70 protein-coding genes, 6 tRNA genes and 1 riboswitch (1 of these 77 cut by a window edge) are annotated in these 54,679 nt (G+C 40.2%); of the genes, 34 read left to right on the forward strand and 42 right to left on the reverse strand.

Annotated elements, in window-relative coordinates; genetic code table 11:
• Positions 1-394, forward strand: a 394-nt coding sequence (locus tag DNJ75_RS01385; protein ID WP_206609079.1) for a hypothetical protein, incomplete at its 5' end; no start/stop codon positions are given.
• A gap of 457 nt (positions 395-851) precedes the next feature.
• On the opposite strand, the gene DNJ75_RS01390 is transcribed toward DNJ75_RS01385, so the two are convergent.
• The 29 genes from DNJ75_RS01390 to DNJ75_RS01530 all read right to left on the reverse strand — a co-directional run bounded on the left by DNJ75_RS01390 (position 852) and on the right by DNJ75_RS01530 (position 16,153).
• Positions 852-927 (reverse strand) — tRNA-Lys (locus DNJ75_RS01390).
• A gap of 267 nt (positions 928-1,194) precedes the next feature.
• Complete coding sequence (gene rplQ / locus DNJ75_RS01395; protein WP_117001389.1) at positions 1,195-1,638, reverse strand: 50S ribosomal protein L17; 444 nt, start codon at positions 1,636-1,638, stop codon at positions 1,195-1,197.
• 29 nt (positions 1,639-1,667) lie between these two features.
• A complete protein-coding gene (locus DNJ75_RS01400; RefSeq protein ID WP_117001390.1) occupies positions 1,668-2,642 on the reverse strand; it encodes a DNA-directed RNA polymerase subunit alpha in 975 nt (324 codons plus the stop codon).
• Positions 2,643-2,663: 21 nt separating this feature from the next.
• Positions 2,664-3,284, reverse strand: coding sequence for a 30S ribosomal protein S4 (gene rpsD, locus DNJ75_RS01405; protein ID WP_117001391.1), 621 nt, complete (start codon positions 3,282-3,284; stop codon positions 2,664-2,666).
• An 18-nt stretch (positions 3,285-3,302) separates the two neighbouring features.
• The gene (rpsK, locus tag DNJ75_RS01410; protein ID WP_117001392.1) at positions 3,303-3,689 is read right to left on the reverse strand and encodes a 30S ribosomal protein S11; all 387 of its coding nucleotides are present in this window, start codon (positions 3,687-3,689) and stop codon (positions 3,303-3,305) included.
• Positions 3,690-3,719: 30 nt separating this feature from the next.
• A complete protein-coding gene (gene rpsM / locus DNJ75_RS01415; protein ID WP_117001393.1) occupies positions 3,720-4,076 on the reverse strand; it encodes a 30S ribosomal protein S13 in 357 nt (118 codons plus the stop codon).
• Positions 4,077-4,185: 109 nt separating this feature from the next.
• Positions 4,186-4,299, reverse strand: coding sequence for a 50S ribosomal protein L36 (gene rpmJ, locus DNJ75_RS01420; RefSeq protein WP_003017816.1), 114 nt, complete (start codon positions 4,297-4,299; stop codon positions 4,186-4,188).
• Between the two features lie 24 nt (positions 4,300-4,323).
• The gene (gene secY, locus DNJ75_RS01425; protein WP_117001394.1) at positions 4,324-5,655 is read right to left on the reverse strand and encodes a preprotein translocase subunit SecY; all 1,332 of its coding nucleotides are present in this window, start codon (positions 5,653-5,655) and stop codon (positions 4,324-4,326) included.
• Positions 5,656-5,662: 7 nt separating this feature from the next.
• On the reverse strand, positions 5,663-6,094 hold the full coding sequence (gene rplO, locus DNJ75_RS01430) for a 50S ribosomal protein L15 (protein ID WP_117001395.1): 432 nt from the start codon (positions 6,092-6,094) through the stop codon (positions 5,663-5,665).
• 5 nt (positions 6,095-6,099) lie between these two features.
• Positions 6,100-6,285, reverse strand: a complete 186-nt coding sequence (rpmD, locus tag DNJ75_RS01435; protein WP_117001396.1) for a 50S ribosomal protein L30 — start codon at positions 6,283-6,285, stop codon at positions 6,100-6,102.
• A gap of 5 nt (positions 6,286-6,290) precedes the next feature.
• The gene (gene rpsE / locus DNJ75_RS01440; protein WP_117001397.1) at positions 6,291-6,791 is read right to left on the reverse strand and encodes a 30S ribosomal protein S5; all 501 of its coding nucleotides are present in this window, start codon (positions 6,789-6,791) and stop codon (positions 6,291-6,293) included.
• A gap of 16 nt (positions 6,792-6,807) precedes the next feature.
• Entirely contained in the window at positions 6,808-7,161 is a 354-nt protein-coding gene (gene rplR / locus DNJ75_RS01445) for a 50S ribosomal protein L18 (protein WP_117001398.1), read from the reverse strand.
• Between the two features lie 13 nt (positions 7,162-7,174).
• Positions 7,175-7,711, reverse strand: coding sequence for a 50S ribosomal protein L6 (gene rplF / locus DNJ75_RS01450; RefSeq protein ID WP_117001399.1), 537 nt, complete (start codon positions 7,709-7,711; stop codon positions 7,175-7,177).
• Positions 7,712-7,726: 15 nt separating this feature from the next.
• Positions 7,727-8,119, reverse strand: coding sequence for a 30S ribosomal protein S8 (gene rpsH / locus DNJ75_RS01455; RefSeq protein ID WP_117001400.1), 393 nt, complete (start codon positions 8,117-8,119; stop codon positions 7,727-7,729).
• 17 nt (positions 8,120-8,136) lie between these two features.
• Complete coding sequence (gene rpsN, locus DNJ75_RS01460) at positions 8,137-8,442, reverse strand: 30S ribosomal protein S14 (protein ID WP_117001401.1); 306 nt, start codon at positions 8,440-8,442, stop codon at positions 8,137-8,139.
• 14 nt (positions 8,443-8,456) lie between these two features.
• Positions 8,457-8,996 (reverse strand): 50S ribosomal protein L5, encoded by a 540-nt coding sequence (gene rplE / locus DNJ75_RS01465; RefSeq protein ID WP_117001402.1) that lies wholly within the window; start codon positions 8,994-8,996, stop codon positions 8,457-8,459.
• Positions 8,997-9,006: 10 nt separating this feature from the next.
• Positions 9,007-9,330, reverse strand: a complete 324-nt coding sequence (rplX, locus tag DNJ75_RS01470) for a 50S ribosomal protein L24 (RefSeq protein WP_117001403.1) — start codon at positions 9,328-9,330, stop codon at positions 9,007-9,009.
• 18 nt (positions 9,331-9,348) lie between these two features.
• On the reverse strand, positions 9,349-9,717 hold the full coding sequence (rplN, locus tag DNJ75_RS01475) for a 50S ribosomal protein L14 (protein ID WP_117001404.1): 369 nt from the start codon (positions 9,715-9,717) through the stop codon (positions 9,349-9,351).
• A 142-nt stretch (positions 9,718-9,859) separates the two neighbouring features.
• Positions 9,860-10,111 carry a 30S ribosomal protein S17 gene (rpsQ, locus tag DNJ75_RS01480; RefSeq protein ID WP_117001405.1) on the reverse strand — a complete coding sequence of 84 codons (252 nt, stop codon included), beginning with the start codon at positions 10,109-10,111 and terminating at the stop codon, positions 9,860-9,862.
• 2 nt (positions 10,112-10,113) lie between these two features.
• Positions 10,114-10,323 (reverse strand): 50S ribosomal protein L29, encoded by a 210-nt coding sequence (rpmC, locus tag DNJ75_RS01485; RefSeq protein ID WP_117001406.1) that lies wholly within the window; start codon positions 10,321-10,323, stop codon positions 10,114-10,116.
• A complete protein-coding gene (gene rplP / locus DNJ75_RS01490; protein ID WP_117001407.1) occupies positions 10,323-10,736 on the reverse strand; it encodes a 50S ribosomal protein L16 in 414 nt (137 codons plus the stop codon). Before rplP ends, rpmC begins: the two co-directional genes overlap by 1 nt.
• Positions 10,736-11,437, reverse strand: a complete 702-nt coding sequence (gene rpsC, locus DNJ75_RS01495) for a 30S ribosomal protein S3 (protein WP_117001408.1) — start codon at positions 11,435-11,437, stop codon at positions 10,736-10,738. The genes rplP and rpsC overlap by 1 nt, the downstream gene beginning before the upstream one ends.
• A gap of 10 nt (positions 11,438-11,447) precedes the next feature.
• Positions 11,448-11,783 carry a 50S ribosomal protein L22 gene (rplV, locus tag DNJ75_RS01500; RefSeq protein WP_117001409.1) on the reverse strand — a complete coding sequence of 112 codons (336 nt, stop codon included), beginning with the start codon at positions 11,781-11,783 and terminating at the stop codon, positions 11,448-11,450.
• A gap of 12 nt (positions 11,784-11,795) precedes the next feature.
• Positions 11,796-12,074, reverse strand: a complete 279-nt coding sequence (gene rpsS / locus DNJ75_RS01505) for a 30S ribosomal protein S19 (RefSeq protein WP_117001410.1) — start codon at positions 12,072-12,074, stop codon at positions 11,796-11,798.
• Between the two features lie 16 nt (positions 12,075-12,090).
• Entirely contained in the window at positions 12,091-12,915 is an 825-nt protein-coding gene (gene rplB / locus DNJ75_RS01510; protein WP_117001411.1) for a 50S ribosomal protein L2, read from the reverse strand.
• A 17-nt stretch (positions 12,916-12,932) separates the two neighbouring features.
• Positions 12,933-13,229: a 50S ribosomal protein L23 gene (gene rplW, locus DNJ75_RS01515; RefSeq protein ID WP_117001412.1), complete on the reverse strand. Its 297-nt coding sequence runs from the start codon at positions 13,227-13,229 to the stop codon at positions 12,933-12,935.
• Positions 13,226-13,849 carry a 50S ribosomal protein L4 gene (gene rplD, locus DNJ75_RS01520; RefSeq protein ID WP_117001413.1) on the reverse strand — a complete coding sequence of 208 codons (624 nt, stop codon included), beginning with the start codon at positions 13,847-13,849 and terminating at the stop codon, positions 13,226-13,228. The genes rplW and rplD overlap by 4 nt, the downstream gene beginning before the upstream one ends.
• 14 nt (positions 13,850-13,863) lie before the next feature.
• Positions 13,864-14,508, reverse strand: a complete 645-nt coding sequence (gene rplC, locus DNJ75_RS01525; RefSeq protein ID WP_117001414.1) for a 50S ribosomal protein L3 — start codon at positions 14,506-14,508, stop codon at positions 13,864-13,866.
• A 721-nt stretch (positions 14,509-15,229) separates the two neighbouring features.
• Positions 15,230-16,153, reverse strand: coding sequence for a hypothetical protein (locus tag DNJ75_RS01530; protein ID WP_117001415.1), 924 nt, complete (start codon positions 16,151-16,153; stop codon positions 15,230-15,232).
• A 289-nt stretch (positions 16,154-16,442) separates the two neighbouring features.
• Between DNJ75_RS01530 and DNJ75_RS01535 the strand changes: the two genes are divergently transcribed.
• The 3 genes from DNJ75_RS01535 to zapE all read left to right on the forward strand — a co-directional run bounded on the left by DNJ75_RS01535 (position 16,443) and on the right by zapE (position 20,394).
• Positions 16,443-17,759, forward strand: a complete 1,317-nt coding sequence (locus DNJ75_RS01535) for an MFS transporter (RefSeq protein ID WP_117001416.1) — start codon at positions 16,443-16,445, stop codon at positions 17,757-17,759.
• Positions 17,760-17,841: 82 nt separating this feature from the next.
• Complete coding sequence (locus tag DNJ75_RS01540) at positions 17,842-19,335, forward strand: glycosyltransferase family 39 protein (protein ID WP_157968162.1); 1,494 nt, start codon at positions 17,842-17,844, stop codon at positions 19,333-19,335.
• Between the two features lie 9 nt (positions 19,336-19,344).
• Positions 19,345-20,394 (forward strand): cell division protein ZapE, encoded by a 1,050-nt coding sequence (gene zapE, locus DNJ75_RS01545; RefSeq protein ID WP_117001418.1) that lies wholly within the window; start codon positions 19,345-19,347, stop codon positions 20,392-20,394.
• A gap of 4 nt (positions 20,395-20,398) precedes the next feature.
• Here the strand turns inward: zapE and DNJ75_RS01550 are convergent, their stop codons facing one another.
• Positions 20,399-20,647 carry a YdcH family protein gene (locus DNJ75_RS01550; RefSeq protein WP_117001419.1) on the reverse strand — a complete coding sequence of 83 codons (249 nt, stop codon included), beginning with the start codon at positions 20,645-20,647 and terminating at the stop codon, positions 20,399-20,401.
• Between the two features lie 437 nt (positions 20,648-21,084).
• Here DNJ75_RS01550 and DNJ75_RS01555 point away from each other — a divergent pair, with 437 nt between their 5' ends.
• From DNJ75_RS01555 to DNJ75_RS01575, 5 genes are all read left to right on the forward strand, one after another.
• Positions 21,085-22,305, forward strand: coding sequence for a trans-sulfuration enzyme family protein (locus DNJ75_RS01555; RefSeq protein WP_117001420.1), 1,221 nt, complete (start codon positions 21,085-21,087; stop codon positions 22,303-22,305).
• A gap of 2 nt (positions 22,306-22,307) precedes the next feature.
• Positions 22,308-23,111 (forward strand): amino acid kinase family protein, encoded by an 804-nt coding sequence (locus DNJ75_RS01560; RefSeq protein ID WP_117001421.1) that lies wholly within the window; start codon positions 22,308-22,310, stop codon positions 23,109-23,111.
• A 1-nt stretch (position 23,112) separates the two neighbouring features.
• A complete protein-coding gene (locus tag DNJ75_RS01565) occupies positions 23,113-24,279 on the forward strand; it encodes a trans-sulfuration enzyme family protein (protein WP_117001422.1) in 1,167 nt (388 codons plus the stop codon).
• Positions 24,269-25,195 carry a methylenetetrahydrofolate reductase gene (locus DNJ75_RS01570; RefSeq protein WP_117001423.1) on the forward strand — a complete coding sequence of 309 codons (927 nt, stop codon included), beginning with the start codon at positions 24,269-24,271 and terminating at the stop codon, positions 25,193-25,195. The genes DNJ75_RS01565 and DNJ75_RS01570 overlap by 11 nt, the downstream gene beginning before the upstream one ends.
• 77 nt (positions 25,196-25,272) lie before the next feature.
• On the forward strand, positions 25,273-26,136 hold the full coding sequence (locus DNJ75_RS01575; RefSeq protein ID WP_117001424.1) for a LysR family transcriptional regulator: 864 nt from the start codon (positions 25,273-25,275) through the stop codon (positions 26,134-26,136).
• Here the strand turns inward: DNJ75_RS01575 and DNJ75_RS01580 are convergent.
• On the reverse strand, positions 26,133-26,912 hold the full coding sequence (locus tag DNJ75_RS01580; RefSeq protein WP_117001425.1) for a hypothetical protein: 780 nt from the start codon (positions 26,910-26,912) through the stop codon (positions 26,133-26,135). The two genes, DNJ75_RS01575 and DNJ75_RS01580, sit on opposite strands and share 4 nt — an antisense overlap.
• 169 nt (positions 26,913-27,081) lie before the next feature.
• On the opposite strand from DNJ75_RS01580, the gene grxB reads away from it, so the two are divergent.
• From grxB to rpmG, 7 genes are all read left to right on the forward strand, one after another.
• Positions 27,082-27,747, forward strand: coding sequence for a glutaredoxin 2 (grxB, locus tag DNJ75_RS01585; RefSeq protein WP_117001426.1), 666 nt, complete (start codon positions 27,082-27,084; stop codon positions 27,745-27,747).
• 6 nt (positions 27,748-27,753) lie between these two features.
• A complete protein-coding gene (locus DNJ75_RS01590; protein ID WP_117001427.1) occupies positions 27,754-28,932 on the forward strand; it encodes a mandelate racemase/muconate lactonizing enzyme family protein in 1,179 nt (392 codons plus the stop codon).
• Between the two features lie 297 nt (positions 28,933-29,229).
• Positions 29,230-29,322: transfer RNA gene (locus DNJ75_RS01595), tRNA-Ser, on the forward strand.
• A gap of 474 nt (positions 29,323-29,796) precedes the next feature.
• Entirely contained in the window at positions 29,797-30,873 is a 1,077-nt protein-coding gene (locus DNJ75_RS01600) for an aminotransferase class I/II-fold pyridoxal phosphate-dependent enzyme (RefSeq protein WP_117001537.1), read from the forward strand.
• Positions 30,861-31,646: an amidohydrolase gene (locus tag DNJ75_RS01605; RefSeq protein WP_117001428.1), complete on the forward strand. Its 786-nt coding sequence runs from the start codon at positions 30,861-30,863 to the stop codon at positions 31,644-31,646. Before DNJ75_RS01600 ends, DNJ75_RS01605 begins: the two co-directional genes overlap by 13 nt.
• A gap of 195 nt (positions 31,647-31,841) precedes the next feature.
• Entirely contained in the window at positions 31,842-32,078 is a 237-nt protein-coding gene (rpmB, locus tag DNJ75_RS01610) for a 50S ribosomal protein L28 (protein WP_117001429.1), read from the forward strand.
• A 29-nt stretch (positions 32,079-32,107) separates the two neighbouring features.
• Positions 32,108-32,263: a 50S ribosomal protein L33 gene (rpmG, locus tag DNJ75_RS01615; RefSeq protein WP_117001430.1), complete on the forward strand. Its 156-nt coding sequence runs from the start codon at positions 32,108-32,110 to the stop codon at positions 32,261-32,263.
• Between the two features lie 373 nt (positions 32,264-32,636).
• Here rpmG and DNJ75_RS01620 read toward each other — a convergent pair.
• A tRNA-Ser gene (locus DNJ75_RS01620) sits at positions 32,637-32,724 on the reverse strand.
• Positions 32,725-32,984: 260 nt separating this feature from the next.
• Between DNJ75_RS01620 and rplM the strand changes: the two genes are divergently transcribed.
• From rplM to panD, 9 genes are all read left to right on the forward strand, one after another.
• On the forward strand, positions 32,985-33,413 hold the full coding sequence (gene rplM / locus DNJ75_RS01625; RefSeq protein WP_117001431.1) for a 50S ribosomal protein L13: 429 nt from the start codon (positions 32,985-32,987) through the stop codon (positions 33,411-33,413).
• 15 nt (positions 33,414-33,428) lie between these two features.
• Positions 33,429-33,821, forward strand: coding sequence for a 30S ribosomal protein S9 (gene rpsI / locus DNJ75_RS01630; protein WP_117001432.1), 393 nt, complete (start codon positions 33,429-33,431; stop codon positions 33,819-33,821).
• A 163-nt stretch (positions 33,822-33,984) separates the two neighbouring features.
• The gene (locus DNJ75_RS01635) at positions 33,985-34,593 is read left to right on the forward strand and encodes a glutathione S-transferase N-terminal domain-containing protein (RefSeq protein WP_117001433.1); all 609 of its coding nucleotides are present in this window, start codon (positions 33,985-33,987) and stop codon (positions 34,591-34,593) included.
• An 11-nt stretch (positions 34,594-34,604) separates the two neighbouring features.
• Positions 34,605-35,009 (forward strand): ClpXP protease specificity-enhancing factor SspB, encoded by a 405-nt coding sequence (locus tag DNJ75_RS01640; protein ID WP_117001434.1) that lies wholly within the window; start codon positions 34,605-34,607, stop codon positions 35,007-35,009.
• A gap of 2 nt (positions 35,010-35,011) precedes the next feature.
• A complete protein-coding gene (locus DNJ75_RS01645; protein ID WP_117001435.1) occupies positions 35,012-35,395 on the forward strand; it encodes a hypothetical protein in 384 nt (127 codons plus the stop codon).
• A 155-nt stretch (positions 35,396-35,550) separates the two neighbouring features.
• Complete coding sequence (locus DNJ75_RS01650; protein WP_117001436.1) at positions 35,551-36,306, forward strand: Rossmann-like and DUF2520 domain-containing protein; 756 nt, start codon at positions 35,551-35,553, stop codon at positions 36,304-36,306.
• The gene (gene panB / locus DNJ75_RS01655; RefSeq protein WP_117001437.1) at positions 36,293-37,117 is read left to right on the forward strand and encodes a 3-methyl-2-oxobutanoate hydroxymethyltransferase; all 825 of its coding nucleotides are present in this window, start codon (positions 36,293-36,295) and stop codon (positions 37,115-37,117) included. Before DNJ75_RS01650 ends, panB begins: the two co-directional genes overlap by 14 nt.
• Before the next feature lie 154 nt (positions 37,118-37,271).
• On the forward strand, positions 37,272-38,063 hold the full coding sequence (gene panC / locus DNJ75_RS01660; RefSeq protein WP_117001438.1) for a pantoate--beta-alanine ligase: 792 nt from the start codon (positions 37,272-37,274) through the stop codon (positions 38,061-38,063).
• Positions 38,060-38,437, forward strand: coding sequence for an aspartate 1-decarboxylase (gene panD / locus DNJ75_RS01665; protein ID WP_117001439.1), 378 nt, complete (start codon positions 38,060-38,062; stop codon positions 38,435-38,437). Before panC ends, panD begins: the two co-directional genes overlap by 4 nt.
• On the opposite strand, the gene phoR is transcribed toward panD, so the two are convergent.
• Together phoR and DNJ75_RS01675 are read right to left on the reverse strand one after the other, a co-directional pair.
• Positions 38,434-39,447, reverse strand: a complete 1,014-nt coding sequence (phoR, locus tag DNJ75_RS01670) for a phosphate regulon sensor histidine kinase PhoR (RefSeq protein ID WP_117001440.1) — start codon at positions 39,445-39,447, stop codon at positions 38,434-38,436. The genes panD and phoR overlap by 4 nt on opposite strands.
• A 2-nt stretch (positions 39,448-39,449) precedes the next feature.
• The gene (locus DNJ75_RS01675) at positions 39,450-40,148 is read right to left on the reverse strand and encodes a response regulator (RefSeq protein WP_170137163.1); all 699 of its coding nucleotides are present in this window, start codon (positions 40,146-40,148) and stop codon (positions 39,450-39,452) included.
• Between the two features lie 138 nt (positions 40,149-40,286).
• A riboswitch (Fluoride riboswitch) is annotated at positions 40,287-40,382 on the forward strand.
• Between the two features lie 24 nt (positions 40,383-40,406).
• Between DNJ75_RS01675 and crcB the strand changes: the two genes are divergently transcribed.
• The gene (gene crcB, locus DNJ75_RS01680; protein ID WP_117001442.1) at positions 40,407-40,793 is read left to right on the forward strand and encodes a fluoride efflux transporter CrcB; all 387 of its coding nucleotides are present in this window, start codon (positions 40,407-40,409) and stop codon (positions 40,791-40,793) included.
• Between the two features lie 7 nt (positions 40,794-40,800).
• Here crcB and DNJ75_RS01685 read toward each other — a convergent pair whose 3' ends face one another.
• Positions 40,801-42,204, reverse strand: a complete 1,404-nt coding sequence (locus DNJ75_RS01685; RefSeq protein ID WP_117001443.1) for a sugar porter family MFS transporter — start codon at positions 42,202-42,204, stop codon at positions 40,801-40,803.
• A 388-nt stretch (positions 42,205-42,592) separates the two neighbouring features.
• Here DNJ75_RS01685 and DNJ75_RS01690 point away from each other — a divergent pair, with 388 nt between their 5' ends.
• From DNJ75_RS01690 to DNJ75_RS01720, 7 genes are all read left to right on the forward strand, one after another.
• Positions 42,593-43,519: an ROK family protein gene (locus DNJ75_RS01690; protein WP_117001444.1), complete on the forward strand. Its 927-nt coding sequence runs from the start codon at positions 42,593-42,595 to the stop codon at positions 43,517-43,519.
• A 45-nt stretch (positions 43,520-43,564) separates the two neighbouring features.
• A complete protein-coding gene (locus DNJ75_RS01695) occupies positions 43,565-43,921 on the forward strand; it encodes a phosphomannose isomerase type II C-terminal cupin domain (RefSeq protein WP_117001445.1) in 357 nt (118 codons plus the stop codon).
• 218 nt (positions 43,922-44,139) lie between these two features.
• Positions 44,140-44,694, forward strand: coding sequence for an ATP-dependent protease subunit HslV (hslV, locus tag DNJ75_RS01700; RefSeq protein ID WP_117001446.1), 555 nt, complete (start codon positions 44,140-44,142; stop codon positions 44,692-44,694).
• A 21-nt stretch (positions 44,695-44,715) separates the two neighbouring features.
• A complete protein-coding gene (gene hslU / locus DNJ75_RS01705) occupies positions 44,716-46,065 on the forward strand; it encodes an ATP-dependent protease ATPase subunit HslU (protein WP_117001447.1) in 1,350 nt (449 codons plus the stop codon).
• Between the two features lie 100 nt (positions 46,066-46,165).
• Positions 46,166-46,240: transfer RNA gene (locus DNJ75_RS01710), tRNA-Gly, on the forward strand.
• 3 nt (positions 46,241-46,243) lie between these two features.
• A tRNA-Cys gene (locus tag DNJ75_RS01715) sits at positions 46,244-46,317 on the forward strand.
• Positions 46,318-46,329: 12 nt separating this feature from the next.
• Positions 46,330-46,418, forward strand: a tRNA-Leu gene (locus DNJ75_RS01720).
• A 325-nt stretch (positions 46,419-46,743) separates the two neighbouring features.
• Here DNJ75_RS01720 and DNJ75_RS01725 read toward each other — a convergent pair.
• The 5 genes from DNJ75_RS01725 to DNJ75_RS01745 all read right to left on the reverse strand — a co-directional run bounded on the left by DNJ75_RS01725 (position 46,744) and on the right by DNJ75_RS01745 (position 52,447).
• Positions 46,744-48,450, reverse strand: a complete 1,707-nt coding sequence (locus DNJ75_RS01725; protein ID WP_224742227.1) for an NAD-dependent malic enzyme — start codon at positions 48,448-48,450, stop codon at positions 46,744-46,746.
• A 250-nt stretch (positions 48,451-48,700) separates the two neighbouring features.
• Positions 48,701-49,741, reverse strand: coding sequence for a uroporphyrinogen decarboxylase (gene hemE / locus DNJ75_RS01730; protein WP_117001449.1), 1,041 nt, complete (start codon positions 49,739-49,741; stop codon positions 48,701-48,703).
• Positions 49,738-50,652, reverse strand: a complete 915-nt coding sequence (locus DNJ75_RS01735) for a lysophospholipid acyltransferase family protein (RefSeq protein ID WP_117001450.1) — start codon at positions 50,650-50,652, stop codon at positions 49,738-49,740. Before DNJ75_RS01735 ends, hemE begins: the two co-directional genes overlap by 4 nt.
• Positions 50,653-50,674: 22 nt before the next feature.
• On the reverse strand, positions 50,675-52,183 hold the full coding sequence (locus DNJ75_RS01740) for a YifB family Mg chelatase-like AAA ATPase (RefSeq protein WP_117001451.1): 1,509 nt from the start codon (positions 52,181-52,183) through the stop codon (positions 50,675-50,677).
• Between the two features lie 9 nt (positions 52,184-52,192).
• Positions 52,193-52,447, reverse strand: a complete 255-nt coding sequence (locus tag DNJ75_RS01745; RefSeq protein WP_117001452.1) for an accessory factor UbiK family protein — start codon at positions 52,445-52,447, stop codon at positions 52,193-52,195.
• 78 nt (positions 52,448-52,525) lie between these two features.
• Here DNJ75_RS01745 and DNJ75_RS01750 point away from each other — a divergent pair, with 78 nt between their 5' ends.
• Complete coding sequence (locus DNJ75_RS01750; protein ID WP_117001453.1) at positions 52,526-52,864, forward strand: P-II family nitrogen regulator; 339 nt, start codon at positions 52,526-52,528, stop codon at positions 52,862-52,864.
• An 8-nt stretch (positions 52,865-52,872) separates the two neighbouring features.
• Here the strand turns inward: DNJ75_RS01750 and DNJ75_RS01755 are convergent, their stop codons facing one another.
• Positions 52,873-54,543 carry a lytic polysaccharide monooxygenase gene (locus DNJ75_RS01755; protein WP_117001454.1) on the reverse strand — a complete coding sequence of 557 codons (1,671 nt, stop codon included), beginning with the start codon at positions 54,541-54,543 and terminating at the stop codon, positions 52,873-52,875.
• Positions 54,544-54,676: 133 nt separating this feature from the next.
• Positions 54,677-54,679 carry the 3' portion of an outer membrane protein gene (locus DNJ75_RS01760; protein ID WP_157968163.1) on the reverse strand. The gene runs 867 nt beyond the window's last position, so only the last 3 of its 870 coding nucleotides appear in the window; its start codon lies off the right edge, out of view; the stop codon is at positions 54,677-54,679.

A 54,679-nucleotide genomic window follows, 5' to 3' on the forward strand; every position in this document is an offset into this window, starting at 1 on the left:
TGAGTTTTTAGATGACTTAGCCTCATTTCTTAACTTTCAATACGATGCAGAAGATATGCTAACACTTTGGCTTGTTGGCAATAAAGCGCTTGCAAGCAAGCTCAAGCAATCACGCTTTGAGGCATTGCACTCGAGAGTACGTATTTGGCATGAGCTGCAACGCATTAGCAAGTTTGAGGACTTTACCGCATTTATTGATCATGGGTTTAAGGCGGCAGGGTGTACGACACGCTTATTGGCAGATAGTGATCTACGTTTATTAATGGAAGCAACGCAATGTTTGCCAAGACACATTTATAATGTCGTGACCAATTGTCTAGAAATTGCTTGTGCACGCAACTTAAATCATATCTCAAGCGATATTCTCGAAGAAGTCCTCGAAAGCATGCGTTAATGCCTGCATGTAACATCACATTGCGCAAACCCTTTTGACCTATATCATATAATCTCGTGTGTAATATCTGTTATCAACCGCAAGGAAGTAGCAAAGCACCGGCTTTGTAAGCGAGCGTGCGAGCGAAGCCCAGATGGCTGTTATTTGAAGAGCAAATAGTAGAAGCAGGCAAGCACTTCAATTTAACATACGAATCATTCCTGCCTTCTTAACCGGATAAGAGACCTAAAAATAGCCAGAATCATCTCCGCATTCATCGTGGGACTATCAACGCCAAATAGTCGGGGACGCTACAATACCCACAAATTGCGAATGCGCCCGCTCAGCAATGCTTGCGGTCATTATTATGGGTTATTTACCTGGAAATAGCGCATTACAATTTAGTCTGATACTCATTGCATTTATCGCCATTAATATAATTTCGGGAATTTTTCTAAAAAGAGATAATCAATCTTGATGGTGGGTCGTGCAGGATTCGAACCTGCGACCAATTGGTTAAAAGCCAACTGCTCTACCGACTGAGCTAACGACCCGACGAGGAGCTATTATAACGGCTCAACCCCTTATTGCAAGGGCTTTTTTCAATTAATTCCAGTGAATTTTAAATCTGTACTTTTTACAGTCAAACACAAGCGATAGCTTATAGATTAACTCAGCAACTAATGCAACCTCATGGTGCAGGCTATACTTAAAATCCTCCACTAAATCTGGCAATACCTCATCAACATCTTAACTTCCTTATTTTTGGCAAAAAAAAACCTGCAATCGCAGGTTTTATAGTTAGCAATAAAAGTTGTAGATTAAGCTTCTACTGCTTCTTCAACTTCTACTTGTGGACGATCAACTAGCTCGATAAACGCCATAGGTGCTTTATCACCAAAGCGGAAACCACACTTAAGTACGCGTGTATAACCACCTGGACGAGCTTCATAACGTGGTCCGATTTCTTCAAATAGCTTCTTAACCGCTTCTTTATTACGTAGGTAATTAAAAGCTTGACGTCTTAAAGCAACTACTTGACCTTTGAACTCATTATTATCATGATCAGTTGTTGATTTGCGCAGCTCAACTTCACGCTTTGCAAGCGTAATTAAAGGCTCGATAAAGCCTCTTAACTCTTTTGCTTTAGGCAAAGTTGTTTTGATCAGCTCATGCTTTAACAATGAAGCTGACATGTTTCTAAACATCGCTTTGCGATGGCTGCTTGTTCTATTAAACTTACGACCACTCTTACGATGACGCATAGTAATTTCCTTCTAGTTAAAATTATATATTACTTACTAAGCTGTTCTGGCGGCCAGTTGTCAATTCTGACACCTAAAGAGAGGCCTCTTTCAGCTAACACAGCTTTTATTTCATTCAAAGACTTACGCCCCAAATTTGGAATGCGCATTAAGTCTGACTCAGGGAATTGCACCAAATCGCCCAAATAACGAATATTCTGAGCTTTTAGACAGTTCGCTGATCTGACCGTTAATTCTAAGTCTTCAACAGGTCTAAGTAATAAAGGATCGATTTCAGGGGCATCTTGTGCAGATTTGCGACCTAGTGGTGCTTTCAAATCTACAAATACAGCGATCTGCTCATAGAAATAAGTCATCGCTAACTCGATTGCCACCTCAGGCTTAATCGTACCTTTAGTACGCATATAAATTTCTAATTTCTCGCTATTATCATCTAAAGCTGAAACGGTAAAGGAAACATCTAGAATCGGATTATAAGCGGCATCTAATGGAATATAGCCAACCAACAATTCTTCAACTGCTGCTTGTGTATAAACGGTAGATGGCACAAATCCACGACCCTTGGTCACTTTAAGCGACATATTAAGCTTGCCACCTTCGTTAAGATTAGCAATGACATAATTAGGATCTGATACTTTGACATTACCACTAACTTCAAGATCTTTCGCCAATAATTTTGAAGGACCTGCTTTAGTGATTGTCAAATACGCTTCTTCTGTTTCATCTTGTAAACTAATAGCCAGTTTTTTTAGATTAAGCAGAATTTCTACAACATCTTCTTGTACACCTTCGATGGTGCAGTATTCATGTAAAGCGCCTTCAAGCTGCGCTTCTGTTACTGCAGAACCTGGTATAGAAGATAATAAAATTCTTCTGAGAGCATTTCCCATTACATGACCAAAACCAACAGCTAACGGCTCAAGCACCACTTTAAAGTGGTTATTTTTAACCTCAGTAACACTGCCAATTTGTGGTTTGTAAGCTTCAGTTGGACAAGTATGCATTAACTGCTCTCCGTTTATCTATTATTTAGAGTACAATTCAACAATTAGCTGCTCATTGATATCAGCAGATAATTCAGCACGCTCTGGCTTAGACTTGAAAGCACCTTCAACTTTTGCTTCATCTACTTCAATCCAAGATAAAGTGCCACGTTGTTTAGCAAGTTCTAATGCGCTTTGAATACGCAATTGCTTCTTCGATTTTTCACGAACTGCAACAATGTCACCCGCTTGTAAAGCATATGAAGGGATATTACATGCTTTGCCATTTACCAAAATGCCTTTGTGTGTTACCAACTGACGCGCTTCTGCACGTGTTGCACCAAAGCCCATACGGAAAACAACATTGTCCAAACGACCTTCTAAAAGCTCAAGCAGGTTTGCACCTGTATTACCTTTGCGTCTTGCCGCTTCAACATAATAACGCTTAAATTGGTTCTCAAGTATGCCATAAATACGACGTACTTTTTGTTTCTCACGCAATTGCAAACCGTAGTCAGATAGGCGCGCTCTTTTTGCACCGTGTTGACCAGGCTGCGTGTTGATTTTACATTTTTCTTCGATCGATCTTACACCGCTTTTTAGCTGAAGATCAGTACCTTCTCTACGAGAAAGCTTACACTTAGGTCCTAAGTATCTAGCCATTTCACTTACCTTAAAATCTTATACACGACGTTTTTTCGGAGGACGGCAACCGTTATGCGGTAACGGTGTTACATCCGTAATGCTCGTCACTTTGAAGCCTTTTGCATTTAAAGCGCGTACCGCAGATTCGCGTCCAGGTCCAGGACCTTTCACAAGAACATCTACGTTTTTCACACCATACTCAAGCGCAACATCACCTGCTCTTTCAGCGGCAACCTGTGCTGCAAAAGGTGTACTCTTACGAGAACCTCTAAAACCACTACCACCAGAAGTCGCCCAAGACAACGCATTACCTTGACGATCCGTAATAGTGATAATCGTGTTGTTGAAAGAAGCGTGGATATGCGCAATCGCATCCGGTACGCTCTTCTTGATTTTCTTCTTAGGCTTTACAGCTTTTGCCATAAGTTTGATTCCTATTTGTTATAATTGTACTTATGCCCTAATTGGCTTTCTTGGTCCTTTACGCGTACGAGCATTCGTCTTAGTACGCTGACCTCTTACAGGCAGATTACGGCGATGTCTACGACCACGATATGTACCTAGATCCATTAAACGCTTAATGTTCATTGATACTTCACGACGAAGATCACCTTCCACTGTAAACTTGGCAACTTCACTTCTCAATAACTCGATCTGCTCTTCTGTCAAGTCTTTGATTTTGTTGCTTGGTTCAATGTTACACGCAGCACATATTTTAATTGCGCGTGGACGCCCAATACCATAAATCGCTGTTAAGGCAACATCAGCATGCTTATGATCAGGAACGTTAATCCCAGCTATACGAGCCATTTACAATACTCCATTTACTTTATTAATATCTTAAAATTATTAGTTAATTTGGCACGGCGGTCGAATATAACGCTTTTTTTATGAAAAAGCAAGCCGCCATGTCTAATTATTAACCTTGACGCTGTTTGTGTCTTGGATCAGTACAGATCACACGCACCACACGATTACGCTTGATCACTTTACAGTTTCTACACATCTTCTTCACAGAAGCTCTGACTTTCATCTGATTACCTCATTCTTGTTAAAATTATAATTTACCGTAATTACTCAAATTTGCTTTCTTTAACAGTGAGTCATACTGAGTTGACATCATATGTGATTGCACTTGCGCCATGAAATCCATGATCACAACCACGACGATCAATAGCGATGTTCCGCCAAATGTAAACGACAACCCATGACCAAAAAAGTTCATAACAAAAATTGGTAATAAACAAATTGCGGTAATATAGATCGAACCAATAAGTGTTAGCTTACTCATGACCGAGTCGATATATTTTGCTGTTTGTTCACCAGGTCTAACCCCAGTAATAAACGCCCCAGAACGCTTAAGATTATCTGCCGTTTCTTTCGGATTGAAAACAAGCGCCGTATAGAAGAAACAAAAGAAAATAATCGCTGCTGCAAAAATTAAAGTATACAGCAAGCTACCTGGTTGAAGCGCTTCACCAATTTCAGCTAACCACCCTAGTGACGGTGAAGATGCAAACCAATTAGAAAGCATCCCCGGAACCATCAAAATAGATGATGCGAAAATAGGCGGAATCACACCCGCCATATTTAGTTTTAATGGTAAATGACTTGTTTGTGGCGCCATCATCTTACGACCTTGCTGACGTTTAGCATAGTTAACCGTAATACGACGTTGAGCACGTTCGACAAAAACAACAAAAGCAACAACCGCTAGTAGAATAACTAGCAACACCCAAACAGTTAGATATGAAATTGCGCCTTGGTTAGCTTGTGAAATCGTTGTGCTAATTTCAAATGGCAGGTTAGCAACAATACCTGAGAAGATTAGTAATGAGATACCATTACCAATACCACGCTCAGTCATCTGCTCACCCAACCACATCAAAAACATACTGCCTGTTGTCATTGAGATAATTGCGGCAAAATAAAACAAAAATCTTGAGTCAATATCCACGAGTCCAGGCTGATTAAACGTATAAACTGCGATACCAAACGATTGCACTAACGCTAGCGCCAAAGTCGCATATCTTGTGTATTGCGTTATTTTCTTCTGCCCTGATTCCCCTTCTTTTTTGAGCTCCATCAGCTTCGGTGAAACCGCACTCATCATTTGGAAGATAATCGACGCTGAAATATAAGGCATAACACCTAATGCGAAGATACTTAGCTTCTCAAGTGCGCCACCTGAGAACATGTTAAACATGCTCAAAAGCCCGTTGCCACCAGCGTATTGCGCTGACATTAACTTGCTTAACTGATCGGCATCAATATATGGGATCGGGATATAGACACCTAGTCTAAAGACAATAATGCCTAATAAGACAAAAAGAAGGCGTTGTCTTAATTCCTTAAGTCCGCCACCTTTTTTAAGATTTTGTGTTGCCATAGCAATATTACTCTACCTTGCCACCAGCAGATTCAATAGCTGCTTTTGCACCTTTTGTGCAATGCAAGCCATTAATAGTAACTGGTTTATTGATTTCACCACTTGCAATAATACGCGCTTCAAGCATATCTTTACGTATAATACCTGCTTGCTTTAATGCATCCAGAGTCACTACGTCAGCTTCGATTACATTTAATTCATGCAATCTGATTTCAGCAACATATTTTGCTTTTTGTGAAGTAAAACCAAATTTAGGTAGTCTTCTTTGTAAAGGCATCTGACCGCCTTCAAAACCAACTTTATGGTAACCGCCAGAGCGTGCTTTTTGCCCTTTGTGACCACGACCAGAAGTCTTACCAAGACCACTACCGATACCACGACCAAGGCGCTTCGCAGCAGGCTTTGAACCCGGCGCTGGAGAAATTGTATTTAATCTCATTGAAATTACCCCTCTATCTTCACCATGTAGTTGATCTTGTTAGCCATACCGCGATTAGCAGGCGTATCAATCACTTCTACACTTTGGCGAATTTTACGTAAACCTAAGCCGCTTGCACACGCTTTGTGTGACGCTTGGCGACCAATTAGGCTTTTCGTCAACGTTACTTTAAAAGTCTTATTATCAGTCATCGTACTTACCCTTGAATTGCTTCAACGCTTAAGCCACGCTTCTCTGCAATCTCCTCAGGAGATTTAAGGTTGCTTAAACCATTGATAGTTGCACGAACAACGTTGATTGGGTTAGTTGAACCATAAGTCTTAGCTAAAACGTTATGAACACCCACCACTTCAAATACTGCACGCATCGCACCACCGGCAATAATACCTGTACCCTGAGATGCTGGCTGCATGAATACTTTAGACGCGCCATGGTTAGCAGTTGTTGGATACCATAAAGTATCACCATTTAGGTTAACTGTTTCCATATTGCGACGTGCGTTTTCCATTGCTTTTTGGATTGCCACAGGTACTTCACGAGATTTACCTCTACCAATACCGACTCGGCCATTTCCATCACCAACAACAACTAAAGCAGCAAAGCTCATGATTCTGCCGCCTTTAACTGTTTTGGCATGTCTTTTAACGCTGACTAACTTTTCGATCAAGCCGTCAGTTTTTTGCATATTATCTGCCATTATCAGTCGCCTTTAATTAAAATTTCAAACCATTTTCTCTAGCTGAATCAGCTAGTGCTTTTACGCGGCCGTGATATTTAAAGCCTGAACGATCAAAAGCAACCTGTTCAATACCTTTCTCAACAGCACGCTGCGCAATTATTTTACCAACAACAACTGCCGCAGCAACGTTGCCAGTATAAGCGCAATCGCCTTTCACAGCTTGCTCAAGTGTTGAAGCTTGCACTAAAACCTGAGCACCATTGCCAGAAATAATTTGAGCATACATATGCTTAGGTGTTCTATGTATGCATAAACGAACTTGATTTAGCTCTTTAAGTTTAATGCGTGTACGTTTTGCACGACGTAAACGAGCAATTTTCTTATCCATAGTTCTAACTCACTTATTTTTTCTTAGCTTCTTTGGTGATTACTCTTTCATCCGCATAACGAACACCCTTGCCTTTGTAGACTTCAGGTTGACGATAAGCACGGATATCTGCTGCAACTTTACCAAGTAGCTCTTTATTGGCACTCTTCAAAACGATTTCAGTTTGTGAAGGTGTCTCAGCTGTCACGCCTTGTGGTAACGCATGATCAACTGGATGAGAGAAACCAAGCGTTAAGTTAACGCTGTTACCTTGAGCCTTAGCACGGTAACCAACACCAACCAACTGTAACTTCTTCTCAAAGCCTTGACTAACACCAATAACCATGTTGTTAATCACAGCACGCGCAGTACCTGATTGCATGTTAGCAGTTTTAGATTCATCGTTTGGCTTCACATTGATGATTTTATCTGCAACTTCAATTGTCACTGCATTATTAATTTTTTTAACTAGTTCGCCTTTGGCACCCTTAACGGTAACAAGGTTATCATTTGCTACTGCAACTGTGACACCGCTAGGAATAGCAACAGGCTTTTTACCAACTCTAGACATTAAAAATCTCCTGTTTTATGCTACGTAGCAAATTATTTCACCACCAACGCCTTCTGAACGCGCTTTTCTGTCGCTCATAAGACCTTTAGAAGTTGAAATCACAGCCACACCAAAGCCACCATGAACTTTAGGAAGTTCACTTGCCGTCTTGTAAATACGAAGACCAGGGCGACTTACACGCTTAAGCATTTCAATCACAGGTTGCCCTTGGTGATATTTAAGCTCAACACTAAGCGTACCGTTATTTTCTTCAGAAACATTAACACTCTTGATAAAACCTTCTGCAACAAGAAGATCAGCAATTGCTTTTTTCTTCTTAGATAAAGGCATAGAAACAGTTGTCTTATGTGCAGACAAACCATTTCTAATTCTTGTTAGCATATCTGCAATAGGATCTTGCATACTCATAAAATTTAATCCTTCTATTACCAGCTAGCTTTTTTCAAGCCAGGAACATCACCAACCATTGCGTGCTCACGCAACTTGTTACGGCATAAACCAAACTTCTTGTAAACAGCATGCGGTCTACCGGTAATACGGCAGCGCGTTTGTAAACGTGAAGGTGATGAATTCACTGGAAGCTTTTGCAATTTAATTTGCGCATCCCACTTTTGATCATCAGTGGCATCTGGACTTAGAATAATTGCTTTAAGCTCAGCTCTTTTTTGAGCATATTTAGCAACTAATCTTTGTCTTTTTAATTCTCTTTGGATCATTCCAAGTTTTGCCATTGTAAGGTTACTCCTTAAGATTTCAGCGGGAAGTTAAACGCTGTCAATAGCGCTTTACCGTGTTCATTACTCTTAGCAGTTGTTGTAATTGTGATATCTAAACCACGAATACTATCAACTTTATCGTAATCAATTTCTGGAAAAGCGATTTGCTCGCGCATACCCATACTGTAATTACCACGCCCATCAAATGATTTAGGGTTTAAACCACGGAAATCGCGGACACGTGGGATTGCAATCGATACTAAACGATCTAAGAATTCATACATACGCTCGCCACGCAAAGTTACCTTCGCGCCAATTGGCCAACCATCACGAATCTTAAAGCCAGCGATAGATTTTTTAGTTTTAGTAATCACAGCCTTTTGACCTGCAATTGCTTCTAAGTCTCTTACCGCGTGCTCTAACGCTTTTTTATCTTTTGCAGCTTCACCAACACCCATATTAAGCGTGATTTTAGTAATGCGTGGAATTTCCATCACATTAGCTACACCTAGCTCATCTTTAAGCTGTGGAACTACTTTTTCTTGATAGAAAGCTTTTAGCCTTGCCATATTTTACTACCTATAGATCTACTAATTCGCCATTTGACTTGAAATAGCGAACTTTTTTATTACCATCTTCTACAAATTTAACGCCAACACGGTCAGCTTTCTTTGTAGCAGGGTTATATAAAGCAACATTAGATGCGTGAATAGATGCTTCTTTCTCGATAATGCCGCCCTCAACCCCTTTATTTGGGTTAGGCTTTACATGTTTCTTGACAAGATTAACACCTTCCACCACTACGCGATTCTCTTCAGAAAGCACAGTGACTATTGTTCCTCTACGACCTTTGTCTTTACCAGCGATAATTACAACGTCATCGCCTTTCTTCAGTCTATTCATTCTCTGTTATACTCCAACTTATAACACTTCAGGGGCAAGTGAAACAATCTTCATAAATTGTTCACTACGTAGCTCACGTGTCACAGGACCGAATATACGCGTACCAATAGGTTGGTTGTTGTTATTCAAAAGAACAACAGCATTACCATCAAAGCGTAAAACAGAACCATCGCGACGACGAACACCTTTTGCTGTTCTAACCACAACCGCACTATATACGCTTCCTTTTTTTACCTTACCGCGTGGGTTCGCTTCTTTAACAGAAACTTTGATCACATCACCAACACTTGCGTATCTGCGATGAGAACCACCCAACACTTTGATACATTCTACCCTACGAGCGCCACTATTATCAGCAACTTGAAGTTCAGTTTGCATCTGAATCATTTTATATACCTCACTTACGTCAATTTCTAAATAGTGGCGTCAAAAGACGCACTATTATAACAACAAAAATTAAAATTGCAATTTGACAATTTGCATAGAGAATAACCTCCTCCACGCAAGCTGTTTTATGATTACATTTTTATTATTTTGCACGCTCTACGATTGAAACCAAACGCCACTTTTTAGTTTTTGAGTAAGGTCTTGTTTCAGTGATCTCAACCGTATCACCTTCGTTGCACTCGTTTGCTTCATCATGCGCATGGTACTTAGTCGATTTAGTTACAAACTTACCATATAACGGATGCTTAACCTTACGATCTACAACGACCGTGATCGTTTTATCCATCTTATCGCTGGTTACTTTACCAAGTAACGTTCTTATTTTATCACTCATCTCTAGTTACCCACTTTTTGTTTTTCAGACAAAATCGTATTAATGCGAGCAATATCACGACGAATGTTTTTAAACATATGATTCTTTGTTAATTGCCCAGTTCCTTTTTGCATACGCAAGTTAAACTGCTCTTTCAACAAATCAATCTTATGCGCCTTCAACTCTTCAGCTGATTTTGCTTTTAGTTCTTTTATTTTTTCAATAGCTTTCATTACATCACCGTTTTTTCTGCGAATGTAGTTGCAAAAGGAAGCTTAGCTGCGGCACGCGCAAAAGCGGCTCTAGCCATTTCTTCCGTCACACCTTGGATTTCATAAAGCATCTTGCCTGGCTTGATTTGCGCTACCCAGTACTCAACGTTACCTTTACCTTTACCCATACGAACTTCTAATGGCTTCTCAGTAATTGGCTTGTCTGGGAATACGCGAATCCATACTTTACCACCACGACGAATATGACGGTTAATCGCACGACGGCCTGCTTCGATTTGGCGCGCTGTCAAACGACCACGAGCAGTCGCTTGCAAACCAAACTCACCAAAACTCACTTTATTACCACGCAAAGCAAGACCACGGTTACGTAATTTTTGCTGTTTACGGAATTTAGTACGCTTAGGCTGTAACATTATTTAGCCCCTCTTCTTTTTGCTTTCTTTGGCGCTTTATCTTCAGTCGCTGCGTCAACTTTACGCTCTTGACCTGGAAGAACTTCACCTTTGAATATCCATACTTTAACACCTAGGATACCGTAAGTTGTTAAAGCTTCAGATGTTGCATAATCAATATCAGCACGGAATGTATGAAGTGGAATACGACCTTCTTTTGCCCATTCAGTACGTGCGATCTCGGCACCACCTAAACGACCAGCGATCGATACCTTAATACCTTCAGCGCCCATTTTCATAGCAGTTTGAATCGCACGCTTCATCGCACGGCGGAACATAACACGCTTTTCTAATTGTTGCGCAATCCCATCAGCAACCAATTGAGCATCTAACTCAGGCTTACGGATTTCTTCGATATTAACCTGAACAGGCACGCCCATTTTTTTGGTTAATTCATTGCGTAACACTTCAACGTCTTCACCTTTCTTACCAATCACGATACCAGGACGCGCAGTGAAAATAGTCACTTTAGCATTTTGCGCTGGACGCTCGATCTTGATCTTACTGACTGAAGCATTGGCTAGTTTTTTATGAAGATAGTTACGTACTTCGATATCGGAGTTTAACTTATCTGCATAATCTTTTGCATCTGCATACCATACTGAACGCCAGTCTTTAATAAAACCTAGGCGTATACCGGTAGGATGAACCTTCTGACCCATTTAGTGCCCCTTAATTTTTTTCTGCCACTTTCACAGTAACGTGAGAAGTGCGTTTTAAAATACGATTACCACGACCTTTAGCGCGAGCTTCAAAACGTTTCATGGTTGAACCTTCATCAACGTGCACTGTAGAAACATACAGTTCGTCAATATCCATACCATCGTTATGCTCAGCGTTAGCGATAGCCGACGTTAAGACACCTTTGATCAATTCAGCAGCTTTTTTATTGCTAAAAGAAAGAAGGTTTAGCGCTCTTTCAACTGGCAAACCACGGATTTGGTCAGCGACCAAACGTGCTTTTTGAGCTGAAATTCGCGCATGTTTTAATTTAGCTTGAACTTCCATTGAAAACCTCAATTATTTTTTCTTAGCTTTTTTATCTGCTGCATGACCACGGTAATTACGTGTCACAGCAAACTCGCCTAACTTGTGCCCAATCATGTTTTCAGTTACAAGAACTGGAACATGTTGATGACCATTATGCACAGCGATTGTTAAACCAATCATATCTGGCACAATCATTGATCTTCTAGACCAAGTTTTGATTGGCTTTTTTGAATTAGACTCTTGCGCATCAAACACTTTCTTTAATAGGTGATGATCTACAAAAGGTCCTTTCTTTAATGAACGAGCCACAGTATTCTCCCTTTAATTATTTACGTCTTTGTACAATTAGCTTGTTAGAACGCTTATTTGTACGTGTCTTCTTACCTTTAGTCTTCACACCCCAAGGCGTTACAGGATGACGGCCACCAGAAGTACGACCTTCACCACCACCATGTGGGTGATCAACCGGGTTCATCGCAACACCACGTACAGTAGGACGAATACCACGCCAACGATTAGCACCTGCTTTACCGATTGATCTTAAGTTGTGCTCAGAATTAGAAACAGTTCCAATTACTGCGCGACAACCTAATAATACTTTGCGCATTTCACCTGAACGCAAGCGCACGATCGCATAAGCATTATCTTTACCAACGATTTGAACTGAAGTTCCAGCAGAACGCGCCATTTGCGCACCCTTGCCAGGCTTTAATTCAACGTTATGAACAACCGTACCAAGCGGAATGTTACGGATTGGCATACAGTTACCTGGCTTGATTGAGACGTGCTCACCAGAAACAACTTCCATACCAGCCGTTAAGCCTTTTGGTGCAATCATGTATCTTCTTTCACCATCTTTGTACAACAATAATGCGATATTTGCTGTACGATTTGGATCATACTCGATACGTTCAACTTTAGCTGGAATACCATCTTTAACACGCTTAAAGTCAATAACACGGTAGTTTTGCTTATGACCGCCACCTTGATGACGAACAGTAATACGACCTTGGTTGTTACGACCTGCGTTTTTAGATTTACTCTCAACTAATCCAGCAAAAGGTCTACCTTTGTGAAGCTCAGGGTTTTGGATCTGAACAACAAAGCGACGACCAGGAGAGGTTGGTTTTGCTTTAACTATTTTCATTATCTATCCTCACCGCTAACTTATTCAGCACCAATAAAATTGATGTCATGACCTTCAGCAAGTCTAATATAAGCTTTCTTCCAGTCTTTAGTTCTACCTTCAATACGACCAAAACGGCGCGCTTTACCTTTAACGTTGACAGTTTTCACATCTTCAACTTGTACTTCAAAAAGCATTTCAACTGCTTTTTTAATTTCTTTTTTGGTTGCATCCGTCGCGACTTTGAAAACAACATAAGAAGCACGTTCAGCAGCTTCATATGCTTTGTTTGTCACATGCGGGCTTAGCAACACTTTAAGCAATCTTTCTTGATTCATACTAAACGCTCCTCAACTTGCTTAACTGCTTCTTGAGTCATAATTACTTTGTCAAAGCACATTAACGCAACAGGATTGATTTCATGTGAATCAACAACAGCTACATTCTTAATGTTTCTTGAAGCAAGGTATAGCTCTTCAGTAAACTCTTCAGGGCTTACAACAATCAAAGCTTCTTTGACATCTAACTGCTTTAATAACTGGACGAATTCTTTTGTTTTTGGTGTTTCAAGCTTAAAGCCTTCAACCGCTAACAGACGATCACTTCTTAACAACTCAGATAAAATAGACTGAATTGCCGCACGGTACATTTTGCGGTTAACTTTTTGCTCATAGCTTCTAGGCTTAGCAGCAAATGTCACACCACCTTTGCGCCAGATTGGAGAACGAATAGTACCAGCACGCGCACGCCCTGTTCCTTTTTGTCTCCAAGGCTTAGCACCACCGCCTGATACTTCAGAACGTGTTTTTTGTGCTTTTGTACCTTGACGCGCACCAGCCATGTAAGCCACAACGACTTGATGAACTAATGCTTCGTTATAGTCTTTAGAGAATACGCTATCTGCCACATTCAGTACGCCAGTGTTTTCACCAGCCAATGTTTTAATATTTAAATCCACGTGCACTCTCCCTCTTAAGCTTTAACTTTGATAGCAGGTGTTACGATAACATCACCGCCTGTTGCGCCAGGAATGCCGCCTTTTAATAACAACAGACCGTTTTCAACATCTACTTTAACAACTTCAAGAGTTTGCATAGTGGTTTGAACATTACCCATATGACCTGCCATTTTCTTATTCTTGAAAACACGACCTGGGGTTTGGTTTTGACCAGTTGAACCATGCACACGATGTGAAACAGAGTTACCATGAGACATGTCTTGCGTTCTGAAATTATGACGCTTAACACCACCTTGGAAACCTTTACCTTTAGAGGTACCTGTTACATCCACTTTTTGACCAGCTTCGAACATAGAAATATCAACTGTTTTACCAGCTTCATATTCCGCAACTTGTTCTGCACTTAGACGAAACTCCCATAAACCACGACCTGGCTCAACATTTGCCTTAGCAAAATGACCAGCTTCCGCTTTGTTCATACGAGAGCGCTTTTTGAGACCTGTTGTTACTTGAATAGAGCTATATCCATCTGTTTCAGCTGTTTTCACTTGTGTTACCGTGTTTGGCTCCACGTGAATAACCGTTACAGGGATAGATGTTCCATCTTCAGTAAAGACACGAGTCATGCCGCATTTGCGACCTACGATACCTAAAGACATCTTTTATCCTCATTTTATTATTATTTACTTCCGCGATTACAATTGACCACGAAACACTTAATGTCACTGCTATTGCAGCTTTAACCAAAACGCCACCTTTATCTATTAAGGCGATACTGCTTTGGCAATTTTTCACGACCTAAGTCGCAAAATTTTCATCCACCCAAGGGCAAATTACTTTAATTTTTCTCCAAAAGCACTTTAAAGAAAACTTAAAACAACTCGCAAAAAAGACGCTAAAATCCGCCTAAAACAAGCATTCACCAACACACGAGCGCACAACAAAGCCGCCTGAGCACAGGAAAATGGTAGCGCATTCTAACGCATACTGGTTTAAACTTCAACAGCGTGATTGCAATTAGTTTGCTGGCGAATTGAATCAAATTAAAAGTTATTGAAATTAGACTATATGACTGCTTCAACATAATCCTTAGTTCGGTTTAGTGCATTAACTCGAACTATAAAATTTCTTAGTTCGGTTTAGCGCATTAACTCGAATTATAAAACTCCTTAGTCAAGTTTGAAGCGTTAACTCTGACTATAAAAACCCTTAGTCCAATTTAGGGCGCCAACTTGGACTATACAGTTCCTTTGCTCAATTTGGCATCTCAACTTGGATTATAAAATCTCTTAGTTAAATTTATCACCTTAAGCTTTACTATAAATCGCTAAATATCTATTAAAGCCGGACTCGTATCCTGTAATTTCTTTGAGAATATCTTCATACTGAAAAAACAGTAATGTAATCAACAATCTTTGGATAATGTTGTTGGCAGAACGCTAATAAATCTTTCTTTGTTGGTTGTACTGCAATAATTGTTTCACGATATGCAGCATAGTGCATTTTAGGCAAAGCCTGATTGGCTTTAAGATTCTTCTTATCATTCTTTATATGTTTAGCCGTGTATTCTTTTTCAAACACTGCCCTTTCATTATGCTTTTCAGCATAAACTAACGCCTTATGCGGAAACTCGCCCTGATCCAATGCTTCCTTGATATAATGTGCAATAACATCTTTAATCGCTGCCGTTTTTGGTGGATTAGCCAAATCATCACCTATTGAGTATTTAGAGTAAATACCATCTATGGCTTTGATCTGATTATATTCATTGGTAAAGCTACGGCGCATATTGGAGCCAAAATGTATACTATAAGTACTGAGAAATCCATCATAAATAACATGCTCTAAAAAAGGCAAAAGTATAAAGTTTACCTGATACGGCAAGCCGTTCTTGGGGAAAAAATCTTCCAAGCTATGACTAATTCCTTTAATGCCATAAAGTCTAGTACCCCTACCGATACCTTTATTTGCAGCTGGTGTTGCCATAACAACCGAGTGCTCACGTAAGTGCTTCATTAGAAAGCCATCAATCGCTAACTTACCTTGCCACTGACGAATAACATCCAGGTCTTCCGCATTAAAGTTATATGGGTTTTTATCACAGAAGTCTTTTATATTGGCTGCCACGTACATCTTATCTCTTATAGCAGGAATAGCGCCCTGTAATTCATCATGACTTAAGTCCTGAAAATCTTCCACGGATTTTAATCTAGAATTAATCGCATATTTCTTGTTGGTGAAATCCATTAAAGATCGGTGAAGTTTAAAAAAATATTCTGCTTCATGTGGTAAAAGTTGACTCATTGCCGTTGTCCTTATTTTTTGCCTTTATTGTATTTGCTCAATTTAAATTTCCCCTCACCCGCGCAGCTTACGCTACGCGACCTCTCCCTCAAGGGGCGAGGTGAAAAACAGTTCAACTCATATCGCCCACAAACCATTTTACGAGCGGTATATTCATCAGTTAGTTACATACTATACCTCTCACTTTAAGCAATGCATATGAAAAACCTGACAAATCCAAACACTTTACTTTTAATTTTCAGTCAAATCGTTAATATGTTTTCACCCCTAGTCAACTCCCCTCACATATATGACAATTCATAAAATCAAAGGTTATGTTATTTTCGTTGTGGTGCTAAGCGCCTTTTTACTATTTTATAAATATATTATGCAGGTCTTTCCTGGTCTTATTGCCAATGACATTATGTCGTCTTTTAGCATCTCTCCTGCCCAAGCAGGATCATTAGTCGCTATTACCTTTTGGACCATTGTTATCACCCAATTATTCTCAGGGTTGATTTTGGATAAATTTGGTTTTCGCATTATTAGCTCGCTATCATTGGTAAGCTCAGCATTAGGGCTTCTGGTATTTATTTATGGCGCTAATCACGGTGATTTATGGCTTGGCTATCTTGGGCGCATTATGATTGGTATTGGTATTTCCTTTGCTACTGTTAGCTATATCAAAGCGGTTTCAGTGTGGTTCTCCCCGCGCCGCTTTGCCTTTGTTTCAAGCTTCTTGGCAACTGCGGCAATGCTTGGTGCGATTATTGGACAAGCACCTTTGTCCTACTTAATCTCGCATACGGGCTCTTGGCAAAAGGCATTGGCAATCTGTGCTTTTGTAGGGCTTATTGGCGCACTTTTGTATTTTCTCATCGTCCGCGATCATAACCCCAAGCAAAAAGAAATTTCCACAAAGGACAGTAGTCTTGAATGGGCATCGATCAAAACAGTACTGTTCAATCGCAATAACTGGCTATTAACCTTTTATTCAGGCTTAAGCTTCACAGCAATTGACGCCTTTGCCGGTCTGTGGGGTAACAACTATTTTCGTGAGCAGTATGGCGTGTCAACTGAGCATGCTGCCGGCATGATCTCGATGATTTTCCTTGGCATGGCGATTGGCTCACCGATTATTGGCAAACTATCAGAATACTATAACACTAAGCGTTTAATGCTAGGCTTTCATGTTGTTGCCACCATTAGCCTTGCCATTGTGCTGACCATGAAAACCACACCACTAACCGCCTCTATCTGCTTATTTATCTTTGGTTTCTCACTCGGCATTTATATGCTGAGCTTTGCCATTGGTCGACGCATTAACCCTATCGTTGTAACCGCTACTGTTGCTGCTTTAATCAACACGGGCGAACCGATCTTTGGTGCAATCTTTGATCCTCTTATTGGTTATTTTCTTGAGCTTACATGGCAAGGTAATTACATCAACAGTGCTGGGCAAATTGTTCATTATGCACAAGGCTTAGCACCCGCCAATGCTGTCAAACATTTCGATGTTTCTTCTTACCATATGGCATTCTCCATTTTGACACTCAGTATGATTCTGTCTTTTGTCTTATTATGCTTTGTCAAAGATAACAACGAAGAACAAAGTGATGATGTCTAACATTGAATAAAAATATTTTCTGATACGTTATTTCTGCTATGATGATGCGCATTGCCATGATAGACACTAAATGCAAGACGCAATGAAACAAACAATCAAAGCAAGCCATTTATTTTGGATCTTTTTCCTCACTTACGCATTTTTATGGACGCTCGCACCGTCAATTATGCGCTTTGTCACACCAATGGATGCCACCGAAGGGGCTATGTGGGCGCATACGCTGCAATGGGGCTATCCACGCGACCCTTGGCTAAATGCGCTATTAACTAAGGTTGCACTCTTTATTAGCGGCAACCATGATTGGAGTATTTATTTATTCTCGCAACTGATGGCACTTATTGCATTTTGGTCAGTGTGGCGCCTAGGGAGATTGATCTTTAAAAATGATTATTTAGCACTCTTTGCTGCCGTTATTCTTATTGCGATTCAATACTATAACTTAGCGATTATTGACTTTAACGACAATGCCTGTGAGCTTGGGCTTTGGCCGTTAATGGCTTTGTATTTTTATCGCAGTATCACCACAAATCGCTTAAAGCATTGGCTGCTACTTGGCATCATCGCCGGTCTTGCAATGATGGCGAAGTACTATACTGCTGTGCCCTTAGTTGCTATGCTGCTTTTTATCGTTTTTGAAAAATCACTCCATCGCCACTTAATCAACTGGAAACTTTATCTAAGCCTGATCATCTTAGTGATTATTTGCATCCCTCACATCGTCTGGCTTGTTAATTATGGGTTTATCACCATCCATTACTCAATGGATAAAGTCGATAGCCATATTCATGAAAGTATATTGCAAAAGCATTTTGGCTATGCCCTGCATTTCTTTTTCGCGCAAATTGGAACGTTCATGGGTGCTGTCGCCTTATTTTTATTTGGATACATCGGCAAAACTAAAAATAAACCAACACTTAACAACAAGACAAATATTGGCGCCTTTAATGCCAAATTCTTGTTTTTAGTTGGTTTTGGTCCGACACTTATTACCGTGCTTATTTCAATCATTGGTGGCTGGAATATCCATACGATGTGGGGAATTCCATTATTAAGCTTATGGGGTCTTATCCTCATTGCGCTAGCAAAACCTATTTTAACCACGAGCAAATTGAAACGCCTTATCGCTATGGCTAGCTTTATTACTGTTTTACTCTTAGTGGGTTATAGCGTTTCATTATCACGCAGTAAAACCAGCAGCGCCAACTATCCCGCACGCGAAATCGCGCAAATCGTTACCAATGAGTGGCATCAACGTTATAATACTAAGCTTGAATATATCGCAGGCTTTAACAAACCAATTAGCTATATCACCCGCTACTCAAAAGATCACCCAATGGCGCTTATCGCTTTTGACCCTAAGCTTAACCCTGCACTTGATATGCATGACTTACGCCAAAAAGGCGCGGTGTTTATTTTAGTGCCGCAAATGGAAGGCACTACTACATTTCCAAAAGAAGTATTAGCACAATACCCTGATTTAGTGATTGTACCTTATCAAGAAATCCCTTGGAAACGTGCCAAGCCCAATCAACAACCGATGCGCTTTCAAATCGCTTTTTTACCACCAAGGCCATAGTGTGACCATATGACTTTGCGCGACAGTTATCTAAATTATCTCAATGCATATCACTACAATGAAGACTCATTGCAATTACAAGCGATTGACTATTTACAGCAAATCATTATTCAAGTTCAGAAGCGAAACTCAATTAAATCTAAGCCATGGAGCTTGTTTAAAAAGAAGCCTACCCCAATCAAAGGCTTATACATGTGGGGTGGCGTTGGTCGCGGTAAAACCTTTATCATGGATTTATTCTATGATGCGCTAACTATTGAGAGTAAAACGCGCCTGCACTTTAATCACTTCATGCAGCAGGTACACCAATCATTGCGCAATTTTCAAGGTCAAAAAAGCCCTTTACAAAAAGTCGCTCAAAGTATTGCTGATCAATATAGCGTAATTTGTTTTGATGAGTTTTTTGTCGAAGACATTGCAGATGCGATGATTTTAGGCGGTCTTTTCACACAATTATTTGAACTTGGCATTACCCTTATTGCCACTTCAAACATTCCACCTGAGCGCCTTTACCAAGGTGGCTTACAACGTGAGCTTTTCTTGCCAGCAATCGACTGCCTTATCAAACATGTCACCGTTCTTAATCTTGATTCTGGTACTGATTACAGACAACTAACACAAGCGCATAATCAAAACTACTTCTACCCCTTACCAGAAGCCACACTTGATCTTGCCAAGCGTTTTAAACAAAACGCATCAACTCATGTGATGTATGACACTGAAATCATCCTTGAAGATCGTCTTGTTAAAGTCAAAGCCGTTGATGAAAATGCTATTTGGTTTGATTTCTTTAGTATTTGCGGTGATGGTCGCGGTGTCAGTGACTATATCGCTCTTGCTAAGCGCTTTGATACCATCTATATCAGTGATATGCCCATATTAACGATAAAATATGAAAGCGAAAGCAGACGGCTTATCGCCATGATCGATGAGTTTTATGATGAAGATAAACACGTTATTATTGCAGCGGAGACTGACTTTAATGATATTTATCAAGGTGAAAAACTGAAATTTGAGTTTGAACGCACTAAAAGCAGATTACATGAGATGCAACAATAAGAGACTAAACCACTTCTTTTGTTTGTAGCACTTGGTTATAAAGCATATCTTTGACACGGCGACGCTGTTTTTTAAGGTTTGTCAAATCGTGATCTGTTACTGCTTCTTGATTGGCTTCAATCCTAAATATTTCCTTATCAAGCGTTTCATATTCATTAAATAGTTTGTGAAAGTGATTATCCGTTTCTTTTAAATTATGGATTGTTTCAGCATGCTCTGGAAACTCTTTAACTAGCGGGTGATGTTCTAACATTATTAACTCCTACATTTATGATTAATATTATAAATTCCAGCTTGAGTCTAACAATCATAAAACTAGGCGTCATGCACGCTTATAGCAAAAAACATCAATAGATCCGAAAACAATGATCTATGTCATCTTTTATATATTTTTTAGAGGCATGAATAAAAAATCACAAAAAAAATGCAAATCATAATTGACAGCCTTTAAAAAATTCTGGTAGCTTAAGTTCAAGTTACTAATTTTTTCGTGAAGACATTATGCTTGAATACGCTTGTTACAAACGAATGATGATGCCCAACCTAGGCGCTGTTGTCGAGGTTGGGTTTAAGTCGTTTGCTTAAGCGCGAACAAGCGATTTAAATGCCAATTCCAGTGCCTAGGATTCCAAAGGCACTGGCTCCTTGCCAGCGACCCCAAGCGCGAAAAATAGCTTAAAGAGGTTCAAAATGGCAAATCAATTTACAAATGAGCAACACTTCACCACGCAATGTATCCATTCAGGCATCCAAGCAGATCCAAATAATGGCGCATTATTAACACCTATCTTCCAAACAACTACATACCAACAACAAAGTGTTGGCAATCACAAAGGGCACACTTATAGCCGTTCATCCAATCCTACGGTGAGCGTATTAGAAGAGAAACTTGCCAAGCTTGAAAAAGCACCAAGTAGCGCATGTTTCGCCACAGGTATGGCTGCCATTAGCGCACTTGCTTGCACTTTACTCAAAGCGGGTGATCATGTCGTCTGTTCTGATGTTGTCTATGGTGGCACCGTGCGCTTATTTAATGAAGTGCTTCAAAAGTTTGGTGTTGAGGTAAGCTATGTTGATAGCAGCAACCCACAAAATGTCAAACATGCGATTACTAACAACACACAATTAATCTTAATTGAAACACCAGCTAATCCAACGCTTAAATTAACTGACATCAAGGCGATCGCTGAAATTGCTAAGGCGCATAATATTCTATTGGCGGTAGATAATACCTTCTTAACGGCGGCACTGCAAAAGCCGCTTGATCTAGGGGCGGATATTAGTATCTACTCGACCACCAAATACATTGACGGGCACAACGCTACCGTTGGTGGTGCGTTAATTGCGAAAGATGAAGCGATTAATGAGCGCTTTCGCTATACCCGCAACTGCTTAGGATCAATTCAAAAGCCCTTTGAAGCATGGCTTATTTTACAAGGCATTAAGACATTGCCACTTCGTTTGAAGCAACACTCTGACAATGCCTTAGCAGTCGCGCGTTTTTTAGCAACACACGAGGCAGTTAAAAGCGTTTACTATCCTGGCTTAAATAGCTTTCCACAGCATGCTCTAGCTGAGAAGCAACACCTAGGTGCACACGGTGGAATGCTCGCCTTTGAGCTTAAAGGCGATATTCAAAATGGGATAAACTTTATTAATTCAGTTAAGCTCTGCGCATTAGCTGAGAATCTCGGTGCGATTGAAACCTTAATCACTCATCCAGCGACGATGACGCATGGTCCAATTGCCACAGACGAGCGTAAACGCCTTGGCATTCATGATGGTTTAATTCGATTATCTGTTGGCTTAGAAGATCCATTTGATATCATTCAGGACCTAGATCAAGCATTAGCTGCTGCCACTGAACAACAAAGTAAGCAAAATAAGCAAAACAAACAAAAGGTATCTTAATCATGACACAATATCGCTGTAGTAGTTTTCAAGCCGAAGTCGTTGTGCTTAAGTTTGGCAGCTCCATTTTGGAATCTCTTGATCACTTTCAAGACGCCGCTTTTGAAGTAAAGCGCTTTGTGGATAAAGGTTACAAAGTCATTGCGGTTGTCTCGGCTATTGGTAACACTACCGATGCTTTAGAAGGTAATCAAAATGCATTTAATCTAAGCAACAATCAGACAAGTGCCAAGGCTCGCGCTTTATTGCTAGCCACGGGTGAGCTACAATCCGTGGCATATCTGACACAAACACTACTACAGCAAAATGTACAAAGCGATTTCATCACCAACCCAATCGTTGCTGAAGGCGACTATGCTAACGCCACACCACTTCATATCAATCAATCATTATTTCATGGGCTATTGAGCACACAGCAAGCCATCGTCGTACCAGGTTTCATTGCCGAGAATAAAGACAATGAACCTTGCCTTTTAGGGCGAGGTGGTTCGGATTTAACAGCCCTTTTTATTGCGCATCAATTGCAAGCCAAGCGTTGTATTTTACTCAAAGATGTTGATGGCGTTTATCACTTAGACCCCAATAAATTTAAAGATGCTATTCGCTACGAGACACTCACCTATGACTGCGCAAAAGAAAAAGCAACGCAAGTTATTCAACCGCAAGCGATCACTTGGGCCAAAGCACATTGTCTGACATTTCAAATTGGTAAACTCAATGGCAATAATTACACAACCGTTGGCACATTAGAAACAAGACAAGCCACTCAATTGTCACGTCAAGTTAATATTTACGAGGTTGCATAATATGGATCAGTGGACGCGCCTTATTCATCCAGAAATTGACAATAACGACCCGCATCACGCCAATAGTTTACCGATCTATCAAACAGCTACGTTCGCCCAAGATGATGCTGAGCATCCTCGTAACAACTATGATTACTCAAGAAGCGGCAATCCGACACGCGCGTACGTTGAAGCTTATATTGCTAAGCTTGAAAATGCACAATATGGTTTAGCATTTAGTAGTGGCATGGCAGCCATTAGTTGTGTGCTGCAACTATTAAACGCAGGCGATCATATCATTATTGGCACGGATATTTATGGTGGCACACACCGAATTATTCACAAGGTGTTAACGCGTTTTAATATTCAATGCTCGCAAGTTGACTTCAATGATGCCCAAGCACTAAAACAAGCGTTAACGGCGAACGCTAAGTTGGTATTGCTAGAAACACCGACCAACCCACTACAGCAAATAACCGATATCAACGCCTTAAGATCAAAGCTAGCGCAGGATATTATCCTTGTCGTAGACAATACTCTGCTATCACCTTGGTTACAGAAGCCGCTGGAGCTTGGTGCTGATATTGTGATTCACTCAGCGACTAAGCATCTAGCGGGGCACGGTGATGTTTCTGCAGGTGTTGTTGTCACTAATCATGAACATTTAGCTCAAGAGCTTAAATTCTTACAAAACGCTAATGGTAATGCACTTGACCCCATGCAAGCATGGCTTTTATTAAGAGGTGTTAAAACATTAGGTTTACGCATTGAGCGTCAACAGCAAAGCGCACTTAAAATTGCACAATTTCTAGAGAGTCATCCCAAAGTAACTAAAGTTTACTATGCAGGACTGCCAACACATCCAAACTATAATATTATGCAGGCTCAAACCTCAGGTGCTGGCTCAGTATTAAGCTTTACCACTGAATCATTTGCACTATCCAAACACATTGTTAATCAGACACAGCTTTTTACTATTTCAGTAAGCTTTGGCAGTTTAATGAGTCTCATTAGTCTGCCTTGCCAGATGTCACATGCCGCAATTGATAGTAATAAACGCAATATCCCAGAGAGTCTTATCCGCCTATCGATTGGCATCGAAGATCCTGATGATTTAATTGCCGATCTTGAGAAAGTCTTAAACCATGAAATAACAACATCTTTGACGAGTGAACACCATGCCAAATAACAGTCATATCAGTTTTGAACTATTCCCATCTAAAGCTCATCTTGACAATGGTAAGCTTTACCAAGCGATTGATGAGATAAAGCCTCATGCACCTAAATACGTATCCGTCACTTTTGGCGCTGGTGGCTCCGAGTCTTACGCTAATTCGTTAACGCTTATTCGCTATTTACGTCAACAACATATTGATGTTGTGCCACACATCACCTGCTTTCACCTTGATAAGCAGGCGATTTTTAGTCTTTTGCAAGAGTATATTAAGCTTGGCATTGATCGCCTTGTTGTTGTTCGCGGCGATTTGCCACAAGATATTCAAAAGCAAACCAAAGTAAGCTTTAATTATGCTTATCAATTAATTGATTACATTCGCCAAATCAGTGGTGAGCAATTTGATATTACGATTGCAGCCTATCCTGAGTTTTATCCTGGTTCTAAGACTTTACAAGAGGATATCGATAATCTAAAACAAAAGATTAACGCAGGGGCTAATCACGCCATTACGCAATATTTCTATAGTATTGATGCCTTCTATCATTTCTTACAAATGTGTCATGATCATCAAATCACTATTCCGATTACAGCAGGAGTGATGCCCATTGCCAATTACCAAGGATTAAAGCGTTTTTCACAAATTTGTCATGCTGATATCCCACAGTGGCTTGATAAACGTCTTGCTGCCTATCAACATGATCCTGTGGCACTACAAGACTTTGCCAGTGATGTTGTTGCTAAATTGTGTGATGACTTAATTGACCTTGGCGTGCATGGACTACATTTCTATACTTTGAATCAAATGTCTGCAACCAATGCCGTGATTGCCAAAAGCTCGAAACTGCAAAGCATTTTAACGCAGCAAAAAAATCAGAGGAATCAACAAGCCCCTGAACTAGCCAGCATTACCCAATTAGCATCTCGTTAATCACTTTAATCACTTAGCTTTACAGCTATAGGCTTTCGACGTACCATAATCACACCTCAATGAAGTTATGATTTCTTATGCAATTGCCACCATTAAAGTCCTTGCCTTATTTTATTGCTGTTGCCAAGCACAAGCACTTTGCTCAGGCTGCTGCCGAGCTTAATCTTACTGCCGGCGCAATTAGCCAACAGATTAAACAATTGGAACAGTATCTTGGAACAACGCTTTTTAACCGTGATACTAAACACGTTGAGTTAACACACGATGGCATGCGTTATTACAAAGAAATTGAAGCTGCATTAATTCACATTGAACAAGCAACCAGTCAGATTAAACCACTTAATCAAGATACGGTACAATTACGTATATTTTCAACACTTGCGGTACAGTGGCTTATCCCGCGATTAAGTGATCTTTATCTAAAACATCCAGATATCAATCTCAATATGATGACATCAACTGAATTAAAAACACATGATGTCGATAGTGCTGATCTAAGCATTCAATTGGGATTAGCGGATCCAACCAGTAAAGCAGTTAAGTTATGGCAGAATCAACTGGTGCTTGTCTACAATCCGCAAATCATTAAAGCCAATGAGATAAAAAACAGCCCTGCGATTGTCGTGAATCACCCCTTGCGTGAAAAAGATTGGCAGAGCTTTTGTGAGTCAGCGCATTTAACAATCCCTAGCAAAAAAATATCTGTTGCTACAACGATTCATGCGCTTCAAGCCGTTGAAAATGGACTGGGCAGCTGTGTTACCCACTTGCCGCTTGTTTATGCATTAATCCAAAACAAACGTCTTAGCATTTGGCAAGATCCTTTACCATTATCACAATGTTATTACTTAGTTGATAGCCAACCACACAGGCATACTGCCAATAAAAAAATTGTGCATGATTGGTTAATAGAGCAAGCTCAGCAGTATTTTGAAAGTTAGATGACACCAAAAATATAATCTACAAGTGATACTCGACTATCTGCATTTTCTGATGCTGAAACCCAATAGGTAACACCAAGCTCTGTTATTTGAGCATCTTGTTTTATTGTGAAATAGGTTTCACAATAACGAGAGCCCATTGCTAAGCGACAACGTCTATTTCCGACATCAACCGCTTTTTCATTGCTAAACTCCGCATCTAGTAAAATAGGATAGCTTAAGTTCTTTTCCTCATATTCCGCAGGCAAAGCGTAGACGATTTTATAACGATTACCTTTTGTCAGCTTTGCAGTGCCTGGACTAATGCTCTGATCATCATCAGTCTTGATAAACACCTGATTTTTAGCAAATATCATTCCATTCATGAAATTCAGTTTTTCAGTTATCTGGTGTTCACCATCTGCTGTTTTTATCACTAGCTCTTGTGTGCAATACTGCAAGCTGCCAAGATTGACAGTAAAAGTATTTTTACCACCACCAACGATAAGATCAGCTTCATCTGTTTTTAGTTTAATATCTTGACAATTTCCACCCCCCATAATTGCTTTTACTCTCACAGGCTCCCCTCCTATCGCTAAGGCTTTTACCCCTGCCAATGACACATCAACAGCATTCCCTTGGGAGGTTGAATATAAACTCAAATGTGATGCTTGAATCTGATAATCATTAAAGCCACTATCACCCGCCTCAGATCCACCACCGCCGCCACAACCACTTAAAGCAAAGCTGCCCATGATTAAAAATTTGGAGCATATCTCTTTGGTCAGACCTGTCATTGTTTTCCTTATCTGAGTTTACCGCACACGGCAGACATTTCACCGCAAATAATCAATCAGATCCAGATACAAAAACATACAAAAAGTAAACTTACCTGCTGATCATAATTGTGATTTACAGTGCTTTTGTGGACAATAGCTTACCCCATGACTTAAATATACTATTGATATGAAACTTTATATTTATGAACACTGCCCTTTTTGTATCCGTCCACGCATTATTTCTGGACTAAAACAAATCCCACTTGAACTTATTTATCTTGCCAATGATGATGAAAAATCGCACATTGATCTTATTGGCAAAAAACAAGTGCCTTTTTTACAAAAAGATGATGATAGCTTTTTGGTTGAAAGCTTGGATATCTGTCAATATCTCAATAATTTTGACAACAAGCCAATATTAAGTGACGAAATCACGACAAGCACCAAACTCATTGAACTAACAACGATGCTAAGTAATGCCAGTAAATCACTCGTCTATCCAAGTTTTCTGAACCATCCACTTAATCAACAAGATTTTCCAACGCAGAGTGCCAAAGACTATTTTGAGCGTAAGAAAGAAAAGTACATTGGTTGCTTTAAGGCAAATTTACGCTTCCCCGATGCTGCCATTGAAAGCACACAAGCAATTTTGAATGAACTTGATCAGCTTATGACACACACCTATGCTAGCAGCAACCAATTATCTTGGGATGATATTATGATTTTCCCGATATTGCGTAACCTAGGCATTATCAGTCATCTTATCAATATCCCTGAAAATATTAAGCGCTATGTTAAACACTTAGCGCATGAAGCGGATATTGAACTTTATACCAACTTTAAACAAGGATAGTAACTTATGAAAATCACTCAAATTGAAGTTTTTGATATTCACTGCCCCAAGCGTCCAGCATGGTCACCCGTGTTTGTACGCATTCATACCGACGAGGGGTTAACGGGAGTCGGTGAAGCAGGTCTTGCTTATGATCTTGGACATTCCGCTGCGGCACATATGATTAAAGAATTTTCAGAGGAGATGCTATTAGGCATTGATCCATTTGCTACTGAACATCTTTGGAATCGTATGCTACGCGAGAGCTTCTGGGGTTTAGGTGGCGGACCTGTAGTCTATTCGGCAATGAGTGCCATTGATACTGCACTTTGGGATATCAAAGGTAAAGCCCTTGGTTTACCGGTTTATCAACTTCTGGGTGGTAAAACCAATAAAAAACTGCGCACTTATGCCAGTCAATTACAGTTTGATTGGGATTGTTATGAACGCAAGACTTTATTCAAACCCGAAGACTATGCCAAAGCAACTGAAAAAGCGGTGGCTGAAGGTTATGATGCAGTTAAAGTGGATCCGATGATGTTTGATCACAAGGGGGACACGATCTATGACTGCACCTTGCCATTTCGCCGTGATCACTTAAATCTCATTCGTGCACGCATGCAGGCCATTCGTGATGTATTGGGTGAAAATGGCGATATTATTTTTGAATGCCATAGCTTGCCTGGTCTTGCCTCTGCCTTGCAGCTTGGCGAAATTGCAGAGGAGTTCAACTGCTTATACTTTGAAGAGCCTGTTAATTATTTAAATAGCAAACTGCATGAGCCACTTAAACAAAAACTCAATGTCCCTATTGCTGCAGGTGAGCGTTTGTATCTACGCCATGGCGTACGTGAATATCTTGAGAAGCAAACTGTTGACGTGTTGCAACCTGATATCGGTTTATGTGGCGGCCTAACTGAAGCAAAAAAAATCTGCGATTATGCTGATATGTATGATGTCAAAATCCAAGCGCATGTGTGTGGTGGTCCTGTAGCAACCGCTGCTAGTTTACACTTGGAAACTGCAATCCCCAATTTCATTATCCATGAACATCACACCTATGCCTTAAAAGACTTTAATCGTGAGCTTTGCCTACAAGATCCACAACCTGCTAATGGTTTCTTTGAAGTATCAGAAACACCAGGGCTTGGGATTGAGTTAAACGATGAAGTGTTGATGAAATCTCCTAGGATGATCATTAAATAAGTACCTAAACAATAGTTTTTTGGTAATAATGGATATTCGGGTTAAGCCCGAATATGACGATTTGCGGTCATTCTCGGACTTGATCCGAGAATCCAAAAAATACCTAATAATATTTGCATACATACTTAAATCACCATTTTTATTCTTCTTGATTTCATACCCACCGCAAAATGATTTACGATGGGTATAATTCCGGTTTATTTTGCTGTTTTTTAATCTGATTCAATTCGATTTCAAAATATCGGCATTAACCACTTGACATAGCAAGGTCAAGTCGATAAATTGTCGCAGTACCGCGGAGAGATGGCCGAGAGGCTGAAGGCGCTCCCCTGCTAAGGGAGTATGGGGACAAAAACTCCATCGGGGGTTCGAATCCCCCTCTCTCCGCCATACTCAAACAACTCAACTTTTTCCGTACCAAAAAACATTCAAAACACTTAATTGCTAAAGAACTGAAAACTCCCCAAAAAATTAAAACAGTATGAATTTGCTAAGATTACCATCCATGGTTATGGATTGCCTGCATCCTGCAGCAATGACGTCATTGTCGACAGGGAAGTCGGCAATCCAGTTTGCCAGGATGGCGACCTTTAAAACTTGATTATATAAGGGCTTAATAAAAAAATAGGGAGCTTTCAGTAAAGAAGAAATTCTGCAAAATGCTTTGCCGTAAGCGTATATACTGTTTTACCATAACTTTACAACCTATTGTGAACGTTGAACATCATGATGTTTCATTATCCATTTGTATTCATGAAACAAAAGCGCATTCACACAGCTAACCACACCTAAGAGAACATCTAAGTTATGTCATTTAAACCCTACATAAGCACCGAGCCATCTATTTTTGGCAAAATGTCCGTAATGGCAAAAAATCATAATGCCATCAACTTCACACAAGGCGCGCCTGATTTCAAAACACCTGATTGGTTGATTGAGCATTTAAATTATTATGTGCAAAATGGCTTTAATCAATATGCACCGATTCCTGGCGCACCCAGTTTAAAAAAAGCGATCGCACATAAAGTAAAGATGTGTTACGGCGTAGATATTAACCCCGAGGACAATGTATCTATTAGCTCTGGTGCCGTTGAAGCAATTTTTGCACTAATTAGCGCATGTATTAGTAAGGGTGATGAGGCAATCTACTTTGACCCTGCTTTTGATGCTTACCCTTCGATTATTAACTTCAATCAAGGCGTTAGTCGACGCATTCCCTTATTAGCCGATGGCAATATTGATCTGGAGACGTTAGCACAAACGATTAATACTAAGACAAAGCTGATCATTCTTAACTCGCCCCACAATCCTATGGGCAGTGTGATTACCAAAGCGCAATATGCAGAAATCGCAAAATTGATCAAAGGTCGGGATATTTTGTTACTTAGTGACGAGGTATATGAGCATATTTACGCAGGAGATTCTTATACCAGCGCTTTGCAAATCCCAGAGCTTAAAGATCAACTTATCGTTGTCCAATCCCTTGGTAAGACCTATAACCTCACTGGTTGGCGTCTAGGTGTTTGTATTGCGCCACTTGCAATTATTCAAATGATAAATGCGATGAAACAATTCACAAGCTTCAGCGCGCCACATCCAATGCAATTAGCACTAGCCGATGGCATTAATGCACATCCTGAATATTGGCAAGACTTACCTAAACTTTATCAAACCCAGCATCAAAAGTTAATTGATGGCTTAACCCACAGCCGCTTTAAAGTACTGCCATGGGCAGGATCACCTTTTCAAATACTTGATTACACAGCGATTTCTGATGAGGATGACTTTAGTTTCTGTCAACGTTTGATTCATGAACATGGTGTTGGACTGGTACCAATTTCATCATTATATGAAATGCCAAAGCAGGGACTAGTACGCTTATGCTTTGCCAAATATGACGATGTCTTATTAGAAGGAGTCAAACGCCTATGTCAAGTCTAAAAGTCGCCGTCATTCAATCTGATATCGCTTGGGAAGACAAACATCAAAACTATACTCACTTTGAAAAGACCATTGCTGGGCTTGAGCCTTGTGATCTGATTGTGCTGCCAGAGATGTTTAATGTCGGCTTCACCCCAAATATGGATAAAGCCATCACTCCAGAGGATGAGATCATCAGTTGGCTAAAGCACCAAGCACAATACAAGAATGCCGCGATCATCGGCAGCGTTGTGGTGTTAAATGATATGCAAAAAGCAGTTAATCGTTTGTTTTTTGTCACACCCGTGGGTTTAGTTTCTCACTATGATAAATGCCACTTATTCGTGCTATCTGATGAATACAAGCTATTATCTGCCGGTCAATCACGTGAAATCGTTCACTACAAAGGCTTTGATATTCTCTTAAGCATTTGTTTTGACTTAAGATTCCCTGTTTTCAACTGCAATAACAATGATTATGATCTGTTAATCAATATCGCCAGCTGGCCTGCTAAGCGTCGAGAACATTGGCGCACGTTATTACAAGCTCGAGCGATTGAAAACCAAGCTTATGTTATCGGCTGCAATCGCATTGGTCGTGACGGTTTAGGTTTTGATTACAGTGGCGATAGTCTATGCATCCACTTTGATGGTGAGATTAAACAAGATATTGCTGCATATATATCCGGCGTTTTATATCATACATTTGATAAAAGCAGTTTGGATGACTATCGAAATAATTTCAAAGTCCTCGCATCGCAAGATAAATTTAGCTTAAATTTGACCACAAATTAAAATATCCTGCACTTGGCAATTGTAAGGCGCTAATGACAATGATAGAATGCGCGTCGAATTGTCATGATCTGGCAGCTTATTGAAAGTATGTTATAAATTCTGATTGCCTTTGCGTCATTTTTTTGCTATAAAGTTGCCCCTTGAGAATTTAATAATTATAACTATTTAATTTACAGCAATTGACTGGAGGATAACATGTCTAGAGTTTGTATGGTTACAGGCAAGCGCCCAATGACTGGCAACAACGTATCGCACGCGCAGAACAAAACTAAGCGTCGTTTTTTACCTAACTTGCACTCACACCGTTTTTGGGTTGAGAGCGAGAACCGCTATGTTCGCTTACGCGTGAGCTCAAAAGGTATGCGCATTATCGATAAAAAAGGTATCGATTCTGTGTTAGCTGATTTACGTGCACGTAACGTAAAATTCTAATTCACCAGATACTTCAGGAGTAATTTAATATGCGTGATAAAATCAAATTAGTTTCAAGCGCTGGCACTGGTCATTTTTATACAACGACTAAAAACAAGCGCACCATGCCAAACAAAATGGAAATCAAAAAGTTTGATCCAGTTGTTCGTCAACACGTTCTTTATAAAGAAGCTAAAATCAAATAATTTCTCTTTGCCCAGCTCGGGCATATCCAATATTCTAAAATTCGATAACGTCAAAAACTTCCAGTTTTGCAGTGTATATTTTCAGATGCGGCTCAGATAGCCTGCGCTTTCATATTAATTCTATACACGATAACAAACATCCCTGCTTCTAGAACAAAGCCACCAATAAAGTGCCTTTTATCAGAATCTAACAGGTGATTTTTAATTCTTGTCAGGTTCGATAATGGCAGCAAGACATCGTATTTAGGCTTAACTTGAATATCTATGATTGTTTAAGCAATTATCCAGCGCGAAAATATTTTCAGTTAATCAAATCAAAATTACGTTTCTCTAACAAGGGATATTTAAAACTTGGAAAAATAAAAGAAATTTGTGGCGGAGAGAGAGGGATTCGAACCCCCGGACCTGTTACAGTCAACGGTTTTCAAGACCGCCGCTTTCGACCGCTCAGCCATCTCTCCGAACGAGGGCTAATTATAACGGCATTTTTGCAAATAGAAAGAGGTGTTTTTGTTTTTTTAGGAAAAATTTAACTTAAAACATTTAAACGCCTATTTCTCAATCACCAAGACACCAAAAACAGCTAAAACACAAACTTAGCACTTCTTTTTAATCCATCACTATGATAGAATCGCCACGCTTAAATTTTTAGGGATTGGTAACAACCCACACAGAAATTAGCAAAACTGAGTAGTTAATAATAAATATTAAGGTAACAAAGATGAAAACGTTTAGCGCTAAGAGTGATGAAGTCAAAAGAGAATGGCTTTTGATCGATGCAAATGGTAAAACTTTAGGTCGCCTTGCAACTGAAATTGCAAGACGTCTTCGTGGTAAGCATAAAGCTGAATACACACCTCACGTAGACACAGGTGACTATATTGTTGTAATCAATGCTGAAAAAGTTGCCGTAACTGGTAACAAGCAAAAAGATAAAATTTACTACCACCACACGGGTTATATCGGTGGTCTTAAATCTGTTTCTTTCGAGAAACTAATCGCGCAACACCCAGAGCGTGCGATCGAATCTGCTGTTAAAGGCATGCTTCCTAAAAATCCTTTAGGTCGTGCGATGTACAAAAAGTTAAAAGTTTATGCAGGTGAATCTCATCCGCATACAGCGCAACAACCACTTGTTTTAGAAATATAAGAATAGGATAGGAAAATGACTCAAGCATACAATTACGGTACTGGTCGTCGCAAGAGCTCAGTTGCTCGTGTATTTATGAAAAAAGGCACTGGCAGCATTATTGTTAACGGTTTGCCACTAGATGATTACTTCGGTCGCAAGACTGCAAGCATGGTTGTACGTCAGCCACTTGATTTAACGAACAACCTAGAAAGCTTTGACTTCAAAATCAACGTTCATGGCGGTGGTGAAACAGGTCAATCTGGCGCAATCCGTTTAGGTATTGCTCGCGCTTTAGTTGACTTTGATGAGAGCTTAAAACCTGAACTACGTCATGCTGGATTTATCACACGTGACCCACGTAAAGTTGAGCGTAAGAAAGTTGGCTTTAGAAAAGCACGTAGAAAACGTCAATTCTCTAAGCGTTAATCAACACGTTTACTTTCTACTTTTTATACATTTTATTTTATTAAAAGCCCAACTGAAGTTTCAGCGGGGCTTTTTTGTTATTACTACGACTTCTATGATGCAAAATGGCTGATCAGTAGTATATAATGTTGAAGCTAATATTGAATAAGGAAAATTGGGATAAATGTCTGCTCAAAACAAACGATCATCAATGACTTTATACACCAACGGTAATGACCCTTTTTGTCATCGCATTAAAATGATTCTTGCGGAAAAAGACATTAGTGCAGATATTATTGATGTTGTTGCTGAAGATAAATTAGAAGAGCTTTATGAGCTTAACCCTTATGGCGGCGTGCCAACATTAATGACAAAAGATCTAATTGTATATGAGCCGAATATCATATTTGAGTATCTTGAAGAGCGTTTTCCCTATCCTCCTTTATTGTCTGTTTTCCCACTTGAGCGTGCTCAAGCGCGTATGTTATGCAAGAAAATTGACAGTGAATGGATGCCTTATCTTGTCAATGCATTAAACGCTGATAATGAAGACATTAGACAAGCGAACAAGATTGCGCTACTTAAGGCACTTTTTTCATTGATTCCGACACTTAGCAGACAATCGTACTTACTTGGTGATGACTTCACCATTGCGGATTGCTCACTTGCCGTGATCCTATATAACTTACCTAAGTTAGATATCCGCTTGCCTGAAAAAGCAATGCCGCTCATCAAATACGCAAAACGTTTATTTGCACGTAATTCATTTAGAAAAAGCATTAGAACTCAATAAGGAATACCACCATGGCAATGTTACGCGCTTACTTAGTTGAAGCAACCTATGACTGGATGATCGATCATGATTTAACACCCTATTTACTTGTTGATACCGAATATGAAGGTGTGATCTTACCCGAAAGCCATATCGATGAAGACGGTAAGATGCTACTTAATATCGCGCCTGAAGCAATTGAACGCTTTGACTGTGATGATCAGTTTATTCGCTTTGACGCAACATTTGATGGCGAAGTAATGTCATTGCAAATCCCTGTTGAAGCAGTGCTTGAGCTTTACGCCGGTGAAACCGCGCAAGGTCTTTATGCTCGTGAGTTTGGTTATGGCATTGATGTTAATGAGGGTGATGATAATGACGTTAACCCTTCAAAAAATAGCGCACAAAAAGGCAGTGGCGGACTGCATCTGGTTTAGCCATGTTAGATTATAGCTTTCTTATCGGGCTTGGCATTGGCAGTATTATCTGCTTTTATACCATATTCCGCTTACGCAAACAGTTTAAAATCATCCTAATGCAACGTGAACAACGTTTATTTGCTCTAACCTCAGTCACTGAAAAGCTCGTTGCCAGCGCCAACCTACAACGCAGTGGTTTATTAAATAAAGAAATCGAAGATTCTCTACTTGAAGGGCTTAATATGTCGGCAATCGAAAAAGCGGGCATTACGATCCGTGGCCTTGCAAATCGTAACTTATCACGCCCAGAAAGCATGCAATTTTGTCTTGATCGTTTGCAAAAAAACATCGATCAACTGGAAAAAGATTATAACGACCCATTTCGCTGGAAAAAACCTAGTTAACTTACTACCTCCATTGCTTCACGCGCCATTTTATCCTACGATAGCAAGCAAGTTGTAACCGTGCGATTTTACTCTTTATTGAGAAAATACAACAACACAACAGCAACTTAAACTGATACAACCTAGTAAACATACACAACAAGGAACTTGATCCAATGCGACAGGTATCTCATTCATTAGGCGCCAATCCTAGCTATGGCATTATTGGCAATGGTCGACTTGCGCGACATATACAATTTTATTTTAAGCTCATAAACATCCCGCACACGCTATGGCATCGCCAGCAACCGGAGTCTCCTGAAGATATATTGGGCCAAAGTGATATTATTCTTCTGGCAATTAGTGACGATGCAATAGACGCATTTTTGAATGCTCATCCACGATTAAATAATAAGTTATGCGTGCACTTTTCAGGTGCTTTAGTTAGCCAACATGCCCTGTCATACCACCCTTTGATGACATTCTCACCAGAGTTACAAGACCTTGATTTTTACCAAAACCTGTTCTTTGTTGGCGAGGATAATGAACCAACATTTAGCACTATTTTCCCACAATTAACCAATCCATTTATTCAAATCCCCCAAGCAAAAAAAGCCTATTATCACGCACTTTGTGTGATGGCGAATAACTTCACCACGCTCTTGTGGCAAAAATTTTTTAATGAAATGACAACAACATTTGATGCATCACTAAATGACCTTAAACCCTATCTTAAACAAACACTGCTTAATATCGATAACGATTATAACAATGCCTTAACAGGTCCCTTAAAGCGCCAAGATTTACAGACAATTAAGCGCAACTTAGATGCACTTGAAGATGATAGTTTTATCAAAATTTATCAAGCATTTGTCGAGGTTTATCAAACAAATTTGGACAATAAGACGGGAGAAAAAAATGAGCACGCATAATCTAATTAAAAAGCCGAGCATTCATAACCTGCAAGGCAAAAAACTCAAACAACAAAAGCTATCAATGCTGACTTGTTATGATTTCACTTTCGCGCAAATCATGAATGAAACTGCCATTGACATGTTACTTGTGGGTGATAGTGGTGTCATGACGCAATTAGGCTACCCCGACACAACCCATGCGACAATTGATATGATGTGTTTTATGACACAAGCCGTTGTTAAAGGTGCGCCTGATAAATTTATCGTTGCTGATATGCCTTTTCTTGCACAACGCCAAGGCATAGCGCATGCCATCTACTGTGCCGATAGACTCATTAAATGTGGCGCTAATGCCATTAAGATTGAAGGTGTTAATGGTCATCAAGAAGTTATTGCGCATATTATTGAATCCGGCATCCCCGTGATGGGACATATTGGATTAACACCGCAATCAGTACATAGCTTAGGTTATAAAGTGCAAGGCAAAGATCAAGAAGCTGCTAAGAATTTAAAAGAACAAGCGCTGCAACTTCAAGAAATCGGCTGCTTTAGTCTAGTCATGGAATGTGTACCTAGTGAGCTTGCCAAGGAAATCAGCCAAATGCTTAGCATTCCAGTGATCGGTATTGGAGCAGGTAACGATGCCGATGGGCAGGTGCTTGTTCTTCAGGATATGCTTGGTTTAAACAGTCATCTCCAACCAAAATTTGTGCGTCACTTCCTCAACGGCTTTAACGATATCAAAGCAGCATTTGACGCTTATCATCATGCGGTACAAAGCGGTGACTATCCTAATAAGCAAGAAAGTTACGATATTAAAATTGCATAACTTACTGAAGTTCCGAACTTTAGAAAAACTATGACTTTATAAACACCCCGTCAGCCTACGGCTGCCACCCCTCTTGAAAAGAGGGGTGGCGAGTTTACGAGGCGGGGTGTTGAAATAGAAAAAGACCGTAACGCCAGTAACTTAAGGAAACTCAATGAAGATTTTTAATGATATCGCCTCTTGGCAAACAACACGCCAACAAATCGCAACGGATAAAACCCTAGGTGTTGTAATGACCATGGGCGCACTGCATAAAGGCCATTTGAGCTTAATCAAGCAAAGCCAACAAGACAATGAGTACACATTAGTGACAATTTTTGTCAATCCGACACAATTCAACAATCAAGGCGACTTTGACAATTATCCAAACACATGGCAACAAGACGTTGATTTACTGACGATGGAAGGCGTTGATTTTCTACTATCGCCACACAAAGAGATGATTTACCCTGATAATTATAACTATCAGATCAATGAGAAAAGTTTAAGCCAAATACTCTGTGGTGCTTCACGTCCTGGACATTTTGGGGGGATGCTTACCATTGTCATGAAGCTATTAAATATTGCCCAAGCAAATAATGCTTACTTTGGCGAAAAAGATTACCAACAATTTCAACTGATCAAAGGTATGGCGCAAGCATTTTTTATCCCAACCAACATCGTTAGCTGCCCAATTATTCGTGAAGAAGATGGACTAGCTTTTAGCTCAAGAAATTTACGTTTAGATGAGAGCGCTCGCAACAAGGCAGGCTATTTTGCCCAAACGATTCGCCAAAGCCACGATATTGAGCAAGTGAGAAATACACTTATTGCCAATCACATCACAATTGATTATCTAGAGGATATTGATAATCGCCGCTTTGCAGCAGTGATCATTGACGACGTTCGTCTCATTGACAATTTTCCACTTGCTGAAATCACCAAACTTACTAAGGAAAATGCATGAAACGCACGCTATTAAAATCTAAAATCCACATGGCAACCGTCACAGAAGCAAACTTAAATTATTACGGTTCAATCAGCATTGATCGCGCGCTTTGCAAAGAAGCAAATCTCATTCCTTTTGAGCGTGTTGAAATCTATAACTGTAACAATGGTGCGCGCTTTGCCACCTATGTCATCTTGGGTGATCAAGGTGAAATTTGCTTAAATGGTGCCGCAGCACGTCATGTCGCGACAGGGGACACCGTGATTATTGCATCTTACGCTGAATATGAGGCGCATGAATTAACAGATCATAATCCTCATCTTGTCTTTGTTGATAAGCAAAATGACGTGATTGAAATTAAGCGCTATTTGGATTCCTCCATTAATCATTAGTTGGGAAAATCACAACGAAACATACTACCCTTACCAAGGTCACTTTGAATGCTTAATGATGCTTTATGACGAATAAGCACGTGTTTGACAATTGCTAAGCCAAGGCCAGCTCCTCCTGTTTCCGGGGAGCGCCCTTTATCAACACGGTAAAAACGCTCAGTTAAACGCGGGATATGCTTTTGCTCAATACCTAAGCCTTCATCTTTGACATAAAAGTGCTTGCCATGTTTATCCTGATACCAAGCAATCGTAATTCTTCCGCCATTTGGCGAGTAGCGCACTGCGTTAATAATCAAATTACTAAAGCAGCTATTAATCTCTTTTTCATTGCCTTGAAGCGCCAATCCTTCATCAATATCTATAACAAACTCATGCTTATCCGTACCTAATGTTTTTGCTGACTCGATAATTTCAATGAGCATGGGTGCCACATTAAGAGTTTCTAGCTCACCTTTTTGCACCTGATGACTTTGAACTTTCGACAATAACAATAAATCCTCAATAAGCCACTCAATTCTCATCATTTGTTGCTGCATTTGCTCGAAATAAGGTAGCCATTCACTTAAATGCTCAGCGACATCGGGTTGCATCAACTCTAAATAACCACGAATAACCGTCAACGGTGTGCGCATTTCATGTGATACATTGGCGACAAAGTCTTGACGCATGCGCTCAATATGATGACGAAAACCAGCATCTTGAGTAATAAGCAAGAAATGCTGATCGTATGGAATAAGTACCACAGATAATATCTGATCCGGTGTTTTAGGTAACGGCAACTCAAAAGTGCTCATGTTTTTTTGTCGCAAGTAAGTCAATAAAGCAGGAAACTCAAAAACTTCAGCGATATTTTGCGTCAATTGCGCGCTTGATAGTTGAAAAAAGTTTTTAGCCGGTTGATTAAACCATTGCATTATTCCTTCTTGATCAATGATGACAACGGCATCAGTAATACCTTGCGCGAAGGTCTTTGCCCACAGCAAGCCAATTTTATTATGCTCATCTATCATTTTCACACCAACTCTTGATTAATTAGTTGATAACCTTCGCCACGAATTGCGCGCAAATAAATATCATAATGAAAAGGCGCTAAGAGTTTCCTAACCCGAGCAATATGCACATCAACCGTGCGCTCAGTAATCTCTTTGTCGGCATTCCAAACATGATCTAGAATGCGCTCACGCGACAATGTTTTACCAGCATGTTTCATTAAATAGGTGATTAACTTAAACTCAAGTCGCCCACATTTGATGACTTTACCCTTAAATACTAGTAAGTGGCTTTCTAAATCAGCGTTAAGCTCTCGAAAAGTAAGTTTTGATTTATCATCATTCCCTCCTTTTGTCCGCTTTAACAAAGCCTGAATACGCATCACAAGCTCTTTAGGCGAGAATGGCTTAGTGACATAATCATCAACCCCCATGCCAAACCCTCTTAACACGTCGCCTTCTTCAGCCTTTGCTGTCAGCATAATTACTGGCAAGCTCTCAAGTGGTTTCGTTTGCCTGATCTGCGCTAATAATTTGATGCCACTGGTATCTGGCAACATCCAATCCAATAAAACCAAATCAATACTTGAATCACTCATTAGTAATTTCAATGCTTGCATGCCATTTTCAGCCATTACCACCTCATATTGTTGGCGAGTTAATGTCAGCTGCAATAACTGCCGTATGGGTGGTTCATCATCCACAATTAGTATTTTTGCCATATAATCATCAAACCTTACCTTAGATTCACCATAAAATGCTAACTTATCCACGCTAAAGATTCTAGTGATATCGCTATTGCAAATTATACAGTACACATTTTGACGCATATTGATTTCGCTATTTATTGTGTTATAGTTTGCAGCCAAGGAAATGACGTTCTTCCCAAGCATATTGTTAATTCCATCAACAGTATGCTTAAACCATCCTTTAAGATTGATGACGTCTATGTAATACAAACTTAAAGGAGAATTACAACGATGTTAACGTTATTATTAGTTGGTTTAGGTGGTGGCTTAGGTTCTATCAGCCGCTTTGGCTTATCTGAATTTATTTACAAAGTGTTTGGCAAATCCTTCCCACATGGCATTTTGATTGTCAACATTTTAGGATGTCTATTGATTGGTGCATTGGCAGCATTTTTTCAGAAAGAACGTTTGCTTGAGCATTTTCTCACACCACACTTTAGAGCCTTATTAATCACCGGCTTTTTAGGTGGATTTACAACCTTCTCAAGTTTTAGTCTAGATGCCTTAACGCTTCTACAAAAAGGTGAATGGTCAAAGGCAATTATTTACATTATGCTTAGTGTTCTTATTTCGATGATTGCCGTTTTTGTCGGCTTTTATTTAGTTGAGAAATATTAGGATCTATTTATTCACCAAGATTTTTAAGCGGAACACCGTTTTCTAAATTCTTTTCAATATGTTCAAGACTGACACCTTTTGTCTCAGGCACGAAGAACTTCAAGAAAATCATTGCCAAGATACAAAAGCCACCAAATACAAAGAATATCGAGGCATTACCATAAAGCTTCATAAAGCTTAATGCGTTTGCCATCACAACGCCTGCAAATGTCCAGTTAACCATTGTCGTTACTGTCATGCCAATTTCACGTCCCTTTAATGGGAAAATTTCGGCACAAATCACCCAAGCAACAGGTCCCCAAGAGCAGGCAAAACCAAAAATATAAACAACGGCTGACAGTAATAAGACAGTTTTTGATAACCCACTAGGTGATGCATTGCCTGCCATTGATAGGAAAGCGAAGCCTGCTGCAAACATTGACACCATCATCACAACAGCACCAACATATAGCAGTTTCTTGCGACCCCACTTTTCAATCCATTTAATTGCTGGAAAAGTAAAAAGCATATTAACCGTTGGAATAGCTAAAAGTGCTATGATTCCCGTCATCCCTGCATAGCCAAAAATCGTTGGCGCGTAGTAAATCATCATGTTAATACCAACTAGCTGTTGGAACATCTGCAATACCACACCAACAATAAGGACTTTCCAGAAGAAACCTTTAGAAAGCATATTAAAGCCAACACCTTTGTTGACTGAAATGCTTTCTTTGATTTCATTAACCTCGTCATCAATTTCCTGCTGTGATGCACGCACACGCTTTAGCACCGAAATAGCTTGCGCTTCTTTGCCTTTTAACAGCAACCAACGCGGACTTTCTGGCAGGAATACACTCCCTAAAAACATGACAAGCGCAAAGACGACAATCACGCCAAACATCAAAGACAGTGAAATTTCAACATGTCCTAACGCCTTGGCAATAAAAACGTTTGTTACCGCAATCAAGAATATACCGATGGTAATCATTAGCTGAAACAATGTCGCCATACCACCGCGAATAGCTTTTGGCGCAGTTTCAGATAAATATAGTGGCACGGTAAATGAAGCGATACCGACCGCGAACCCTAAACCAAAGCGGCACGCTGTAAGCACGAACAATGGCGGCAAAAAAGCTGAGATTAATGAAAAAGCAGTGAATAGAAACCCTGCTAGCACAAGTACTTTCTTGCGCCCTAGAGAGCGCGCAAATAACCCACTAAGCAAAGCACCCAGAATACCACCCCACGCCAAAACAGCCGAATAATGCTCGCCTTGCTGTGTGGTCAAACCATAGACATGGTCAATCGTTGATAATGAGTTGGCAATAAACCCTTGGTCCAAACCAAATAGTAAACCGCCTAATGCACCGATTAAGCAGATCATATAGACCAGTTTTTGATACTCTTTTTTTGCATTGACATTAGCTGTCATTGGATTCTCCCCGTTTTTTTAACATTTGTTGAGATAAATAATAAATGGTAAAAATATGTTAACGCAGTATTGCAGCAATAATTGCATATCTTGTCAATAAATTACTTATTTATTGCTAAAAATAATTGGGCGCCATTTGTACCAAGTTTCAAATTATCGTATCCATACAAAGGCTACCACATAAAAATCACATGCTTTTTTATCAAAAAGAACTCAGTCATATTGCTTAAGCCAATAACCACAATAATCACTTTACGCTTTTCATCCCCAAGTTATTTATCCTGCCATTTGGCTGTTCTTTGCTTGTTAACTGCACTTAAAATGCGATATATTTGCCATGAATAAATTTCTGCAAATACAAAACAAAAAAGAATAAGGTAACCAAATTATGCATCATTTTCTAGGCGCTATTGAAGCTGGAGGCACTAAGTTTGTCTGTGCAATCGGTACTGATGACGGAAAAATTCTACAACGCATCCGCATTAAAACGAGTACACCTGAAGAGACCATGCCCGAAGTCATTGGTTTTTTTCGTGAGCATATGAAAAAATACCCACTTAAAGCGATTGGTTGCGGTTCTTTTGGTCCTATTGACCCTGATATCAATTCCAAAACATATGGTCATATCACCCACACGCCCAAACTACCATGGCGCGATTATAATATCGTTAAAACACTAGAAGATGGATTACAAATACCTGTTGCATTTGATACGGATGTCAATGCAGCAGCATTAGGTGAGCATCGCTGGGGAGCAGGCAAAGGGATCAGTGATTTGATTTATCTGACCGTAGGCACAGGCATTGGCGGAGGTGCGATCGTCAACAATCAATTAGTGCACGGCAGTGCTCATCCTGAGATGGGACACATTTATATCCCTGTTGATTTAACACAGGATGATTTCAAAGGCATTTGCCCATATCACGAGCGTTGTTTAGAGGGTTTAGCCTCAGGCCCTGCTTTGAAAGCGCGTTGGCACGTTGATTCAGTGCTAGATCTTGCTGATGATCACATTGCTTGGGAGCTAGAAGCTGAATATCTATCATATGCACTTGTAAACTATATGATGTGTTTTGTCCCTAAGCGCATTATCTTAGGAGGTGGGGTTATGAAACAGACGCACTTATTTGAGAAGATTCATACTAAAGTGAAAGCAAAAATTAATGGCTATCTGAATCAAGACTATTGTGATACTATCCCATCGATTATTGTGCCGCCGACTTTAGCAGATAATGCTGGCATTATGGGCGCTTTGGCTTTAGCTAGTACCGCCATAGGCGCCACGCTAACAAAAAGCCCACTTGAAGCCGAATAATCAACCACGCACATACAGAATAAATTAATTGTTTAAGGTTTTAAAATGAATATAAATGAAGTAGGTAAAATATATGAACGCCCTTGGGGAACATATCGCACGATTGAATTAGCAACCGGTTATCAGGTAAAAGTAATTACTGTTAATCCTGGCGGGCAATTATCTTTGCAAAAACATTTCAAACGCGCTGAGCATTGGGTTGTTGTTAAGGGTTCACCAACTTTTACGATTGGTGAGAATAAAAAAATGTACCACGCCAATGATCATGTGTATATTGAGAAAGAGGAAATCCACCGCATGGAGAATACAACGGATTCGCCATGTGAAATCGTCGAAGTACAGATTGGTAATTACCTTGGCGAAGATGATATTGTTCGATTGGAAGATATTTATAATCGTTAATTAGGGCCAAATGATACCAAGTCAAAGCTTTTGACCAGCTAGGATGAAAGTATATTTTCCAAGGTATATACCATACACCCCTACAGTAAAACCAAATACAAATGCCCAACCTCTCAAATACAGTTAAATCTTTTTAAATAAAAACTTGTAATTTTTTTCTTAAGCGCAATCTATAGCGATCATGATTTTATAAACCCAATCATTTAAGCGGGGAAACTATGTTAGAAATGAAAGGTACTACGATTTTATGTGTACGTCGTGGCGATGAAGTTGTCATTGGTGGCGACGGTCAAGCAACCCTAGGCAATACGGTTGCAAAAGATAATATCATCAAAGTACGCAAATTAAGTAACGGTAAAGTATTAACAGGATTTGCTGGATCAACAGCCGATGCTTTTACCTTGTTTGAAAAGTTTGAGCAAAAGCTTGATTTTTACCAAGGCAACCTTGAGCGCGCATCCGTTGAGATGGTGCGTGAATGGCGTCTAGATCGCATGATGAGCAAGCTTGAAGCGATGATTATTGTTGCTGATGAAAACAAATCCCTTCTTATCTCAGGTGTTGGTGATGTCATGGCAGCGGATGAAAAAGGCATTTTATCAATTGGTTCAGGTTCTGCTTTTGCAAAAGCCGCGGCACATGCATTGGTCGATAATACAGAGCTTTCAGCCTATGATATCGTTAAGAAAAGTCTCAATATTGCCGCAGATATCTGCATTTACACCAATCATAACTTAACCATTGAAAAGCTTGCTAACAAAGCAGCCATATAATTGACTAAGGGGATAGAAATTATGTCACAAATGACACCTAAAGAAATTGTCAGTGAATTAGACCGTTTTATCATCGGTCAAAAAGATGCAAAAAAAGCAGTTGCCATAGCGCTTAGAAACCGCTGGCGCAGAATGCAGCTAGAAGATGGCATGCGACAAGAAGTAACACCTAAAAATATTTTAATGATTGGACCAACTGGCGTTGGTAAAACAGAGATTGCACGACGCTTAGCAAAGCTTGCCAATGCACCATTTATCAAAATCGAAGCGACAAAGTTTACAGAAGTGGGTTATGTTGGTAAAGATGTCGACTCTATCATTCGCGATTTAGCAGACATCTCAATCAAGATGTATCGTGAGCAAGAGAAAACCAAAGTTGCCGTTCGTGCTGAAGAGCTCGCAAAAGAGCGTATATTAGATGCCTTACTGCCTGCAGCACGTGAGAGCAAAGTGGGCTTTGCCAATGAACCCGTTGAAGTTGAGCAAAAAACTGAAAATACAACCCGCCAACTTTTCAGAAAAAAACTTGCCTCTGGTGAGCTTAACGATAAAGAAATTGAGATTGATATCGCCATGGCAGCACCGCAGATGAATATCATGGGACCTCCAGGCATGGAAGACATGACCAATCAATTGCAAAGTTTATTCTCATCGATGGGTGATGAACGTAAGAAGCGTCGTAAAATCAAGGTTAAAGACGCCTTAAAATTACTACAAGATGAAGAAGCAGGCAAGCTAGTTAATGAAGATGATATTAAGCTTAAAGCCATCGAAGCTGTTGAGCAAAATGGTATTGTATTTATTGATGAAATTGACAAGGTTTGTAAAAAGTCAGATCAACGTGGTGGCGATGTGTCACGTGAAGGTGTTCAGCGTGATTTATTACCATTAGTCGAAGGTTCAACCGTCAGCACCAAATATGGCATGATTAAAACAGATCACGTGCTATTTATCGCCTCAGGCGCTTTCCATGTTGCCAAGCCATCAGATTTAATTCCTGAGCTGCAAGGACGCTTGCCGATCCGTGTTGAGCTAAGATCACTGGAAGTTGAAGACTTTGTACGCATTCTCACAGAGCCTGATTATTCATTGATTAAACAGTATGTTGCTCTATTAGGCACCGAAGGTGTCGAGGTCGTCTTTGAAGAAGAGGCTATTAGACGCATTGCTGAGATTTCATTCCGCGTTAATGAGGAAGTTGAAAATATCGGCGCACGACGCCTGCACACGGTACTTGAGCGCTTATTGGAAGAAGTTTCTTTTGATGCTTCTGATCGCACTGAAAAAACCTTTAGTGTCACAAGCGATTATGTCAATGAAAAACTGGGTAATTTGGTCAAAGATCGTGACTTAAGTCAGTACATTCTGTAGCGCATTTGTACACTTCAGAAAAATTCGTCAATAAACGTATGAAAACTCAAAAAATACAATTGACATTAGGGGTTTAGCCCTTATAATCTGATCCTGTTCTGCGGGAATAGCTCAGTGGTAGAGCACAACCTTGCCAAGGTTGGGGTCGCGAGTTCGAACCTCGTTTCCCGCTCCAGTTGGCTGGGTAGCAAAGTGGTTATGCAGAGGCCTGCAAAGCCTTGGACACCGGTTCGATTCCGGTCTCAGCCTCCAGAACAAGTCTTTGCCCGGGTGGTGAAATTGGTAGACACAAGGGACTTAAAATCCCTCGAGACTTAACTCTCGTGCCGGTTCGACTCCGGCCCCGGGCACCATCAAATTTTCCCAATGCAAAATATTAAAAATCAACATCTTTTTATATACATTTAGAGCATGATCTCATCGAGAGATATTGAAATTGTAACAATCACTGTTAACTCTATACCCATCGTAAGTTGTTGTTTTGCGGTGTTTGCTTGCAAAGTAGTTTGTGAAGATTTTGGCAAGTTGAATTGCAGGTAATATCTGCCCTTAACAGAGTCTTTGGGCGCTCATTTGCTAAAACAATGAAACTATTCATTGTTTCTTAACGCATTCGCTATTATCAAAATTCAACTTGCCAAAAGCACGCAAAATACAAAGCAAGAAATCTTTAAGAAACTACGATTTAAAGTAATACGGATAATACTTTGGCTCCCAAATCACTTGATCTATCTTACGCCAGATATCATCAACATCTTCAGCAACACCATCCTCAATCGCCTGACGTGCGACAGCAAATGCCACCTGACGACTGACGCTGTATGCTTCACTTAGTTTTGGTAATAACGCATCATCTTGGGTTGAATAGTTTGCTAGCGCCTTGCATGCTGCCCATAACATATTGTCAGTAAAGCGCTTCGCAGCAATCGCAACGATACCTAAACCAATGCCTGGAAAAACCAAGGCATTATTTGATTGCGCAATACGATAAACCTTACCTTTATAACCAACATCATCAAATGGGCTACCTGTAGCAATAAGAGCGCGCCCTTCCGTCAAGCGAATAATATCCTGCGGCACACGCTCACAACGACTCGTTGGATTGGATAGGGTAAAGATAATCGGTCGATCATTATTCTCAGCCATAGATAAAATAACATCATCCGTGAAAGCATTAGCAACACCTGAGCAGCCAATCAAAGTTGTTGGTTTTGCTTGCTTGACCACTTCAGCAAGTGCAATGCGTCCTTTTTCATCTGCACTCCACCCTTTAACCGATTCACGTGTACAAGCATAGGGGCGTTGAAAGTCCATCATGTCCTGATCATCAATCAATAGACCATCTTTATCAATACACCAGAAGTGCTGATAAGCTTCCTCTTTTGTCAAACCCGAATGCACAAGGGCTGCAACAATCTCATCAGCAATACCCAGTCCTGCCGTTCCCGCACCAAAGATCACAAATTTCTGGCGATTAAACTTCAAGCCTGAGCGTTTTGATGCTGAGATCAAGCCCGCTAAAGCAACGGCAGCAGTTCCCTGCATATCATCGTTAAAACTGCAGATTTCATTTTGATACTTTAATAAATTTTTACGCGCATTATCACGTCCAAAGTCTTCCCAATGCAGGAATGTCTCAGGCATTTCTTCTTTAACCGCTTCAATAAATAGCTGCACCATTTCATCATATTGCTCACCGCGCACACGCTCATGACGCCAACCAAGATACAACGGATCTTCTAATAGCTTTTTATTATTGGTACCTGCATCTAAAAATACTGGCAAATAACGTCCAGGATTAATTCCCGCACATAGCGTATACACCATAAGCTTAGCAACCGGTATTTCAATACCACCAACACCTTGGTCGCCAATTCCTAACACCCCTTCCGCATCACTAACCACAAGAATATCAACATCTGAGTTAGTGCGATTACGTAATATCTCACGCATTTTATAGCGATCTGGATAAGCAATATAAAGCCCTCGAGGTGATAGAAATTGCTCGCTATAGCGCATCACTGCCTCGCCAACCGTTGGTGTATAGATAATTGGCAGCATTTCATTGAGATTATCGCGCACTAAACGATAAAACAATGTCTCATTGATATTGTGCAAGTTCTTTAAAAAACTATAGCGCCCAATGTTGCTTCTAAAAGATTTATACTGCTGATAGGCACGCGTTTTTTGCTCTTCTAAAGATTCGATCTGGAAAGGCAATTTACCCAGCAAGCCAAATTCTTCACGCTCACGCTCGCTAAAGGCCGTACCTTTATTAAGAGATGCAAGTGTTAATAAACTCTTACCATGCAAACCAGTTTCAACCCACATTTCATTGCTTTCAGGGTTGCGTTTAAATTCAAATCTTTTTGTTTTCTTCATCATTATGCTTCTATCGTTATTTTTTATATTTATACCTTTCGGCTAAAACTAAATATTCATCCACAAGTACTGACCGTACTCTGAGTATCAGTCGAAGCGATGCACTGAGCATCAGTCGAAGTGGGTAAGCCTGGGCAAATCACACTTCATGAAGGCTTCGACTTACGCTCAGCCAACGCTTACACAATCAAAGGGAGCAGGAATATGGTCATAGCCTATCTTTACTAACTTAAATTTCTAATCTCTAATTCATTTAGTCTTTAGCACCGAACTCACGCACGGCATCAACCATCACCTTAACTTTATCCGGTGAAATATCCGGATATACGCCATGTCCTAAATTAAATACAAAGCGACTATATGGCGCTTGACTTGTAACAATGCTTTTTACCGAGTCGATAATACTTTGATCACTACCATAAAGTGCTGCAGGATCTAAGTTGCCTTGCAACGCAAATTTATTGCCAACGGCTTGTCTTGCACGCGCTATATCAATACTCCAGTCAATGCCAATACCATCACAGTCGGTTTTAATCAGCTGATCTAACCACAATCCACCGCCCTTGGTGAAAAGTGTCACCGGCACATGCGGATGACGTTTTTTAAGCTCAGTTGTGATCGTTTGCATATAGTTTAGTGAAAAGGCTGCATAATTGCTTTCTGCCAACATACCACCCCACGTATCAAAGATCATCACTGCATCAGCACCTGCTTTGATCTGCTCATCCAGATAATCAATAATCACAATACTTAGATCAGACAATAATTTATGCAAAAGCTCTGGCGCGCTATAAAGCATCTTACGCAATTGCGTAAACTGTTTTGAGCCCTGTCCTTCAACCATGTAAGCCGCTAATGTCCAAGGACTACCAGTAAACCCAATCAAAGGCACTCGATCTTTAATCGCCTTTTTAGTGGTTGAAACTGCATTAAACACATAATGCAATTTATCAATAGCACCTTGAGTATCTAAGCGCTCAACGTCTGCTAAAGTTGTCAATGGCGCGGAAAAAATTGGACCCTTACCACTGACAAATTTAAGATCCATCCCCATAGCTTCTGGAATGGTTAATATATCTGAAAATACAATAGATGCATCTAAGTCATAACGATCCAAGGGCTGCAGGGCAACCTCACAGCAGGCTTGAGCGTGACGGCACATCTGCATAAAGTCGCTAAATTTCGCACGCGTCTCACGATACTCAGGCAAATAGCGCCCAGCTTGGCGCATGATCCATAGTGGCGTTTGTGTTACCGGTTTGCCTTGCAAGGCATCTAAAAACAATGTTCTCATTTTTTATCCTTTTTATAATAATCAACCCTATCAGGGTGATATTTAAATCGTTTGTATGTCCACTGATATTGCTCTGGATATTGGCGAATAATTTCTTCAAACCGCTTGGTAAAGGCATAAGCTACTGGATCTTCAACACCATCAATTGCTTGATATTGCTTAATCAAAGGCTCCAAGTCCTCATTAAACAGTGTCAAGCCTTTGCCATCAGCATTTCTAACGGCATAGCTTAACACAACCGCAGGCTTGTAGCGCTCATATAATTTTCCAGCAAAATTCATCGTCTTGGCAGGGTTACCAAAGAAATCAATATAGGTACCACCCGCATCAACCGGCACTTGATCGGTTAGCATCGCAATCACTTCCTTTTTTGCTATGGCTTTAAATAGCATTTTCACACCTTTCTGATTAGCAGGTGACATGTTTTCACATAAGCGCGAACGCGCACGCAGAATAAGCTTATCCAGTGTTTTTATCTTAGGTGGTGTGTATAACATCGCCGAAGGATATTTACTTGAATAATACATTGAAGCAATTTCATAACTTCCCAAATGAGGTGCGACAACCATGACACCACGACCTTCTTCATACAAACGCTGTGAAACATCGCCGCCATGCACCACTTGAATTTGTTTCAATAGTTTTTGCGGATTTTTGAATAAGATTCCCGGCATTTCAGCCCCTGTCATACAGGTTTGTTGCAAAGTTTTCTTAACCAGTTTACGTTTATGATAGTCACTTAACTCAGGAAAACATTTATCAATATTGATACGTGCTATGCGACGCATATCGCTTTTACAATAATAAAGTAACACCCCAATCATCGCACCAATACGCTGCGCTGTTTTAAAACTTAACTTTCCCCACAGAAACAATATTAATATCAGGGCTTGAGCACCTATTTTCTTCATCGCATTTTACCGTTTTTTTATTTTATTGCTGAAAGCGTTCAAATTTACGATAGCTTAATGCCTCTTGAATATGATGCTTTGCAATCATCTCTTGTGCTGCCAAATCAGCAATCGTCCGCGCAATTTTAACCACTCGGTGATACGCTCTTGCCGATAAACCGAGCTTTTCAATAGCATCCGCCAACAACAGCCGCTCATTATCCCCTAAAATGCAAAATTGATCAATTTCCTTGCCCTGAAGTTCGGCATTAATTTTCCCTTGGCGCTTGATTTGTAGATCACGTGCATTGATCACACGCGCTTTGACATCGTGACTTGACTCGCCTTGCGCGCCCGCAATCAAGTCATCATGCTCAACCTCAAGCACCTCGACTTGCAGATCAATGCGATCTAAAAGAGGTCCTGAGAGCTTTTGTTGATAACGTTTTATTTGTATATCCGTATCTTTACACGCTTTACGCTGTGAGCCTAAAAATCCACAAGGGCAAGGGTTCATTGCCGCAATTAATTGAAACTTAGCTGGATATTCAACTTGTGCACTCGCCCTTGAGATCACAATCTTGCCAGACTCAAGTGGCTCACGTAAAACCTCTAATACTTTGCGATCAAACTCTGGCAACTCATCTAAAAATAACACGCCATTATGTGCTAAAGAAATCTCTCCTGGTTTTGGATTTGATCCACCGCCAACAAGAGAGACTGCCGATGATGTATGATGAGGGGCACGAAATGGGCGCTGATAGAAATGCTCCGCAACATCCCGCGCACCTTTGATAGATGCAACCATTGCCGTTGCTAAAGCCTCATCCATCGAAAGCTTGGGTAAGATTGTATTAAAGCGCGATGCGAGCATTGTTTTACCTGTACCAGGTGGTCCGACAAATAAAAGATTATGCCCACCAGCTGCGGCAATCTCTAATGCACGTTTAGCTTGAAACTGTCCTTTGACATCGCTTAAATCTAATTCAAATCCATTATTTGGCAGCACACCTTCAGCTTGTTGTGCCTCTTTGATAAATTGTGTTTTCGATAAGTGCAAAACAACATCCATCAAACTCTTAGCCGCATACGCATGAAGATCTGGCAATAAGGCAACTTCACTTTCATTTTTTAGCGCAATGATGAGGTTACGTTGATGCTTTAGGCTTTGAATGGCAAACGGCAAAATACCCTTTATCGGTCTTAATTTGCCACTTAAGGATAGCTCAGCAGCAAATTCGTAATCCTCAATATCGGGTGCGATAACTTGTTGAGATGCAATTAAAATACCAATAGCAATCGGTAAATCATAGCGCCCACCTTCCTTAGGCAAATCAGCAGGAGCAAGATTAATAGTGATACGTTTACTGGGAAATTGAAACCCTGAATTAATAATCGCACTTCTAACGCGATCTTTACTTTCTTTAACAGCTGCTTCAGGTAATCCTACGATCGATAAGCTTGGCAATCCATGCGATAAATGCACTTCTACTGTTACTTGTGGTGCATTCACCCCCAATTGCGCGCGACTAAAGACCGTAGCTAGCGACATAACAGCTACTTACTTATTTCCTTGCTTGGCAATAAGCTCATCAACTTTTTTTTCAAGTACCTCGAGCTTTAAACGTGTTTTTGCTAACACTTCTTTTTGGATATCAAACTCCTCACGCGTGACGAGATCCAGCTTCTCAAAGCTTGCTTTTAACACACTTTTACAGTTATTTTCAAACTCACTCGCCATTGTTTTGAAGCCACTTGGAATACCATTGGAAATCTTACTGGCAACATCATCGATTATTTTATTGTTTAGTTTCATGCTCAATCACTTAAATGCTTTACTAATAGATAGTGCATAATGTAGCATAGACAGCCAAATTGACAAATCAATTCGCGCATGAAGCTAATTACCGCCTATATCAAACCGCATTTACTTGACCGCACACGTGAGGCTTTACTCAGCACTGGTGCAACTGGCATTACTATCACTGAAATCAAAGGCTTTGGGCGTCAACTTGGTCATACTGAGCTTTATCGCGGTGCTGAGTATGCTGTTGATTTTTTGCCTAAGATTAAAATGGAAGTTATCTGCAAAGATGAGCAGCAACAAGATTTTATCAAGGCGATTATTGACACCAATAAAGCCGATAAGATTGGTGCCGGCAAGATCACCATCACCCACCTTGAAGAAGTCATTCGCATCCGTACGGGTGAAACTGATAATGAGGCAGTTTAAAATCCTCCTTAGTCTTTAGTCCACGTGCCATGCCCAAATATCCCTGCTGGATCATAGGCATTTTGATTACACCATCCTTCATGCCCCGTACAGGTGTAAGTTACACCATTTCTGATGACTTTACTGCCTATGTGGTAGCTGCCTATAGCACTTGACCATTCTGGCAAATCCGGTGTTGGCTCAGGTGAAACCTGTCCTTTATTCTCCAAAAGCCAAGTGTATTCAATATGATTACTCTGCTCGATCTCCGTGTTGATATAAACCATATTAACGCCACCTTCAACCGGTTTAACCGTATCATCATCTTGTAAGACACCAATCACAACGCCAAATGGCTGTAATTCATTATTTAATTTAGCAATATACTGTGACTTCCATGTCGCTAAATGATCAATCACCATTGGCACTTCGATTACTTCTTCATAACCACCTAAACGCCCAGAATCAAAGACATCGCTACGCCATAATCTGAAGTTAAGCTGATCATTTTGTTTATAATGACTCTCTGACTGAGCACCAAAGACGGTACTTCCCTCTTTACCTGCAAGTGGTGTCCACACACTTTCAATTGGTTCTGGCATTACCGCATGATGTTCGATACGCCAATGATAGTTTACTGGCGATATTTTTGTCTGATAAACACTGTAACCTGAAGGTAAATTGGTTTCGATATCTTTACCATCACGACTAAGCACCCCAATTCGAACATCTTTGTGATCATGATTTTGATTAAATTGCTGTGCTAGCTTTTGTTGCCATAATTTTGCGTCATTGCCTGATTTAGGTTGATAAGAAGCTGTGTAGCACTGACTATGCGCATTCACTGTACAGACGTCAACAGTCACCGTATCTTCTGGTTTAACATCTAGACTAGGCAGAATACTTTCCCCAGAAACATTCTTTACTTTTTGCCATACAATATCTTCAGGTGGTGTAGGGATATCACTTCCAACAACAACATCGGAACAAGAATAAAAGGCTTCCGCACTATCATCTCGTTGCCATACTGCATAAATAATATGTTGACCCGCTTTGGATTCTGGAACCGTACATGAAAAACTCTCAAAACCACCCAACCCTGGTGATTGCAACGGTGATTCGCTTGTCACTGGAACATGATGACAAATAGGCTTTTCTTCCAGATCATTCCAAGTCAATGCTTTATTCATTTGCCAATCATCACGCGTAATATAAATGTCTATATAGCCCTTACCATAAGTCTTATGTGGCGCGGTTACTGCATAAGTAAATTGATTCTCACCCGCTTCAAGCTTAACAGGATAGCGATTATCACCTTGGTCAATCGTCCACTGATCATCCTCTAGACTACGATATTTGTCTAAATTTGCAGAACAAATAGGCGCATCTCTACCACCCATAATAGCAATATGCGCGCTACGTGGATCATTGAAATACGCAGAATCATTTGACCAGCCTGCTGCCGCACCTTGAGCAACCCCACTCCAATCAGTAATGACCTGATTGATACCTTCACCATGTAAATCAACGCTACATACATCCGCGCCATTGTGACCATTCCACCACACCCCATTGTTGGGTGTTGCGCCACCTGAGCAAAGCCATTGCCTGCTGTCTGGGAAAGATAATGCCCCATGACCAAAAACAGCACCTGAACTTAACAGCAAACTTGATACTAAAAAAATAGAACGCAATTTCATCTACAACTCCTACAAAATAATTTTGCGGCAGTATATGAAATTCGCGCCAACGTGTGAAATTGAAAGAGTTAATAGTACTATAAGAGATATTTATTCTCGCATTTTACAAATCCAGTTTGCATGAGCTAAAAAATTA

The sequence above is a fragment of the Cysteiniphilum litorale genome, assembly GCF_003428165.1.
GTDB classification, from domain to species: domain Bacteria; phylum Pseudomonadota; class Gammaproteobacteria; order Francisellales; family Francisellaceae; genus Caedibacter; species Caedibacter litoralis.

Bases quoted from the DNA above. Each gene is read 5' to 3' on its own strand.
- rplQ (WP_117001389.1), bottom strand. From the start codon at position 1,638: ATGCGTCATCGTAAGAGTGGTCGTAAGTTTAATAGAACAAGCAGCCAT.
- DNJ75_RS01400 (WP_117001390.1), bottom strand. From the start codon at position 2,642: ATGCATACTTGTCCAACTGAAGCTTACAAACCACAAATTGGCAGTGTT.
- rpsD (WP_117001391.1), bottom strand. From the start codon at position 3,284: ATGGCTAGATACTTAGGACCTAAGTGTAAGCTTTCTCGTAGAGAAGGT.
- rpsK (WP_117001392.1), bottom strand. From the start codon at position 3,689: ATGGCAAAAGCTGTAAAGCCTAAGAAGAAAATCAAGAAGAGCGTACCG.
- rpsM (WP_117001393.1), bottom strand. From the start codon at position 4,076: ATGGCTCGTATAGCTGGGATTAACGTTCCTGATCATAAGCATGCTGAT.
- rpmJ (WP_003017816.1), bottom strand. From the start codon at position 4,299: ATGAAAGTCAGAGCTTCTGTGAAGAAGATGTGTAGAAACTGTAAAGTG.
- secY (WP_117001394.1), bottom strand. From the start codon at position 5,655: ATGGCAACACAAAATCTTAAAAAAGGTGGCGGACTTAAGGAATTAAGA.
- rplO (WP_117001395.1), bottom strand. From the start codon at position 6,094: ATGAGATTAAATACAATTTCTCCAGCGCCGGGTTCAAAGCCTGCTGCG.
- rpmD (WP_117001396.1), bottom strand. From the start codon at position 6,285: ATGACTGATAATAAGACTTTTAAAGTAACGTTGACGAAAAGCCTAATT.
- rpsE (WP_117001397.1), bottom strand. From the start codon at position 6,791: ATGGCAGATAATATGCAAAAAACTGACGGCTTGATCGAAAAGTTAGTC.
- rplR (WP_117001398.1), bottom strand. From the start codon at position 7,161: ATGGATAAGAAAATTGCTCGTTTACGTCGTGCAAAACGTACACGCATT.
- rplF (WP_117001399.1), bottom strand. From the start codon at position 7,711: ATGTCTAGAGTTGGTAAAAAGCCTGTTGCTATTCCTAGCGGTGTCACA.
- rpsH (WP_117001400.1), bottom strand. From the start codon at position 8,119: ATGAGTATGCAAGATCCTATTGCAGATATGCTAACAAGAATTAGAAAT.
- rpsN (WP_117001401.1), bottom strand. From the start codon at position 8,442: ATGGCAAAACTTGGAATGATCCAAAGAGAATTAAAAAGACAAAGATTA.
- rplE (WP_117001402.1), bottom strand. From the start codon at position 8,996: ATGGCAAGGCTAAAAGCTTTCTATCAAGAAAAAGTAGTTCCACAGCTT.
- rplX (WP_117001403.1), bottom strand. From the start codon at position 9,330: ATGAATAGACTGAAGAAAGGCGATGACGTTGTAATTATCGCTGGTAAA.
- rplN (WP_117001404.1), bottom strand. From the start codon at position 9,717: ATGATTCAGATGCAAACTGAACTTCAAGTTGCTGATAATAGTGGCGCT.
- rpsQ (WP_117001405.1), bottom strand. From the start codon at position 10,111: ATGAGTGATAAAATAAGAACGTTACTTGGTAAAGTAACCAGCGATAAG.
- rpmC (WP_117001406.1), bottom strand. From the start codon at position 10,323: ATGAAAGCTATTGAAAAAATAAAAGAACTAAAAGCAAAATCAGCTGAA.
- rplP (WP_117001407.1), bottom strand. From the start codon at position 10,736: ATGTTACAGCCTAAGCGTACTAAATTCCGTAAACAGCAAAAATTACGT.
- rpsC (WP_117001408.1), bottom strand. From the start codon at position 11,437: ATGGGTCAGAAGGTTCATCCTACCGGTATACGCCTAGGTTTTATTAAA.
- rplV (WP_117001409.1), bottom strand. From the start codon at position 11,783: ATGGAAGTTCAAGCTAAATTAAAACATGCGCGAATTTCAGCTCAAAAA.
- rplW (WP_117001412.1), bottom strand. From the start codon at position 13,229: ATGAATCAAGAAAGATTGCTTAAAGTGTTGCTAAGCCCGCATGTGACA.
- rplC (WP_117001414.1), bottom strand. From the start codon at position 14,508: ATGTCTTTAGGTATCGTAGGTCGCAAATGCGGCATGACTCGTGTCTTT.
- DNJ75_RS01530 (WP_117001415.1), bottom strand. From the start codon at position 16,153: ATGAGTCAACTTTTACCACATGAAGCAGAATATTTTTTTAAACTTCAC.
- DNJ75_RS01535 (WP_117001416.1), top strand. From the start codon at position 16,443: ATGACAATTCATAAAATCAAAGGTTATGTTATTTTCGTTGTGGTGCTA.
- DNJ75_RS01540 (WP_157968162.1), top strand. From the start codon at position 17,842: ATGAAACAAACAATCAAAGCAAGCCATTTATTTTGGATCTTTTTCCTC.
- zapE (WP_117001418.1), top strand. From the start codon at position 19,345: ATGACTTTGCGCGACAGTTATCTAAATTATCTCAATGCATATCACTAC.
- DNJ75_RS01550 (WP_117001419.1), bottom strand. From the start codon at position 20,647: ATGTTAGAACATCACCCGCTAGTTAAAGAGTTTCCAGAGCATGCTGAA.
- DNJ75_RS01555 (WP_117001420.1), top strand. From the start codon at position 21,085: ATGGCAAATCAATTTACAAATGAGCAACACTTCACCACGCAATGTATC.
- DNJ75_RS01560 (WP_117001421.1), top strand. From the start codon at position 22,308: ATGACACAATATCGCTGTAGTAGTTTTCAAGCCGAAGTCGTTGTGCTT.
- DNJ75_RS01565 (WP_117001422.1), top strand. From the start codon at position 23,113: ATGGATCAGTGGACGCGCCTTATTCATCCAGAAATTGACAATAACGAC.
- DNJ75_RS01570 (WP_117001423.1), top strand. From the start codon at position 24,269: ATGCCAAATAACAGTCATATCAGTTTTGAACTATTCCCATCTAAAGCT.
- DNJ75_RS01575 (WP_117001424.1), top strand. From the start codon at position 25,273: ATGCAATTGCCACCATTAAAGTCCTTGCCTTATTTTATTGCTGTTGCC.
- DNJ75_RS01580 (WP_117001425.1), bottom strand. From the start codon at position 26,912: ATGACAGGTCTGACCAAAGAGATATGCTCCAAATTTTTAATCATGGGC.
- grxB (WP_117001426.1), top strand. From the start codon at position 27,082: ATGAAACTTTATATTTATGAACACTGCCCTTTTTGTATCCGTCCACGC.
- DNJ75_RS01590 (WP_117001427.1), top strand. From the start codon at position 27,754: ATGAAAATCACTCAAATTGAAGTTTTTGATATTCACTGCCCCAAGCGT.
- DNJ75_RS01600 (WP_117001537.1), top strand. From the start codon at position 29,797: ATGGCAAAAAATCATAATGCCATCAACTTCACACAAGGCGCGCCTGAT.
- DNJ75_RS01605 (WP_117001428.1), top strand. From the start codon at position 30,861: ATGTCAAGTCTAAAAGTCGCCGTCATTCAATCTGATATCGCTTGGGAA.
- rpmB (WP_117001429.1), top strand. From the start codon at position 31,842: ATGTCTAGAGTTTGTATGGTTACAGGCAAGCGCCCAATGACTGGCAAC.
- rpmG (WP_117001430.1), top strand. From the start codon at position 32,108: ATGCGTGATAAAATCAAATTAGTTTCAAGCGCTGGCACTGGTCATTTT.
- rplM (WP_117001431.1), top strand. From the start codon at position 32,985: ATGAAAACGTTTAGCGCTAAGAGTGATGAAGTCAAAAGAGAATGGCTT.
- rpsI (WP_117001432.1), top strand. From the start codon at position 33,429: ATGACTCAAGCATACAATTACGGTACTGGTCGTCGCAAGAGCTCAGTT.
- DNJ75_RS01635 (WP_117001433.1), top strand. From the start codon at position 33,985: ATGTCTGCTCAAAACAAACGATCATCAATGACTTTATACACCAACGGT.
- DNJ75_RS01640 (WP_117001434.1), top strand. From the start codon at position 34,605: ATGGCAATGTTACGCGCTTACTTAGTTGAAGCAACCTATGACTGGATG.
- DNJ75_RS01645 (WP_117001435.1), top strand. From the start codon at position 35,012: ATGTTAGATTATAGCTTTCTTATCGGGCTTGGCATTGGCAGTATTATC.
- DNJ75_RS01650 (WP_117001436.1), top strand. From the start codon at position 35,551: ATGCGACAGGTATCTCATTCATTAGGCGCCAATCCTAGCTATGGCATT.
- panB (WP_117001437.1), top strand. From the start codon at position 36,293: ATGAGCACGCATAATCTAATTAAAAAGCCGAGCATTCATAACCTGCAA.
- panC (WP_117001438.1), top strand. From the start codon at position 37,272: ATGAAGATTTTTAATGATATCGCCTCTTGGCAAACAACACGCCAACAA.
- panD (WP_117001439.1), top strand. From the start codon at position 38,060: ATGAAACGCACGCTATTAAAATCTAAAATCCACATGGCAACCGTCACA.
- phoR (WP_117001440.1), bottom strand. From the start codon at position 39,447: ATGATAGATGAGCATAATAAAATTGGCTTGCTGTGGGCAAAGACCTTC.
- DNJ75_RS01675 (WP_170137163.1), bottom strand. From the start codon at position 40,148: ATGGCAAAAATACTAATTGTGGATGATGAACCACCCATACGGCAGTTA.
- crcB (WP_117001442.1), top strand. From the start codon at position 40,407: ATGTTAACGTTATTATTAGTTGGTTTAGGTGGTGGCTTAGGTTCTATC.
- DNJ75_RS01685 (WP_117001443.1), bottom strand. From the start codon at position 42,204: ATGACAGCTAATGTCAATGCAAAAAAAGAGTATCAAAAACTGGTCTAT.
- DNJ75_RS01690 (WP_117001444.1), top strand. From the start codon at position 42,593: ATGCATCATTTTCTAGGCGCTATTGAAGCTGGAGGCACTAAGTTTGTC.
- DNJ75_RS01695 (WP_117001445.1), top strand. From the start codon at position 43,565: ATGAATATAAATGAAGTAGGTAAAATATATGAACGCCCTTGGGGAACA.
- hslV (WP_117001446.1), top strand. From the start codon at position 44,140: ATGTTAGAAATGAAAGGTACTACGATTTTATGTGTACGTCGTGGCGAT.
- hslU (WP_117001447.1), top strand. From the start codon at position 44,716: ATGTCACAAATGACACCTAAAGAAATTGTCAGTGAATTAGACCGTTTT.
- DNJ75_RS01725 (WP_224742227.1), bottom strand. From the start codon at position 48,450: ATGATGAAGAAAACAAAAAGATTTGAATTTAAACGCAACCCTGAAAGC.
- hemE (WP_117001449.1), bottom strand. From the start codon at position 49,741: ATGAGAACATTGTTTTTAGATGCCTTGCAAGGCAAACCGGTAACACAA.
- DNJ75_RS01735 (WP_117001450.1), bottom strand. From the start codon at position 50,652: ATGAAGAAAATAGGTGCTCAAGCCCTGATATTAATATTGTTTCTGTGG.
- DNJ75_RS01740 (WP_117001451.1), bottom strand. From the start codon at position 52,183: ATGTCGCTAGCTACGGTCTTTAGTCGCGCGCAATTGGGGGTGAATGCA.
- DNJ75_RS01745 (WP_117001452.1), bottom strand. From the start codon at position 52,447: ATGAAACTAAACAATAAAATAATCGATGATGTTGCCAGTAAGATTTCC.
- DNJ75_RS01750 (WP_117001453.1), top strand. From the start codon at position 52,526: ATGAAGCTAATTACCGCCTATATCAAACCGCATTTACTTGACCGCACA.
- DNJ75_RS01755 (WP_117001454.1), bottom strand. From the start codon at position 54,543: ATGAAATTGCGTTCTATTTTTTTAGTATCAAGTTTGCTGTTAAGTTCA.